Source organism: Janthinobacterium sp. AD80 (genome assembly GCF_002878455.1).
GTDB lineage: Bacteria > Pseudomonadota > Gammaproteobacteria > Burkholderiales > Burkholderiaceae_D > Janthinobacterium.
This window is the reverse complement of record NZ_NRDQ01000008.1, coordinates 1-40,492: the sequence shown is the minus strand read 5'-3', so window position 1 is coordinate 40,492 and position 40,492 is coordinate 1. Positions and strand designations below refer to the sequence as shown.

36 protein-coding genes and 3 pseudogenes are annotated in these 40,492 nt (G+C 62.6%); 18 read left to right on the top strand and 21 right to left on the bottom strand.

Annotation, left to right across the window (positions count from 1 at the left end):
* Positions 1 to 261, bottom strand: a pseudogene (locus JaAD80_RS01855) (hypothetical protein); the annotation flags it as partial.
* Between the two features lie 239 nt (positions 262 to 500).
* Between JaAD80_RS01855 and JaAD80_RS01850 the strand changes: the two are divergent.
* Positions 501 to 1,253 carry a Crp/Fnr family transcriptional regulator gene (locus tag JaAD80_RS01850; protein ID WP_374755216.1) on the top strand — a complete coding sequence of 251 codons (753 nt, stop codon included), beginning with the start codon at positions 501 to 503 and terminating at the stop codon, positions 1,251 to 1,253.
* Positions 1,254 to 1,369: 116 nt separating this feature from the next.
* On the opposite strand, the gene JaAD80_RS01845 is transcribed toward JaAD80_RS01850, so the two are convergent.
* Positions 1,370 to 1,588, bottom strand: a complete 219-nt coding sequence (locus tag JaAD80_RS01845) for a glycine zipper 2TM domain-containing protein (protein ID WP_102292626.1) — start codon at positions 1,586 to 1,588, stop codon at positions 1,370 to 1,372.
* A 175-nt stretch (positions 1,589 to 1,763) separates the two neighbouring features.
* Positions 1,764 to 3,812 (bottom strand): AsmA family protein, encoded by a 2,049-nt coding sequence (locus JaAD80_RS01840; protein WP_102292625.1) that lies wholly within the window; start codon positions 3,810 to 3,812, stop codon positions 1,764 to 1,766.
* Positions 3,813 to 4,063: 251 nt separating this feature from the next.
* Here JaAD80_RS01840 and JaAD80_RS01835 point away from each other — a divergent pair, with 251 nt between their 5' ends.
* The 8 genes from JaAD80_RS01835 (at position 4,064) to JaAD80_RS01800 (ending at position 9,586) form a co-directional block, all read left to right on the top strand.
* Complete coding sequence (locus JaAD80_RS01835) at positions 4,064 to 4,468, top strand: DUF4398 domain-containing protein (RefSeq protein ID WP_102292624.1); 405 nt, start codon at positions 4,064 to 4,066, stop codon at positions 4,466 to 4,468.
* A 26-nt stretch (positions 4,469 to 4,494) separates the two neighbouring features.
* On the top strand, positions 4,495 to 5,394 hold the full coding sequence (locus tag JaAD80_RS01830) for an OmpA family protein (RefSeq protein WP_102292623.1): 900 nt from the start codon (positions 4,495 to 4,497) through the stop codon (positions 5,392 to 5,394).
* Between the two features lie 144 nt (positions 5,395 to 5,538).
* Positions 5,539 to 6,075, top strand: a complete 537-nt coding sequence (locus JaAD80_RS01825; protein WP_102292622.1) for a ferritin-like domain-containing protein — start codon at positions 5,539 to 5,541, stop codon at positions 6,073 to 6,075.
* Between the two features lie 58 nt (positions 6,076 to 6,133).
* On the top strand, positions 6,134 to 6,436 hold the full coding sequence (locus tag JaAD80_RS01820; protein WP_035826246.1) for a YqjD family protein: 303 nt from the start codon (positions 6,134 to 6,136) through the stop codon (positions 6,434 to 6,436).
* A gap of 17 nt (positions 6,437 to 6,453) precedes the next feature.
* Positions 6,454 to 6,840, top strand: coding sequence for a phage holin family protein (locus JaAD80_RS01815; protein ID WP_102292621.1), 387 nt, complete (start codon positions 6,454 to 6,456; stop codon positions 6,838 to 6,840).
* Between the two features lie 54 nt (positions 6,841 to 6,894).
* Complete coding sequence (locus JaAD80_RS01810; protein ID WP_102292620.1) at positions 6,895 to 7,233, top strand: hypothetical protein; 339 nt, start codon at positions 6,895 to 6,897, stop codon at positions 7,231 to 7,233.
* A 138-nt stretch (positions 7,234 to 7,371) separates the two neighbouring features.
* The gene (locus JaAD80_RS01805; protein ID WP_102292619.1) at positions 7,372 to 8,340 is read left to right on the top strand and encodes an IS1595 family transposase; all 969 of its coding nucleotides are present in this window, start codon (positions 7,372 to 7,374) and stop codon (positions 8,338 to 8,340) included.
* 91 nt (positions 8,341 to 8,431) lie between these two features.
* Positions 8,432 to 9,586 carry a patatin-like phospholipase family protein gene (locus JaAD80_RS01800; protein WP_102292618.1) on the top strand — a complete coding sequence of 385 codons (1,155 nt, stop codon included), beginning with the start codon at positions 8,432 to 8,434 and terminating at the stop codon, positions 9,584 to 9,586.
* A 33-nt stretch (positions 9,587 to 9,619) separates the two neighbouring features.
* Here JaAD80_RS01800 and JaAD80_RS01795 read toward each other — a convergent pair whose 3' ends face one another.
* From JaAD80_RS01795 to JaAD80_RS01785, 3 genes are all read right to left on the bottom strand, one after another.
* Positions 9,620 to 9,928, bottom strand: coding sequence for a hypothetical protein (locus JaAD80_RS01795; RefSeq protein WP_102292617.1), 309 nt, complete (start codon positions 9,926 to 9,928; stop codon positions 9,620 to 9,622).
* Between the two features lie 49 nt (positions 9,929 to 9,977).
* Positions 9,978 to 10,130, bottom strand: a complete 153-nt coding sequence (locus JaAD80_RS01790) for a DUF3309 family protein (protein WP_092800820.1) — start codon at positions 10,128 to 10,130, stop codon at positions 9,978 to 9,980.
* A gap of 92 nt (positions 10,131 to 10,222) precedes the next feature.
* Entirely contained in the window at positions 10,223 to 10,666 is a 444-nt protein-coding gene (locus JaAD80_RS01785; RefSeq protein ID WP_102292616.1) for a glycine zipper 2TM domain-containing protein, read from the bottom strand.
* A gap of 255 nt (positions 10,667 to 10,921) precedes the next feature.
* Between JaAD80_RS01785 and JaAD80_RS01780 the strand changes: the two genes are divergently transcribed.
* From JaAD80_RS01780 to JaAD80_RS01770, 3 genes are all read left to right on the top strand, one after another.
* Complete coding sequence (locus JaAD80_RS01780) at positions 10,922 to 11,476, top strand: hypothetical protein (protein ID WP_102292615.1); 555 nt, start codon at positions 10,922 to 10,924, stop codon at positions 11,474 to 11,476.
* 83 nt (positions 11,477 to 11,559) lie between these two features.
* Positions 11,560 to 11,871 carry a BON domain-containing protein gene (locus tag JaAD80_RS01775; RefSeq protein ID WP_046682432.1) on the top strand — a complete coding sequence of 104 codons (312 nt, stop codon included), beginning with the start codon at positions 11,560 to 11,562 and terminating at the stop codon, positions 11,869 to 11,871.
* 72 nt (positions 11,872 to 11,943) lie between these two features.
* Positions 11,944 to 13,137: an AI-2E family transporter gene (locus JaAD80_RS01770; protein ID WP_374755215.1), complete on the top strand. Its 1,194-nt coding sequence runs from the start codon at positions 11,944 to 11,946 to the stop codon at positions 13,135 to 13,137.
* 60 nt (positions 13,138 to 13,197) lie between these two features.
* Here the strand turns inward: JaAD80_RS01770 and JaAD80_RS01765 are convergent, their stop codons facing one another.
* Positions 13,198 to 14,145 carry a YihY/virulence factor BrkB family protein gene (locus JaAD80_RS01765; RefSeq protein ID WP_102292613.1) on the bottom strand — a complete coding sequence of 316 codons (948 nt, stop codon included), beginning with the start codon at positions 14,143 to 14,145 and terminating at the stop codon, positions 13,198 to 13,200.
* A gap of 77 nt (positions 14,146 to 14,222) precedes the next feature.
* Complete coding sequence (locus JaAD80_RS01760; RefSeq protein ID WP_102292612.1) at positions 14,223 to 15,248, bottom strand: OmpA family protein; 1,026 nt, start codon at positions 15,246 to 15,248, stop codon at positions 14,223 to 14,225.
* A 501-nt stretch (positions 15,249 to 15,749) separates the two neighbouring features.
* Here JaAD80_RS01760 and JaAD80_RS01755 point away from each other — a divergent pair.
* Positions 15,750 to 21,506 carry an alpha-2-macroglobulin gene (locus JaAD80_RS01755; RefSeq protein WP_258002766.1) on the top strand — a complete coding sequence of 1,919 codons (5,757 nt, stop codon included), beginning with the start codon at positions 15,750 to 15,752 and terminating at the stop codon, positions 21,504 to 21,506.
* 17 nt (positions 21,507 to 21,523) lie between these two features.
* Complete coding sequence (gene pbpC, locus JaAD80_RS01750; RefSeq protein WP_102292627.1) at positions 21,524 to 23,620, top strand: penicillin-binding protein 1C; 2,097 nt, start codon at positions 21,524 to 21,526, stop codon at positions 23,618 to 23,620.
* Here the strand turns inward: pbpC and JaAD80_RS01745 are convergent, their stop codons facing one another.
* The 4 genes from JaAD80_RS01745 to JaAD80_RS01730 all read right to left on the bottom strand — a co-directional run bounded on the left by JaAD80_RS01745 (position 23,621) and on the right by JaAD80_RS01730 (position 28,751).
* Positions 23,621 to 25,243 carry a DUF2875 family protein gene (locus JaAD80_RS01745; RefSeq protein WP_180979254.1) on the bottom strand — a complete coding sequence of 541 codons (1,623 nt, stop codon included), beginning with the start codon at positions 25,241 to 25,243 and terminating at the stop codon, positions 23,621 to 23,623.
* A 107-nt stretch (positions 25,244 to 25,350) separates the two neighbouring features.
* Entirely contained in the window at positions 25,351 to 27,666 is a 2,316-nt protein-coding gene (locus JaAD80_RS01740) for a DUF3274 domain-containing protein (protein WP_102292609.1), read from the bottom strand.
* A 118-nt stretch (positions 27,667 to 27,784) separates the two neighbouring features.
* Positions 27,785 to 28,018 carry a hypothetical protein gene (locus JaAD80_RS01735; protein ID WP_102292608.1) on the bottom strand — a complete coding sequence of 78 codons (234 nt, stop codon included), beginning with the start codon at positions 28,016 to 28,018 and terminating at the stop codon, positions 27,785 to 27,787.
* A gap of 52 nt (positions 28,019 to 28,070) precedes the next feature.
* Positions 28,071 to 28,751: a hypothetical protein gene (locus tag JaAD80_RS01730; RefSeq protein WP_146012230.1), complete on the bottom strand. Its 681-nt coding sequence runs from the start codon at positions 28,749 to 28,751 to the stop codon at positions 28,071 to 28,073.
* A 174-nt stretch (positions 28,752 to 28,925) separates the two neighbouring features.
* Between JaAD80_RS01730 and JaAD80_RS01725 the strand changes: the two genes are divergently transcribed.
* Positions 28,926 to 29,444: a hypothetical protein gene (locus tag JaAD80_RS01725; protein WP_146012229.1), complete on the top strand. Its 519-nt coding sequence runs from the start codon at positions 28,926 to 28,928 to the stop codon at positions 29,442 to 29,444.
* Between the two features lie 21 nt (positions 29,445 to 29,465).
* Here the strand turns inward: JaAD80_RS01725 and JaAD80_RS01720 are convergent, their stop codons facing one another.
* The 9 genes and pseudogenes from JaAD80_RS01720 to JaAD80_RS01680 all read right to left on the bottom strand — a co-directional run bounded on the left by JaAD80_RS01720 (position 29,466) and on the right by JaAD80_RS01680 (position 37,903).
* Positions 29,466 to 29,810, bottom strand: a complete 345-nt coding sequence (locus tag JaAD80_RS01720; protein WP_102292605.1) for a hypothetical protein — start codon at positions 29,808 to 29,810, stop codon at positions 29,466 to 29,468.
* A gap of 114 nt (positions 29,811 to 29,924) precedes the next feature.
* Positions 29,925 to 30,407 (bottom strand): hypothetical protein, encoded by a 483-nt coding sequence (locus JaAD80_RS01715; RefSeq protein ID WP_102292604.1) that lies wholly within the window; start codon positions 30,405 to 30,407, stop codon positions 29,925 to 29,927.
* Between the two features lie 53 nt (positions 30,408 to 30,460).
* Positions 30,461 to 31,003 carry a hypothetical protein gene (locus JaAD80_RS01710; protein ID WP_146012228.1) on the bottom strand — a complete coding sequence of 181 codons (543 nt, stop codon included), beginning with the start codon at positions 31,001 to 31,003 and terminating at the stop codon, positions 30,461 to 30,463.
* A gap of 114 nt (positions 31,004 to 31,117) precedes the next feature.
* The gene (locus JaAD80_RS01705) at positions 31,118 to 32,464 is read right to left on the bottom strand and encodes a sigma-54 dependent transcriptional regulator (protein WP_102292602.1); all 1,347 of its coding nucleotides are present in this window, start codon (positions 32,462 to 32,464) and stop codon (positions 31,118 to 31,120) included.
* 19 nt (positions 32,465 to 32,483) lie between these two features.
* Entirely contained in the window at positions 32,484 to 34,352 is a 1,869-nt protein-coding gene (locus tag JaAD80_RS01700; RefSeq protein ID WP_102292601.1) for an ATP-binding protein, read from the bottom strand.
* Positions 34,353 to 34,607: 255 nt separating this feature from the next.
* Positions 34,608 to 35,398 (bottom strand): annotated as a pseudogene (locus JaAD80_RS01695) (ABC transporter ATP-binding protein).
* A gap of 11 nt (positions 35,399 to 35,409) precedes the next feature.
* The gene (locus JaAD80_RS01690) at positions 35,410 to 36,231 is read right to left on the bottom strand and encodes an ABC transporter permease (protein ID WP_102292600.1); all 822 of its coding nucleotides are present in this window, start codon (positions 36,229 to 36,231) and stop codon (positions 35,410 to 35,412) included.
* 15 nt (positions 36,232 to 36,246) lie between these two features.
* Complete coding sequence (locus tag JaAD80_RS01685) at positions 36,247 to 37,248, bottom strand: ABC transporter substrate-binding protein (RefSeq protein ID WP_102292599.1); 1,002 nt, start codon at positions 37,246 to 37,248, stop codon at positions 36,247 to 36,249.
* Positions 37,249 to 37,657: 409 nt separating this feature from the next.
* Positions 37,658 to 37,903, bottom strand: coding sequence for a hypothetical protein (locus tag JaAD80_RS01680; protein WP_102292598.1), 246 nt, complete (start codon positions 37,901 to 37,903; stop codon positions 37,658 to 37,660).
* Between the two features lie 491 nt (positions 37,904 to 38,394).
* On the opposite strand from JaAD80_RS01680, the gene JaAD80_RS01675 reads away from it, so the two are divergent.
* The 3 genes and pseudogenes from JaAD80_RS01675 to JaAD80_RS01665 all read left to right on the top strand — a co-directional run.
* The gene (locus JaAD80_RS01675) at positions 38,395 to 38,895 is read left to right on the top strand and encodes a winged helix-turn-helix domain-containing protein (RefSeq protein WP_010396453.1); all 501 of its coding nucleotides are present in this window, start codon (positions 38,395 to 38,397) and stop codon (positions 38,893 to 38,895) included.
* 334 nt (positions 38,896 to 39,229) lie between these two features.
* On the top strand, positions 39,230 to 40,102 hold the full coding sequence (locus JaAD80_RS01670) for a zinc-dependent peptidase (RefSeq protein WP_102292597.1): 873 nt from the start codon (positions 39,230 to 39,232) through the stop codon (positions 40,100 to 40,102).
* A gap of 188 nt (positions 40,103 to 40,290) precedes the next feature.
* Positions 40,291 to 40,492: pseudogene (locus JaAD80_RS01665) on the top strand (hypothetical protein); the annotation flags it as partial.

Here is a 40,492-nt window from a genome sequence, read left to right as displayed (position 1 = left end):
CTGCACCGGCTGCTGCGCCTGTTGCTGCGGCGGCAGGGCGGCCAGCGGCTGCATGCCGGCCGGCGGCATGCCCGTTTGCGGCTGGTTCGCCTGCAGGCTGGCCAGCTGTTCGGCCGAGGCGTTGGCCGACAGGGCAGGCGCTTCGCCTTGCGAGGAAGGCAGCCAGCCCATCAGGGCGGCCGTGCCGACGCCGCAGAACAGCAGGACAGCGACAGCGGCCGCAAGGACCAGCGGATGAAGGGATTTGGTCGTGGTGGTCATGGAAGGCTCCTTGGTTTTTTAAAATAAATGAAATCTGGGTGCTACGTCTTGTGCTGCTATCAATATGCCGCGCGCCAGCGACGGCATGGCGCAATGCGTGATGCCAGTGTGCGTTGCTGTGTCGTTCGCTTCCGTGCGTCACCGTACATACAGGACGGGGACGGCACCGTAGGCTAGGTAAAAATTATGTCGAGTTGTAACGACACCAAGGAAACGCAATGCCACCAACGACTGCCAGCATGAACCTGTCCCGCGATGCAGGCCGATCCGGCCTGGCGCCAGCCATGGGCGTGCCATCCGGCAATCGTTTGCTGGCCAGCCTGCCCGAGTCCGACCTGCGCCACCTGGCGGCCCTGTTCGATACCGTCAAGGTCGAGGTTGGCGAAGTGCTGTACGAACCCGGCCAGCCCATCGCGCATATTTATTTCCCCGGCGACTGCCTGATTTCGCTGCTGGCCGTGGCGGAAGGGCGCATGACCCTGGAAGTGGGATCTGTCGGGCGTGAAGGCGTGCTGGGCGCTTCCGTCGCGCTCGGGCATGACCTGGCGCAAGTGCGTGCCGTCGTGCAACGTTCCGGTACGGCCAGCCGCATCGGGCGGGCCGACTTCTGCGCCGAGTTCGCCCAGCTCGATTCGCTGCAGCGCCTGCTGTATCGCTACACCGACACCTTGCTGGCGCAAGCCATCCAGATCGCCGTCTGCAGCCGCTTCCACGTGCTCGAGGCGCGCCTGGCGCGTTCACTGCTGATCACGCGCGACCGCTTGCAGTCGGAAAAATTCCACCTGACGCATGAATTCCTCGCCCACACCCTGGGCGTGCGGCGCGTCGGCGTCACCAAGGCGGCCAGCGCCTTGCAGCAGCAAAAACTCATCACTTACAGCCGCGGCAATATCGAGATCCTCGATTCGGCCGGCCTGGAAGCCGTCTCCTGCCGCTGTTACGAGCTGGTCAAGGATACGGGCGCCATCGGCATGGCCAACGTCTTCGTCTGATTTTCACCTGCTTGCTCCCGCCGCGCACCTGCGCCACGCAGTGAGCTGTCGCCATGCCGCAAACGCAAAAAGGCGGGGTGGGCGCCTGCGCACCCACCCCGCCTTTGGATTGCTGCTTACTTCGGCTTGACCTGGTTGCCGATCACGCCACCGACGGCGGCGCCGCCGACGGCGCCAACGGCGCTACCGCCCGTCAGCACGGAGCCGGCAACGGCGCCGACGCCGGCGCCGATGGCCGTGTTCTTGTCTTGATTGGACATATTGGCACAAGCCGTCAGGCTCAGCAGCAGAGCGGCGACGGAAGTGGTGGCGGCGAGTTTTTTGATGATTTGCATGGCAGTTCTCCTATGAATTCGGACCTCGTGGCGCCGGCATGGTATGGGCCGGAAGGTAGTTCGTAACGCCGCGTGTTTCAGGCACGGTCACAGCATAGAATTGCGCCAGTGCAGGGTCTGTTCGACAACGCACATAGCAGTGTAACAATTGTAAATGCACACCATGGCTTGCCGTTCAGCGACGCTGGCGCGGCGGCTTGCCCGGCGGCGGGGCCACCGGCTTGACGCGGGCCTGGGCCAGCAGCGTTGCGCATTCACTTTGTTCGCCGGGGCCGGCGTTTACCAGTGGCAAGAGTGCCGCCACCGGCGCCACCACGGCCAGCGCCAGGGCGCCGCCCGCGCGCAAGGCCAGCACGCCCTTGTCCACGCTCACGTCCGGCTTGCTGAAGGTGCCTTGTACATACAGGGGCGAGCGCAGCGAGAAGATGCGCAAGCCCTTGCTGTCCGGTTGCAATGTCAGGTCCAGCTGTTCATTGGCCAGGTTCACCGTGCCGTCGATATGCAGCACGGCATCATCCGTATCGACGAGGAACTGGCGCGTGCGCATCAAGCCTTTGCTGACGACGAAATCGGCCGCCATGCAATTGAGCTTGACCTGCTTGTCGCCCACCAGCTTGGTCACCACGATGCTGCCGATATTCAAGCCCATCTCTTCAAGCAGCAGCTTGCTGATGCTGCCGCGGTTGATCAGGGCGCGCACTTCGCCGTTCGAACTGCCCAGCAGGGTGGCGACGGAATTGCCGGTGGCCGACAGCGAGGCGTCGCCATTGATTTCGCCCACGCTCGCTTGCAGGGCGGGCAGGCGGGGGAACAGTTGCTTGATGCGCAGATGGCGGGCGCTGGCCTTGAGCTCGGCGGCGATGCCATTGGGAATGACCTTGCCGCTGCCATCGAGCTTGATCTGCGACGTCAGCGTGCCGCCCGCCACATTGAAATTGAGCGGCGTCAGGGACAGCACGCCATCGCTCAGCACCACATGCGTGTCGAGCTTGCTGATCGGCAATTGCGCATCGCGCGTGATATTGTCGGCCGTGTAGCGCACGTCGGCGTCCAGGCTGGTCCAGCGTTCCGTCTTGAAGGTTTCCACCGGCAGCACGCGTCCGGCCGGCTGCGTCGACGGCACGCCCCGTTCCTTCTTGCTGGCGCTGGAATCGGCGCCCACCAGCGGGCCCAGATCGCTCAACTGCAGCAAACGCGAATGGACTTCACCCGTCAGGCGCTTGCGCGGCTTGCTGGCAGAGAAGGCCAGTTTGCCGCTGATGTCGCTCGAACCCACCTTGCCGCTGAACTGCTCGTACACCCACTCCCCGCCGCCCGGCGCCAGGGTTGCCGTCAGATGGCCTTCCGTGCTGAAGCGCGGCGTTTCCGGCAGCAGCACGCCCGTCAGCGGATACAGGCGGGCCATGCTGGAGCCAGCTATCTTCAGGCGCACGTCGAGCGCGGCCAGGTCCGTCGGGCGCGTCAGCGTGCCCTCGATGGCCACGCTGCTGCCGCCTGCGCGCATGTCTGCCTGGATGGGGAAGGGCGTGCCCTGGCGCTGCAGCGACAGCACGCTGCCCGCCTTGCCGCCGCCCTGGATGGTTTCTCCCCGGTATTTTCCCGCCAGTTTCCACGCGATGCCATAGCGCTTGTCGTCCGCCAGCGTATCGACATCGGCGCGCATTGACGTGTGCGTGACCGCATCGTCCAGCTGCACCGTGCCCTTGCTGAAGACCACGCTTTGCAGCTGCAGCTGCCACGGCGATTGCTGATCCTGTTTCTCGAAGGTCCAGTTGTTCTTGCCATCCTTGTTGCGCAGCAAGCGCACCTGCGGCGAGTCGAAACGCAATTGCGGGATGACGATCTGCCTGTCCAGCAAGGCCAGCGGATTGAGCGAGAACGCCAGCTGGCTGACCGTGGCCAGCTGCGCCGCCTCGCCATCGCTTGCCGCCATGTTGTCAGGGTTGCCCAGGCGCACATCTTGTGCCTGCAAATGCGGCCACGGCAGATAGCCGCGCCAGCCCGTTTGCCCGCCAGCGGGCTGGCGCCACGTCAGCGACAGGTCGCCGGCGATGGCAAACGGCCGTCCCAGCGCTTCGCTGGCGCGCGCATTGAGCCAGGGCTTGGTGCGGTTCCAGTCCATGTTCAGCAGGGTAACGGCGGCCGCTACGGGCAGTGCGATGAGTACGGCGGTGCTGGCAAGGGCGATTTTCTGGCGGCGGGAGAGGGACGTAAAACGTGACATGAGGCATTTCTTTCTGGACAAGTAGACACGATGCTACAGGAATCGCTTGAAAACCGGGTTCGTTTCTGCTTTTGCTGGCGGACACGTGCGTTGGCGCACGTTGCCAAGGACAGTATTGTCGATTTCCTACCCTATGTGCGGCACCGAACGGATATGCGGGGAGCCGGAGCCTATAACGTCATACATCAAACGCAGTTCCTGATTTGTTTTATCCGCGAATTACCTTAGCCCCATTCTCCAGGAGAAGAAAAATGACAAACCGAGATTCCACCCACACCCCCCTGACCGCATTCGCCGCCTGCGTCACCGCCGTTGTCCTGATGACGGGCTGCTCCAGCCTGAAAACCCCGGCCACGGCCGACGTGGCCGTTTCGCGCGCCGCCGTCGATAACGCGGCCAGCGCCGGCGCCGCCGACCTGGCACCCGATGAAATGCGTTCGGCCCGCGAAAAAATGCGCATGGCCAACCAGGCATTGAAAGACCGCGACTACAAAACGGCGCGCGACCTGGCCGACCAGGCGCAAGCCGATGCCAAGCTGGCGCAAAGCAAGGCCAATTCGGCCAAGGCCACTTCCGCCGCCGATGAAATCAACGAGAACATCCGTGTCATGCGCGAAGAACTCGACCGTGCCAACCAGCAAGCCCCGAAACAATAAACCAACAATAAGAACAGGATTCCATCATGAAAAAAGCCACCTACACCACCATTCCCGGCCTGCTGGCCATGGCCGCCCTGGTCGCAGCCTGCAGCTCCGCACCGACCACTACCAGCCTGCTCGACCAGACGCGCGGCGACTACATGGCGGCGCAATCGAATCCGATGGTATCGACCTATGCGCCACGCGAGTTCCGTGAAGCGAGCGCTGCGCTGGAAGAGGCGAACGCGGCCGCCACGCGCCAGGAAGACAGCGAAAAAGTCGACAAACTGGCCTACCTGGCCAAGCAAAAGATAGCCACCGCGCAAGAAGTCACCAAGCAGAAGGCGGCTGAAGCCGATATCGCCAATGCCGGCAAGCAGCGCGACCAGTTGCGTCTCGATGCCCGTACCCAGCAGGCTGACCAGGCCACGGCGCGTGCCCAGGCGGCGCAAGCGGATGCGGAAGCGGCCAAGGCCCAGGCGCAAATGGCAGAAGCCTCGGCCCGCGATGCGCAAGCGCGCGCCGCCGGCCTGGAAGCGCAGCTGGCTGACCTGGCCGCCAAGAAAACCGAGCGCGGCATGGTGATCACCCTGGGCGACGTGCTGTTTGGCACGGACAAGGCGAACCTGACGGCCGATGGCACGAACACGGCGCGCAAGCTGGCCGACGTGCTGAAAAACAACCCGCAGCGTACCGTGCTGATCGAGGGCTTTACGGATAGCACGGGCGGTTCCGCGCACAACCTGGAATTGTCGCAGCGCCGCGCGGAATCCGTGCGCAATGCGTTGCTGGAGCAAGGCATCAGCCGCGACCGCATTGCCACGAAAGGCTATGGCGCCGCCTATCCGGCCGCCGGCAATGACAGCGCGGCAAACCGCCAGCTGAATCGCCGGGTGGAAATTGTGCTGTCGGAAGACAACACTGCCATTCCCGCCCGTCGCTAAGCTGGCCCTGACGCTGGTCCCCTCGTCGGGCCAGCCGTTGGCCCAAGCGCAGCCTGGCGTGCGCCTGGCTGTTGTGTTGTACCAAGGCAGCACCGGTCGCATGTGCACCGGTGGATACCCACGCAAGTATTGAAAGGAAGCATCATGACCCAAACATCTGTTGAGATTCCAGCTGGCATCGACACGGCGGCCATCCGCGCCGCTGCCAAAAACCTCGATGACGGCGCCGTCACGGCCGGCTACCAGGGCAATCGCCAGGAATTGATTACCTTGCTGAATGGGGCGCTGGCCACGGAGCTGGTCTGCATCGCCCGCTATAAACGCCATTACTACACGGTGAGCGGACGCGACAACGGCACCATCAAGGCGGAATTCCTGGAACATGCGCAGCAGGAACAGGAACACGCGGACTGGCTGGCCGAGCGCATCGTGCAATTGAACGGCAAGCCAGATTTTAATCCTGCAACATTGCTTGCGCGCAGCCATGCCGAGTATGATGACTCCGAGGACGTGCAAAGCATGGTGCGTGCCAACCTGATCGCCGAGCGCGTGGCGATCGAGTCGTATCGCCAGATGATCATCAAAGTGGGCGACAGCGACCCGACAACACGGCATTTGCTGATCAAGATCATGGCTGTCGAGGAAGAGCACGCCGATGATATGCGCGATCTAATGGAATAGTGTTTTTGAGTAAAGTAGGTATAGTAACTACATTCATCCACAGCTAAGGAGCTAAACCATGTTGGAAAACAATATCACCACCGTCAATAACGATGTCAAAACCTTGGTCAAGGATGCACAAGCACTGTTCAGCGCCGCCGCCGCGCTGACGGGCGAAAAAGCCGACGAAGTGCGCGTCAAGGGTATGAAGACCCTGGACGCCGCGCTGGCCAAGGCGCACGAGGCGCAAGCTTCGGCCATCGTTGCCACCAAGCAGATGGCTGCCCAGGCTGACGGCTATGTCAAGGAAAACCCATGGCGTACGGTGGCTGTCGCCGCTGGCGTCGGCGTACTGGTCGGCTTCATCCTGGGCCGCAAGTAATCCCATACAGGAGCGATATGGACAAGTCTGCTTCGTCTCACCAGGGGCCGGGATTGATCGGCTCGGTCGCCGGCCTGGCCAAAAACGCCGTCGGACTGATGTTGTCGCGGCTGGAGCTGGCCACCATCGAACTGTCGGAAGTGCGCAATCACATGTTGCAGCTGATTGTCATTTTCGCGCTGGCGACCGTGGCAGGCTTGTTTGCCATCGCTTACGGCAGCGTGCTGATCGTCTTCCTGGCCTGGGATAGCCTGGGCTGGAAGATCCTGGCGATCATGACGGTCGTGTTCATGCTGCTGGCCATCGGTCTGGTCGTGTATGCGCGGGCCATGCTGCGTCAAGGGAAGCTCTCCATGCCGGCCACCATGGCCGAACTGAAGGCCGACCGCGACATGTTGATGTAACCGGCTGGCGGAGCTGTGCTCCGCCAGTTCCGGACTGCCTTTCGAGGAGAATTCATGTCGGATAACGACAAACTGGCACAGCAGGACGCCCGCAAGCGCCTGCTGATTGCCCAGGGCGAAATGTACCGCGTCGGCATCGTGCATGCGCGCGCCAACGTCGGCTACGCGCTGCGTCCCGAATCGATGCTGCAAGGCGTCGTCGAGACGGCCGTCGGCTTCGCCGGCCACCGCGTCGAGTCCTTGCTGGCACCGGGCGGCATGCGCCTGCAAGGCGCCATGCCCTACGTGCTGACGGCGCTGTCCTTTATCGGCCGCAAGAAGCTGGTCAAGCCGGCCTTGGTCCTCGTGGCCGTGGCCGCCGCTGCCGCCAGCTGGCTGCGCCGCAAGCGCTGAGCCTGAAATACCCGGAACGCCGTCATTGACGGCGTTTTTTTTTTGGCTCTGTCATCGGCAAGTGGGGGGGGGGGGGGGCGGAATCTTCCTGTGCCCGCGTGGTCTGACTCTGCATATTCACCATGCACGGAGCCGATCATGTTGTCAGCCGAATGGACGATCTTTATCGCGCAGTTCGCCAGCCTGAGCGCACGCCAGCGCCAGGCCGGCATCGCCCTGCTGCGCGGCAACGCGCCGCAGCAGGCAACCATTGCCCTGATCGAGGACGTGGCGTGCCAGCGCCTGGCCTGCCCAGCCTGCCATTTGGCGCATGTGCACCGGCATGGTCATGCGCACGGCCTGCAGCGCTACCGCTGCGTGTCCTGCGGCCGCACCTTCAATGCCTTGACGGGCACGCCGCTGGCGCGCCTGCGCCACAAGGCGCAATGGCTGGAATATGCCGACTGTCTGCTCGACTCCGTTTCGGTGCGCCGCGCGGCCAGCCGACTGGGCCTGCACCGCAACACCACGTTTCGCTGGCGCCACCGGTTTTTAAGCCTGGCAAAAACGGACCGGCCGCACTGCCTGCATGGCATTGCCGAGGCCGACGAACTGTATGTGCTGGAATCGCAAAAGGGCGCGCGCACGATGACGCGTCCGGCACGCCGCCGCGGAGGCCACGCGACCTTGCGCGGCATGTCGCATGAACAAGTCTGCATCCTGGTGGCGCGCGACCGCACGGGACAAACCCTCGATTTCGTCACCGGCAAGGGGGCCTTGACGAAGGCGCAGCTGCATCGCTGTTTGCCGCCCGTCATGGACCAGGATGTGCTGCTGGTTACGGATGGCCATGCGGCCTATGCCGCTTTTGCCCGCGAGGCGGGCATCAGCCATCAGGCCGTCAATCTGCGTGCCGGCATGCGCGTGCGGGGCGCGGCCCACGTGCAGAACGTCAACGCCTATCACAGCCGTCTCAGGCAATGGCTGCGTCCGTTTCACGGCGTGGCGACGCGCTATCTGCACCATTACCTGGGCTGGCGCTGGATACTCGATGCCAGGCGCATCCGCTCGCCGGAATCATTGCTGAAAGCCACGCTCGGTGATTTCCCACACCTGACGAGGACATAGCCTGCCGGTACCCAACGTCCGGCACGTGCGGGTGCAATCCCTTACAATGATTCACGCCGCATCCCGCGCGGCGGACAGAGGGGCCATCTTGATGACGAATTCGAAGACACCGATCAATCAGTTAAATCCTTCGCGCCTGCGCATCGTGCTGGTGCTGCAGGGCGGCGGCGCACTGGGCGCCTACCAGGCGGGCGTCTACCATGCGCTGCATGAACATGGCCTGGCACCCGACTGGGTGGTGGGCACCTCGATCGGCGCCATCAATGCGGCTATCCTGGCAGGCAACAAGCACGAAGACCGGCTGGTGCGCCTGAAACAGTTCTGGCAGCGCGTCTCCCACCGCGACAGCGTTGACATGAATATGATTTCCGACCAGCAGCGCCGCTCGAACATCTGGCTGGCTACGCTCGATACCGTGCTGCGCGGCGTGCCCGGTTTCTTCAAGCCGCGCTCATTCAGCCTTTTTCCTGCGGGAATCGCAGTGAAGCCGGAGGACGCCAGTTTCTACGATACGAGCGAACTGGCCAGCACACTCGAGGAACTGGTCGATTTCGACTACCTGAACACGCCCGGCGGCATGCGCCTGACGGTCAACGCCTTGCGCGTGAAATGCGGCAGCCTCACCAGTTTTGATAGCCAGGAGCAAGCCCTGACAGCTGACCACATCCGTGCCAGCGGCGCCTTGCCGCCCGGCTTTGCCGGCGTGCGCATCGATGGCGACCTGTACTGGGATGGCGGCCTGTATTCGAATACGCCGCTGGAAACCGTGCTCGACGACACGCCCCACGTCGATACGCTGGTCTTCATGGTCGATTTGTGGAGCTCGGAAGGGCCGGAGCCGACCACGCTCGATGAAGTGCAGACGCGGCAAAAGGACGTTACCTTCGCCTCGCGCTCGAAGCGGCATATCGAGGACTACGTGAATACGCATACCCTGCAGCATAAATTGCGCGAACTGTACGGCAAGCTGCCTGACAGCGCGCACAACCGCCAGCAGACGGAAGAGCTGGTGGCCTTGGGCTGCGACAGCACCATGCACATCGTGCGCCTGCCGTACGCGGGTCGCGACTGGCACATGGCGGCCAAGGACATCAATTTCTCCAAGGGTTCCATCGAATGGCGCTGGGAGCAGGGCTACCAGGACGCCTTGCGTGCCATCAAGGCGGCTGGCTGGCTGGCCTTCGTCACGGAAGACACGCCGCTGGTGGTGCATGAGTTGCCTCCCTACCAGCGCGACGCGGCCTAGCAACGCTGCCTGCTCACGCCGTCGCCACACCGCTTACCGGGCCGGATGTGCCGTTTCCCGGAGCTTTTCCGCGTTCGCCATGTCTTGCCGGTAAGTGTCTTGCGCGTCCTTCAGGCAGGTGGCGCGCGTGGCGGATGGTTCCGAACGGCAGGCTTTTTTGGCCTCGGCCAGGGCGGCAGCGATTTCCTTGCGCAGGGTGCGCAGCTGGGCTTGCGCCGTGCTGTCCTCCTGGTACCAGCGTTGCGGGTCGCCGGCTTGCGGCGTGGCCGTCTGGGCCAGGCCGGGCAGCGTCACGCCGCAGGCAAGCAGGGCGGTCAATGCGATGAGGGGGTAGCGCGTCATGATATTTCCTCCTAGAAATGAAAAAGGCGCCGTAGCGCCTTTTCTTTTTTTACAGCCTGCCCGTCAGTAGCAGCAGGATCAGTATCACTACGACCAGGCCTGCCACGCCGCTGGGGCCGTAACCCCAGTTGCGGCTGTGCGGCCAGGTGGGCAGGACGCCGACCAGGGCCAGGATCAAGATGATCAGTATGATGGTGCCCATGGTATCTCCTTGTGTTGGTGCATTCAGTGCATATGGTGCATTTATATTGCAGAGGCGGCGGCGCAGGCTTGCGGGCAAGCCGCGCCGCGGGATCAATAGCGGTAGACGCGGCCGTCGACCAGGCGCACGCGGTTGCCTGGACGCAGGTCCACGGCGTTGTCCTGCACCACGGTGCGGTATTCGCCATTGTCCAGGCGCACGCTGATCTGGTAGGCCTGCGCCTGCTGCCTGCGTCCCTCCACCTGGTTGCCGACGACGCCGCCAGCAACGGCGCCGGCCACGGTGGCAGCCGTGCGGCCACCGCCCGAACCGATGGTGTTGCCCAGCAGGGCGCCGGCGATGCCGCCGACCACGGCGCCCGCGCCACTCGTTTGTCCACCGCCCTGGACTATCTGGATGGAATCGACAGTGCCATACATGGCGGACTCAGGCTGGCTGGCGGGATAGTACTGTGACTGGGATGGACCGGTGGCGCAACCGCTGAGCACGGCGGTGGCGGCAAGCATCAGTGCAGCCATGGTGGCATGGGTTTTCATTTTATTCTCCTGACGTGGTGAGGGTGTGATGCCATCTTAGTCATGGCCCCGGTCCCGGTCTGTACGCTGCCGCACGCACTTATTTTCCGCCAGCACGGCGCGATTTTCGGTAAAAACGTTGTTATTTATCCCTGCATGCCCGCTTGTTTCAAAAATAATGGCTTGTGTACGGCAGCGTACAGAAGGGTGTCGACTATCCACGTAAAACGGTAGTCATGCCAAGCAGACATGCTTGTCACCACCAGGGAGAAACACATGAACAAGAACAAGCTCTTCACCGCTGTTATCGTCAGCCTAGCCTGCGCCGCCTGGGGTGGCCACGCCGTGGCCGCCACGCCGGAAGCGAAGGCGGCTTACAAGGCGGCCAATGAGCAGGCAGCCCTGAACTACAAGCTGGCGCATGCCGAATGCGAAAAAATCACGGGCAACCCGAAGGATGTCTGCATCGCCGAAGCAAAGGCTGTGCGCACCTACGATGAAGCGGTGGCTCAAGCGCAATATACGAATACCCTGCGGGCCTACACCAAGGCGCGCATCAAGATTGCCGATGCCAACTATGACGTCGACCTGGCACGCTGCAATGCGCTGACGGGCAACGACAAGGATGTCTGCGTCAAGCTGGCCAAGTCCACCAAGGTGGCGGCCCTGGCCGATGCCAAGGCCGACAAGAAAGTCATCGAAGCGCGCAGCGATGCGCGTGAAGCAAAAAGAAAAGCCGAGTACAAGGTCGCCACAGAAAAGTGCGATGCATTAGCCGGCGCAGCCAAGGACGACTGTGTCAAGGCTGCAAAAACCCAGTTTGGCTACTGAGCACCTCCAGGCGCCCGGTAAACACACTGGTATAAGAAGCTCATTGTGAGCACGTTGATTGACCATTCCTAAGGAAAAAAACCATGAAATTCACCAAATCGATCGCTACTGGCCTCTTCGTCGCTTCCCTGTTCGCCGTTGCAGGTTGCGCTTCCACCCCGACCAAGGAAGGCACGGGCGAATACATCGACGACGCTGCCATCACCACCAAAGTGAAAGCCAGCATCTTCAACGAACCTACCCTGAAATCGACGGAAATCAACGTTGAAACCTTCAAGGGCGTGGTACAGCTGAGCGGCTTCGTTGCCCAGCCATCGGACGCAGCCAAAGCTGGCGAAGTTGCCCGCGGCGTCAAAGGCGTGAAATCGGTCAAAAACGATATCCGCGTGAAGTAATGGCAGGGCCCGCCACAGCAGCCGGCCTGCGGGCTGGCGCTGTGGCCCTTCAGCAAACGTCGCGGGATTCTTATGCAAACTCAGCCTTCTGATACCCCGCCCGAGCTGGCTGCCGCCACCGACCCCGCGGCGCTCCCCCCCGGCGCGCCTGCGGAGCCGCTGGACCCCGCCTTGCGGCTGCCGCTGCATGTCAATGCGCGCGGCCTGGCCCTGGGCATCATCGCCACTGTCAGTTTCATCTATGCCTTGCAGTGGGCGCAGAAATTCCTCATTCCCGTTATTTTCGGCATCTTCATTGCCTATACCCTCAATCCCGTCGTCGCCTGGCTGGAAAAGATACGCCTGCCGCGCGCCATTGCCGCCACGGCCGTCACGGCGCTGATCCTGTTCGGCTCCGTCGTCGTCGTCGAGCGCGTCCAGGGTGAATTTGAATCCATCGTTGAAGAGTTGCCGGCTGCCACACACAAGCTGTCGCGCCTGATCGCCGCCAATACGGGCGGCAAGAACAGCACTTTCCAGAAAATGCAGGCGGTAGCCAATGAAATCGAGCAGGTAGCCGCCGGCGCCGAGGCGCGCCGCAATACGCGGCGTGCCGCGGCGGCGTCCGAAGGTCCCAATTTCAAGATCATGGACTGGGTCTGGGCCGGTTCGCTGGGCCTGGTGGGCTTTGTCAGCCAGGCCACGATGGTCATCTTCCTCGTGTTTTTCCTGCTGCTGTCGGGCGACACCTTCAAGCGCAAGCTCGTCAAGCTGACGGGACCGTCGCTGAGCCGCAAGAAGGTCACCGTGCACATCCTGGAAGATATCAATACCTCGATCCAGAACTATATGTTCATGCTGCTCGTCACGAACGGCTTGCTGGCGCTGCTGATGTGGATCGCCCTGCGCCTGATCGGCCTTGAAAACGCGGGCGCCTGGGCCATCGTGGCCGGCCTGCTGCACATCATGCCGTATTTCGGCCCGCTCCTGATCACCATCGCCACGGGGCTGGTGGCGTTCCTGCAGTTCGAGTCGCTGGAAATGGTCTTGCTGGTGACGGGCACGTCGATGGCCATCGCCACCCTGGTCGGCACGTTTGTCACCACCTGGATGACGGGACGCATCGCCCGCATGAATCCCACGGCCGTGTTCATCAGCCTGCTGTTCTGGGGCTGGCTGTGGGGTGTCTGGGGTTTGCTGCTGGGCGTGCCCATCATCGTCATCGTGAAAGTCGTCGCCGAACGCGTGCAGGGCATGGAAGTGGTGGCGGAACTGCTGGGCGAATAAGCGCCCGCCAAAAACACAAACGGCGCCCACGGGCGCCGTTGCTGCTTATGATGCAGGCCGCTACGACTGGTGGCGTTTGAGGATCTTGACCTGCACATCGCCGTCTTCCGTCTTCGGCATGTCCTTCATGCTGCCCAGCTGCAAGGCGAACTGGCGCGTGAATTCGGCGCCAAGGAAGAAAATCTGCGCCGAGTAATATACCCACAGCAGCAGGGCCACCAGCGAACCGGCCGCGCCATAGCTGCTGGCCACGCCGCTATTGCCGATGTACACGCCAATCGCATATTTCCCCAGTGAGAACATGAAGGCCGTGCCCAGGGCGCCGATCAGCACGTCGCGCCAGGACAGGCGCACACGCGGCAGCATTTTATAGATGACGGCGAACAGGCTGGCGATGACGGCAAAGCCGATCAGGTTCGACAGGATGGTAAACAGCACGGCCGTGTCTTTCCACACGCCTTCCCAGAAATTGGCGAGGATGGCCATGGCCGCATTGACCACCAGCGAGACCATCAGCAGGAAGGCCAGTACCAGCACCAGGCCGAAGGACAGCAAGCGCGTGCGCACCATGTCCCAGGCGCCCGCTTCCTTCAGGGGCGGCACTTGCCAGATTTCATCGAGGCTGGCTTTCAGTTCGGCAAACACGCTGGTGGCGCCAAACAGCAGCAGGGCGCTGGCGACGAGGGTGGCGATGCGGCCCTGCTCATGGTTCTTGGCGCCGGCCAGCACCAGCTGGATGGCTTCGGCGCCCTGCGTGCCCAGCAAGCCCTGCAATTGGCCCATCAGCTCGCCGCGCGCGGCCGCCGGGCCATAGAAAAAGCCTGCGATGGCGATCACCAGCACGAGGATGGGGGCGATGGAAAACAGCGTGTAGTAGGCGAGGGCGGCGCCCTTGCTCGAAGCGCGGTGTTCCAGCCATTCGGTGACGGAGCAGACGATGACACTGCGCATCTGCTTGCTGAACGGCGCCAGGCTGGCCAGCTTTGGGTAGCGGGTAGAGAAATTCATGGTGGCTTTCAATGAAAAAAGGGGCCGCAGCCCCTTTTTTTAACTAGTTTTCACTAGCGGCGTACCACTGGTGATGCTTACTGTACGCGGCGTTCGATGGTGATTTGTTCGACTTCAACGCGGCGGTTCGGTTCCAGGCACTTGATCAGGTCGGCACGTTTCTTGTTATCGCACGTGACGACAGGATTCGTCGAGCCCTTGCCTTCGGCCGTCAGGCGGTTGGCGGCCACGCCTTTGGATACCAGGTACTCCTTGACGGCGTCAGCGCGCTGCTGCGACAGTTTCAGGTTGTACTTCGGCGAACCAATGCGGTCGGCATAACCACTGATGACGACGTTGTTGACGTCCGGCGCCGCGGTCAGCACGCGGGCGATTTCGTCGAGCTTGGTCTGTGTCGGACCCAGCTTGGCGCTGTCGAACGCGAACAGTTCCGTCGCCGACATCGTCACTTTTTCAAAGCGTGGCGGTGGTGGTGGCGGTGGTGGCGGCGGCACGACCACGACCACTTCTTCACGCACTGGCGGCGGTGGCGGCGGTGCTGCAGGTGTTGGCGGTTTGTCGAACGCGTAGTTCAGGCCCACGGTGACATACCAGTTGCTCGATTTGCTTTGGTCAAACGTGTTGCCGCGCAAGAAACCATGCACGTTGCGCACATCGACTTGCGTCGACCATTGATCGCTGAGTTTGCTCTGGAAGCCCAGGCCCAGGTTCACGTATGGCGAGCTCTTGCTGCGTTCGCCCAGGGGACCCGTGTCCTTGTCGCGCTGCATGCCGGCGCCAAGCACCACGAAGGGGCTGAAGCCAGGGTTACGGTTGAACATGTACAGACCATCCACGCCCAGCGTATTTTGCTGGTAGCGGCGGCCGCCATCCTTCGAACGGGCATACGTCGTGCCCAGCTGTACATCCCAGTCTTGCGACACTGGCTTACCGAAACGCAAACCACCACCATAGCCGGTCTTGTCGGTAGAGAAATCCGAATCGGGCTTCATGGCATTGATGCTAGGTTGAATATACCAGGACGGGTTGATTTCCTGGGCCTGTGCGCCGAGGGCGGAGCACAGTACTGCGGCGGCAACAGCGATTTTTTTTAGATTATTCACAAGTAACTCCCAACGTTGATAAGAGATTTTCTCTACAGCATCAAAGCGACATCTTGCTACACGTGCTATTGCTCGAGATAGACAACAATTCCATGTGCCCACAGAGACTATTGTGAGATTTGCACTGCTGTTGGACTAGAGAATACGATTCCGGGTTCAACTGGTCGGTGCGTTGGCGCACAAAGCATTGTTGTATATCAATAGTGTTGCTGATTCACGACAAATACTATTCCATTGAAAAAAAATCATCTACTTTAAAGCGACTGTTTTGCATAAAGGGCAAAGCCATCATGCTGGTACCAGAGGCAATCGTACGACTTGCCACGGGCTTGCCACTGTATATTAACAATACTGGTGAGCTTGATAACTAATATTACATTAACGTTGTATTCCTGCCGCGTTCTGTTGCTTTCTGTCGCATTCCTTTGCTTTAGGGGCTACTTCTAGGCAACTTTTTCGCGCCGCCGCCAGTGCCGCCACTTTTCATGAAGGAGTCACCCCGTGCCCAAGGCAAATTGCAAGTTCCCGTCAGCAACCCGGCCAGGCCTTATTGCGCTGCTGCTTACCCTGGCGGCGGCCATGCCGCTCACGGCCTGGGCGGAGAGCGGCGTGGCCCTGTTTTCACCGAGCGGCACGGTCAAGGCCGTGCGCCAGGTACGTGCCCAGTTCGCCACGCCGATGGTGCCGTTTGGCGACATGGCGCTGGCTGCCCCCTTCGCCATCGATTGTGGCAAGGCCGAGCCGGCCGTGGTGGCGGGCGCAGGGCGCTGGGCTGACGAGCGCAACTGGAACTACGATTTTGAACGCGACTTGCCGGCCGGCATTGCGTGCAGCTTTACCCTGAAGCCGGGCCTGAAGGATCTGGCGGGCAAGCCCTTGCAGGGCACGGCGTCCTACCGTTTCTCCACGGGCGGACCGGCCATTGTCGAGGCCGTACCCTATGACGGCCAGCCATACATCGATGAGAACCAGATCTTCGTGCTGGGCCTGGACGCGGCGCCGAACGAGGCCAGCGTGGCCGCGAACGCCTATTGCCGCGCCGACGGCATCAATGAAAAGATTCCCGTGCGCCTGCTCAAGGGCAAGGAACTGGAACAGGTATTGACCCTGCGCAAGAGCTTTCTCGACCGCTACCTGAGCGTGTACTTCAAGAAGCGCGGCGTGATGTGGAAGGTGGGCATGCCGGTAGCCAGCAAGGGCGCGCCGCCGCTGCCCGTCACCGTGCTGCAATGCAAGCGCAGCTTCCCCGCCAACGCCAAGGTGTCGCTGGTGTGGGGCGAGGGCATCGCCAGCGCCACTGGCATCGCCACGGAAAAGGCGCAGACCCTGCAATTCAAGACGCGGCCCGATTTTACGGCGAAGTTCAGCTGCGAACGCAGCAATCCGAAGGAGCAGTGCATTCCCTTCCTGCCCATGCGCGTGCAGTTTTCCGCGCCCGTGCAAGCGTCGCTGGTGCGCGCCATGACGCTGACGGGCGGCGGCAAGACGTATGCGCCAAGCATCTCGAAAGAGGAGGAAAAGGCGGAATTTCTGCAGGACGCCACTTTCAATGGCCCGTTCCCCGTGCAAGCCAGTTTCGTGCTGAACTTGCCGCCCGCCTTGAAAGATGACGCGGGCCGCATCCTGCTCAACCGCGCGCGCTTCCCCATGACGGTGCGCACGGGCGAACAGCCGCCGCTGCTGAAGTTCCCGGCCCCGTTCGGCATCATCGAAGCGAAGGGCGACGGCTTGCTGCCCGTTACCGTGCGCAATATCGAGCCTGTGCTGACCGGCAAGGAAATCGCCAAAGTATCCGCGCCGGAAAGCGCCGCCACGGGCGCCACCTTGCGCGTGCCCGACAATGACGACAAGTTCATCATCGAGTGGATGCAGCGCATGGCGGGCGACGGCGCCGCCGGTGAATACTGGCAGCCCTACGCCCAGTATGCGGGCAACATGAGCAAATCCGTGCTGGCTGGCGCGGCTGGTACGCGCCCCATCAGCCTGCCCCGTCCCGATGGCAGGAAAGCCTTTGAAGTGATCGGCATCCCGCTGCAGAAACCCGGTTTCTATGTGGTGGAACTGGCCAGTCCCATCCTGGGTCAAGTGCTGCTGGGCAAACCGACCACCGCGTATATCCGCACGGCCGCGCTGGTGACCAACCTGGCGGCGCACTTCAAGCATGGCGCGCAATCGTCGCTCGTGTGGGTGACCACCCTGGACAAGGGCGTGCCCGTTGCCAAGGCGCAAGTAGCCGTGCGCGACTGCGCCGGCAAGCTGCTGTGGCAGGGCGCCACCGGCGCGGATGGCGTGGCGCAGATTCCCGGCGAGCTGGCCAATTCCAGCTGCAAGAACAATGACCGCTATTTTATTAGTGCGCGCAGCAACGGCGACATGACGTTCACGCTGTCGGACTGGGTGGGCGGCATCGAAGCCTGGCGCTTCAACCTGCCCACGGGCGACATGCGTGCCGACAATACCCTGCTGGCAACGGTTTTCGACCGCACCTTGCTGCGCGCCGGCGAAACCGTGCACATGAAGCATTTCATCCGCAAGCACACGGGCCAAGGCATGAGCCTGGTCGACAAGAATAACGGTCCCGGCAGCGCCACCTCTGTTGTCATCACGCACCAGGGCAGCGATCAGAACTATCAATTGCCGCTACGCTGGTCGGCCAGCGGCACGGCGGAAAGCGACTGGCGCATTCCCGCCGATGCCAAGCAGGGCGAATACAGCGTGACCATGGCGGGCCGGCCTTCCGGCAGTTTCCGCGTGGAAGCGTTCCGCGTGCCGACCATGAAAGCCGTGCTGCAGGGGCCGAAAGCTCCTGCCGTGCAGGCGAAACAGGTGGCGCTCGATGCGCAGATCACCTACCTGGCCGGCGGCGCCGCCACCAATGCGCCCGTCAAGCTGCGCACGGTGTTGCAAGACAAGAGCGTGAGTTTTGCCGACTATCCCGAGTACAGCTTCAGCAATGGCGACGTGAAGGAAGGTCTTGTGAAACAGGGCACCGGCTACGATGACGACGAGGGCGAATGGCAGGATGAAGGCAACGGCGGGCGCGACAGTGCTGGCGCCGGCGCCACGGCGGCGCGCACGCAAAGCCTGAACCTGGACAAGGCAGGCGGCGCGCGCATCGTCATCGACCAGCTGCCGCAGCTGTCCTCGCCACGCGACCTGGTGGCGGAAATGGCGTTCCAGGATGCGAATGGCGAGACGGCTTCCGTGGCCACGCGCGTCCCGCTGTGGCCGTCAAACTATGTGATCGGCATCAAGCCCGATGCCTGGGCCTTGAGCAAGGACGCCTTCAAGTTTACGGTGGCCGTGCTGGGCACCGATGGCAAGCCCGTGGCCAACGCGCCGGTGGCCGTCGACTTCTTCCAGCGCAACAGTTATTCGCACCGCCGACGCCTGATCGGCGGCTTCTATGCGTATGAAAACAGCAGCGAAGTGGTCAAGCTGGGCTCCGCCTGCACGGGCAAGACGGACAGCAAGGGCCTCCTGATGTGCGACGTGAAGGCGCCCGCCAGCGGCAACCTGATTTTGCGCGCCCGCACCCAGGATGCATCCGGCAACGCGGCCGTCGCCAACCGCGAAACCTGGGTGGCTGGCAGCGGCGACTGGTGGTTCAATGTCAGCGACAATGACCGCATCGACGTGCTGCCCGAGAAAAAGCGCTACGAACCGGGCCAGGAAGCGAGCTTGCAGGTGCGCATGCCCTTCCGTTCGGGCACGGCGCTGATCACGGTCGAGCGCGAAGGCATCCTCGACACCTATGTGCGCCAGCTGAATGGGCGGGAACCTGTGGTGAAAATCCCCGTCAAACCGAACTACGCGCCGAATGTGTACGTGTCCGTGTTTGTCGTGCGCGGGCGGGTCGATGGCGTGCAGCCGACGGCCTTGGTCGACCTGGGCAAGCCGGCCTACAAGATGGGTATCGCCCCCCTGAACGTGGGTTGGCAGGCGCATGAGCTGAACGTCATGGTCGTGTCCGACAAGGAAGTGTATAAAACGCGCGACAAGGCGGAAGTGTCCGTGCGCGTGCGCCGCGCCGATGGCAAGCCGCTGCCGGCCGCCGAAGTGGCGCTGGCGGCCGTCGATACGGGCTTGCTGGAACTGATGCCCAACGATAGCTGGAAATTGCTCGACACCATGATGGCCCAGCGCAGCCTGCAGGTGGAAACGGCGACGGCGCAGATGCAGGTGATCGGCAAGCGCCACTTCGGCCGCAAGGCCTTTCCGGCCGGCGGAGGAGGCGGCAAGGGCGCCAGCCGCGAACTGTTCGATACCCTGCTGTTCTGGAAAGCCACCGTCAAGCTTGACGCCAAGGGCGAGGCCAGCGTGCAAGTGCCGCTCAACGATAGCCTGACGGCCTTCCGCATCGTGGCCGTCGCCAGTGCCGGCAAGGAATTGTTTGGCACGGGCAGCACGGACATCCGCAGCTCGCAAGACTTGATCTTGCTGTCTGGCTTGCCCACCCTGGTGCGCGAAGGCGATCAGCTGCGCGCTGGCTTTACTGTACGCAATACCTCGGCCGCATCCCTGAGCGTGGACTTGAATGCCACGGCGGCCGGCAAGGCCTTGCCACGCCAGAGCTTGACCCTGGCGGCGGGCGAGGCGCGTGAAGTGGGCTGGGATTACCAGGTGCCGTTCGGCGCGCAACAGATTGTGTGGGAGATCGGCGCCAAGGCCGGCAGCCACACGGATACACTGAAAATCACGCAAAAGGTGGGTCAGGCCACGCCCGTGCGCACCTACCAGGCCACCTTGCAGCAAGTCGACAAGCCCATCAATATGTCGGTGCAGATGCCGGCCGGCGCCTTGCCGGGCCGGGGCGGCATCCAGACCAGTTTCGCGGCAAAGCTGGGCGGCGAACTGCCCGGCGTGCGCGAGTACATGGCGGCCTACCCGTACACCTGCTTCGAGCAAAATACGTCGAAAGCCATCGCCCTGCAGGACCGGGCCGCGTGGGACAAGCTGGCCGCCAGCCTGCCCGCCTACCTGGACGGCGACGGCATGCTGAAATATTTCCCCATCATGGAGCAGGGCAGCGACAGCCTGACGGCATATGTGCTGTCGGCAACAGCCGAAGCGGGCTATGCGATTCCCGAACAGACGAAGAACCGCATGGAAGAAGCCTTGACGGCCTTCGTGCAGGGCCGCATCGTGCGCCGTTCGGCGCTGGCCACGACCGACCTGGCCGTGCGCAAGCTGGCCGCGCTGGAAGCCTTGTCGCGTTCCGGCAAGGTGCCGCCCGATGCCTTGGAAAGCATCAGCATCAATCCGAACCTGTGGCCCACCTCGGCCGTCATCGACTGGAGCTTGCTGCTGCAGCGCACGCCAAGCCTGGCGCGCCGCGATGCGCAACTGGCCGAGGCGCAGCAGATATTGCGTTCGCGCCTGAACTTCCAGGGCACGACCATGGGCTTTTCCACCGAGCGCAAGGACAACTGGTGGTGGCTGATGGTGTCCGGCGACGTCAACGCCAACCGCCTGCTGCTGGCCGTGCTGGACAACCCGGCATGGAAGGATGACATCGGCCGCCTGGTGCGCGGCAGCATGGGCCGCCAGAAGAAGGGCCGCTGGGATACCACGGTGGCCAATGCCTGGGGCACCCTGGCCATCAGTAAATTCTCGGCCAAGTTCGAATCGACTCCCGTGACGGGCGCCAGCGCCGTCAAGCTGGGCAGCGATACGCAGGCCCTCGTGTGGAATGGCGCGGCGAAAGTCGGTCCGGTGCTGCAAGCCTGGCCCAAGGGCAAGGATACCCTGGGCATCGCGCACAGCGGCACCGGCAAGCCTTGGGCCACGGTGCAAAGCCTGGCGGCCATCCCGCTGACGGCGCCCGTTTCCAGCGGCTACACCATCAAGAAAACCATTACCCCGGTGGAGCAGAAGACGGCGGGCGCCTGGTCGCGCGGCGACGTCTACCGCGTGCGCCTGGATCTGTCGGCGCAGGCGGACATGAGCTGGGTGGTGGTCGATGATCCGATCCCGGCCAGCGCCAGCGTGCTGGGCAATGGCCTGGGCCGCGATTCGCAGCTGCTGACGGCGGGCGAAAAATCCACGGGCTGGGTCTGGCCCACGTTCGAGGAACGGGCCTTCGATGCCTTCCGCGCCTACTACGCCTTCGTGCCGAAAGGCACGTGGAGCGTGGAGTACACGGTGCGCCTGAACAACGCGGGCGACTTCAGCCTGCCGGCCACGCGCATCGAGGCCATGTATTCGCCTGAAATGTTTGGCGAGTCGCCGAACGCCAACGTGAAGGTGGCGCAGTGAAGCGTGCTGTCTTTGCCATGGGCTGCCTGCTGGCTGGCTCCGTCTTCGCTGAAGCGGTATTGACGCCGGCCCAGGTGCAGGCCGCCTATCGCAGTTCGGAGGCGCAATTGCTCGACCGCAGCGGTGCGCCGCTGCAATCCCTGCGCGTGGACATGAAAGTGCGGCGCTTGCCCTGGGTGCCGCTGGCCGATATTTCCCCCGCCGTGCAGCAGGCCGTGCTGCTGGCGGAAGACCAGCGCTTCATGCACCATGGCGGCGTGGATGTGTCCGCGCTGGCCACGGCGGCCTGGGACAATCTGTTTTCCAGGAAAGCCCGCGGCGCGTCCACCATCACCATGCAACTGGCGGGCCAGCTCGATGCGGACTTGCAAGCGGCGGCGGGCGGACGCAGCCTGCGCCAGAAATGGGACCAGATGCGCGCGGCGCAAGCCATCGAGGATAGCTGGAGCAAGGCGCAGATTTTCGAGGCGTACTTGAACCTCGTGTCGTTCCGCGGCGAACTGCAGGGCATCGCCTCTGCTTCGTACAGCCTGTTCGGCAAGGCGCCTTCCGGCCTGAACCAGACGGATGGCATCATCCTGGCCAGCCTGGTGCGCGCGCCGAACGCGCCGCCGGCCACCGTCACGCGGCGCGCCTGCGCGCTGGCAAAAGAGTGGCGCATGGACAGCAGCTGCCAGCTGATCGGCCAGCGCGTGCAGACGGCCCTGCAGCGCACGGCCCTGTACGCGGATCTGGCGCCCGCGCCGCAAGTGGCGCAGCTGCTGCTCAAGCAGTCGGGCGTGGCCATCCGCAGCACGCTCGATGGCCCATTGCAGCGCTTCGCGCAGGAAAATCTGCGCCAGCAACTGGCGTCCTTGCGCGAACGTAATGTCAACGATGGCGCCATCATCGTGCTGGACAACCGCAGCGGTGAAATCCTCGCCTATGTGGGCAATGCGGGCGGCAGCCACGTCGATGGCGTGACGGCCCTGCGCCAGGCCGGTTCCACCTTGAAACCGTTCCTGTATGAACTGGCCATCGAGCGCCGCTTGATGACGGCCGCGTCCGTCATGGACGATTCCCCGCTCGACGTCGCCACGGCGTCCGGCATGTATGCGCCGCAAAACTACGACCGCAACTTCAAGGGCCATGTCAGCGCCCGCACCAGCCTGGCCAGTTCCCTGAACATTCCCGCCGTGCGCACGGTGTTGCTGACGGGCCAGGACGGTTTTTATAATCGCCTGAAGGACGTGGGCCTGTCCAGCCTGACGGAAGCGGCCGAATACTACGGGCCGTCGCTGGCGCTCGGTTCATCCGAAGTAAGCTTGCTGGAACTGGCCAATGCCTACCGCGCGCTGGCCAATGGCGGCAGCTACAGCACAGCCGGCCTGCAAGCTGGCCAGGCGGGCAAGGACAAGCGCCGCGTGATGGAACCGGGTGCCGCCTTCATCGTCGGCGATATCCTGGCCGACCGCGCCGCGCGCAGCATGACGTTTGGCCTGCGCAACGAGCTGGGGACGAATTTCTGGAGTGCCGTCAAGACGGGCACCAGCAAGGACATGCGCGACAACTGGTGCATGGGCTACTCGGAACGCTACACGGTGGGCGTATGGGTGGGTAACTTCGATGGCAAGCCCATGTGGGACGTCTCGGGCGTGACGGGCGCTGCCCCCGTCTGGCGCGACGTCATGGATTACCTGCACAAGAACGTGCCCAGCCATGCGCCGAAAGCGCCGCCCGGCGTGCTGCAGCAGATGGTGGCTTACCAGCCCGCGCTGGAAGCGCCGCGCCGAGAATGGTTTATTGCCGGCACGGAAAGCCCCGTCATCGCCGTGCTGGGCGACACCGTCAAACCACCGGCCATCGTCTACCCGGCCGAAGACAGCATCCTCGCCATCGACCCGGACATTCCACCCGCCTTGCAGCGCGTCTTCTTCCAGGCCCAGGGCAGCCGTAATTTGCGCTGGGTGCTCGACGGCAAGGACATGGGCGCGGCAACAGAGAGCATCAGCTGGCGGCCCGTGCCGGGCAAGCACGCGCTGGCGCTGGTCGATGCGGCAGGCAAGACGGTGGCCCAGGTGGCGTTCCAGGTGCGGGGCAATGCGCTGGCGCAGTTTGCCGCACAGGGTAAATAATCAGTTCGATGGATAATTCGCCGGATCGATGGCCGGCGTGACATAGTGCCGCAACACATCGCCGCCGTGCGGGTGCTTTTGCGTGCGGCGTTTTTCCTCCGACGGCGGGCTGATCAGCACAATTGTCGCTTCCTCCCGGTTGCGCAGGTTGACCACGGCGCTGACGCCGCCATCGCGGTAGCTGCCCATCACGCCGATGGCCATCTGCACGAACAGCGTGGCCGCGCCCGTGTTGCCCAGGCGCCGGTCGGTATCGACCCATTGTGCCGTGTTGCCACTGTCGAGTTCCATGCCGCCGCCTTCCGCATGGCGCAGCAAGGTCTTGTGCAGTGCCAGCAGCTGCGCCTGGTTGCCGCCCGTGGCCGCCACCAGGCGCGCCGGAGCGGCGGGCCGTTCGCTTTCCGGCAAGCCGCGCAATGCTTGCTGCCAGCCCGCCTGCAAGGCTTGCTCGCGCTGGTCGCGCCGCGTGAGCGGCTTGCCGTGTTCATCTTTCATCCTGACAAACGTGGGCCTGTGGATAAAGCCGAAGGTGGGCAGGCGGTCCAGCTGCGCCAGCTGCTCCTTGTTGAACGGCAAGGGAAACCACGGCGTGGCTTGCCAGTCTTTTGGAGGGTGATAAGTTTTGTGCTTGAGCCTGTCAACCATGCTGAAAGTGCCAGTGTCACGGATGTCGGGGCGCTGCGCGAATTGCGCGGCGGCGGGGAGCCGTTCGGCGATTGAGGGCTGACGCTGGGTGAATGCACTCGGGTCTTCTTTTTTGTCTGGATGGGGCACGGCCCGCATCAATTTGTCATATGCCAGATACAGACGCCGCGCCACGCCGTAGGTGTTGAGGTCATCGACGCTGTCCTCGGGCGGCGCATCGTCATATGCAAACTTCCGTACGGCGTCGATGCGCTCGCGCCGGGCCAGCACGAACAGAGCGGAGGCGTCGGGCATTTCGGGGATGTAGTAGCCATCTTTTAGCAATTCAGGAGTGTTGGGACTGCGATTGATATCGCGCGGCTCCATGCCATCATGCGAATTCAAGATGATGTATGGTACGTCAGGATGGGTGTCAAAAAATGCGAAAACATCTTCTAGAATATGCTCGGGGTGTTCCTCGAAGCGTCGTGGTCCGGCCACAAATAGATGCCAGTGCATGCCGGAAGAGGCGGTGCTGCCTGCCAGACCCATAATGGGCGAGTGTGGTGTATCTTGCAGCGCAGGATCTGCAATGGGGCCTTCGGCGTTAAATATGGGAACGGCAAAATACATTGGTGTGTTCAGCGCGCCATTTTCGAGTGAGTCGCCTGTACGCCCCCCACTGGTGCCTGCTTTGTCCAAGCTGCTCCATGGATATTTCTTCTTATCTTGTTCGCGTATGCAGGTATAAGCGTTGCCAGTTTGAAGGGCTTCCCAAAGCTTGCCCTGGCGATACTTGTCCACGGTGATGCCGAGGCCGATGACTTCCAGCACATACTCGCGTTTCTCCTGCTCGGTAGGCGCCGCCAGTTGCACTTGCGGCTGTGCGACGGCCACAGGCTTGGATGAATGCAGCCAGCGAGAACCGAGCAATGTGGCAGCTACAATGGGTGGGATGAGCAACAACCACTGCAAGTACCACCATATTTTGCTGCTCATTGTGGACTCCAATAAGAACGGTGATGGGCTGATCAACAAAGATCCAAGCACTGCCAGGACGATGAGGGCTGCACCGAAGGGATATCGCAAGCATGGAAAAGAGCTTTTCATTTTGGGATATCGTCGCTTGGCTTGTGGACGACTGGCGTGACGACCGACTCGGTGCGCCTGCCGTTGACTGTTTCACATACAACGGTGGAGGGTAGGCCCGCATATAAGGGGGGAATGCAAGCGGGCATCTCCCCCGAACTGTAATAATGCGCATTACCTACGATGATCGCTTTACGTGCCGCCGGCTCGGCAGACAAGTAGACTGCAAAATTTTTTGCAAACGTATCCCATTTCAATATGGATGGGCGCGGTATTTTGTCATCTGTTTTCAACCGCCAATCCGCTACCGCACACAAATACTGGTAAAACTTCGGATCGCTCGATGCCTTACCCCCACCGATGGCCACGTCATACGCCGTCACGTTGCGATGATTCTCTGCGTTGCCGATAATGGCCCCGTGGAAGGATTTGGGGCTGACCTCGTTCTGCCAGCGCTTGCGCGCCTCGTTCGGGGTTTCTTCGCGGTTCACAAGCAGCTTGTCGCCGCCGCCCGGATGGCGCGAGACGCGGTCGATCCTGCATTGCTCGCCCGCCTCCTTGCCCCGGTTCAAGGCCTTTTCCACCTGTTCGCGCTGGCCCGCGCCGAACATGCCAGCACCGAATTCGGGGATGCGCTGCTGCAAGGGGCGTGGGTCGGCGATGATTTCCTGTTTGCGCATTCGCAAACCTTGCTTGCTGGTCACTGCGATGGCCGCGTCGATCGGATCGACTTCCTCGCACGGTCCTTGCTGGTCGCGCGGCAGCTTGGCCTGATCGGAATCCCTGGGGAATTGCCCAGGGCGTATCTCGCCTCCGTCCAGCACGGCTGCCCTGGGTACGCGCAGTGCTTCACCATTGATCGTGCGCAAGCCTTCGCGCTGGCCTGCCGCGGTGGAAAAGATATTCCATTTGCCGGGTTTGACGGGCGGCCATTGTGCCTCGTCATGGTTGCCCCGGTGGCCCCGGTTAGCCCCGGCCACGTGGACATGGTCGTCCTCGCCTTCCAGGCGCAGGGCGAAGTCGTGAGGCGTCTGGCCCACAAGTACCGCCCCATTGTTTTTGCCAGCGGCGTCAAGGCGTTGCTTGTTGGTAAATACGCGCTGATAAAATCCTTTACCCAGTTCCGCCAGCGGCTGGCGGCGCTGGAATTCCTTCTCCCAGCAGGTGGGACCATCACCCCAGATGCTTTTGTCCGTCTTGCCCTTGGTTTTCGACAGTCCATGACCGTCGATGTGGTCGGGTATGCCCTGCCAGCCGATGCCCTGCATATTGTCCAGCGCTACCGTCATGTCTTCGGGACAGAAGTACAGATACACCTTGCCGCGGTTGTCGCGGTCCGCCTCCGCGCGCCATGTCGCACCCGCCATGCCATGGCAGACGGCGTGATCCTTGATTTGCGCCAGGGCGGGCGTGGCGTGCTTTTTGGCCACCACGCCTTGCACGATCTGCGCCAGCGTCTGCAAGCGCGCATGCAGGGTCTGGCGGTTGTCGATGGCCTCGTACTGGTCTTCCATCGCCGCATCCCGGCCGCCGCCAAAGATACGGCTCGATTCCGCCGCGCCAAAAAACATGGTGGTGTCTTCCACCAGGCTGTAGGGTGGATGCGTGAGGATCAGGGTGTCGGCCGGGCGCCTGCCTTCGTCGAGCAAAAACGCTTGTGCCAGCAGCGTGATCAGGCAGCCCTGGCTGTGCGCGACGATGGATACCACGTCGTTGCTGTCGTAATCGCGGACCATGGCGATGAGGGCGGCCAGGCGCTTGGCGGCCAGTACCATGTACATGCGGCCCGGCGCCGTCATCAGCGGACGCACGGGGTCGCCGCCCACGTCATACGGCGAGTACAAGCCCTTGTTCCACATGTCGGGCAAAGTATTGGTGGCGTTGCCGAACGGGCCGCCGTTCTTCGACATGTCCTTGTCGAGGCGGTTGCCGTAGCGATCCGTGTTCTGGCCGTTGACGACTTTGCTGGCGTTGCCGCGTTCGCGAAAGCCCCAGTAAAACGGGATGACGGGGCTGTACGTCGTGTCGTCCTGCTGGCGCTTGAAATACACATCGTCCGGGTCGGCGATCAGCGCATGCTTGTCGGCTGCCTGCGGCAGGCGGTAGGCGGCTGGGGTGAACACATGGCCGCCGCCATACATGCGTGCATCGAGTCCCTGACACAAGCCTTTTTCCACGGCACTGAAACTGGTGCCGACGTCGTTCACGCCATGGATGACGATGACATTGCCCGGCAGCTCCGGGCGAATGCGTACGATGGCGTCGTTCTGGCGTTCGCAATGCAGCAAGGCTTGCGCACGTCCATTCACATAGGGAAGTTTTGGATACGCCATCACCGCTCCTTGCTGACCAGACAGGACAGTGTAGGGCGGGCAAGGGCGGATTAGTTGCGCCTACGCAAACTTTGCGAAGAGCGCATAGCGACGCCGCGCTGGCGCCGCAGCCTGCAGCTTAGCGCCTGCCCAGTTTTCCGTCCGCCAGCCCTGGTGCGACCCACAGCAGTCCCATCCAGATGCAGAACGACAGGCCGCGGTACAGTGTGACAATGCACAGGCCAAAAATAAGGCTGCCGGCGAAGGAGGGCGCGTGCGGCAGTTCGGCGCTGGTGAGGAGAAACTGGGTGGCGATGCCGCTCAGTACCATGACGGGCAGCATGAACCACCATTTGCGTTCGATCGGCGACATATTTTCCTGACAAGGATGCATTCAGCTGATTCTAGCGCAAAAGTTGGCAAAATTACGGTGCGTCGAGGATTTTCGTCAGCGCGATGCGGTAGGCCGGCTGCACCTCGCCATTCTTGTCCAGCTTGTCCGTCATGATCACGCCGTAGCCTTGCGCGTACCACACGTATTCGCCGCTCTGCCCCTTGCTCTTGCCGCCCACGTCATGCAGTTCGAATTTGCAGGCGTCGGGGAAGCGGCGTCCGCCCAGTTCCAGGCGTTCCCAGCCAAGAAAGGTGATGGAGAAATTGCGCTCGTCCGTGCGCGTCGAGGTGGTGATCTTGTCGGACATTCCCGCCAGCGGGTAATGGGTGCTCGTCTGTGTGTCCGCGAACTTGACGCGCACTTCCTGGCCGGCGCGCATGTTGGCGGGGATGGCGGACTGCGGCGTGTAGACATTCTTGCTGCGTAGCGTGCCATCTTCGTTGTAGTGCACCATGCCCGTCAGGAATACCTGGCCGTCGCGGATATCCTGGTAGGACGTGGCCAGCAGCACGCCGCCGTCGAGGATCAGCTGCGTACCCTTGAGTTTCTTGCCCTCAAACATTTCTTCGACGTTGAATTGCACGTCGCCATTGTTCTTGATGAACCTGATGCCGGGCGTCAGCTCCATGCATTCGCCCACCGTCGGCGCCGCCTGTACGCCTGCGGCCACCAGCATTCCTGCCGCCGCCATTGCTTGCCATGCTGCTTTCATTACCATCCTTGTTATATTCTCCTGCCGCGATGATAGCGTGTGGCTACTATTCACGGGTGCACGATTGCCTTATGCTTGAGCGGCAGGCGGCATCGTGACCATCTGCGACTGGCATCAGCGGGCCGCGCGTTTCGCGGCATGGATCGTTGCAGAACTTAGCCCATGAATCAGCCCATGACTTTACGACTATCGATATTGCTGCCCATGCTGTGCGGCGCGCTCGCCTTGCCAGCCGCGCAGGCGCAAGATGCGCCGTATGCCATGCGCGTGGCGCCGGTACCGGTGCCAGGTGCGCTGGATCTGGTCTTTATGGATGAGGCACCCAACCGCACATTCAAGCGGCGCGTGGACTTGTCCGCCATCACCGGCCCGAACGATATGGCGGTGGTCAGGGCGGCCATCAATCCTGTCGTGGTTTTTTTCCAGGTCACGGGACAGGTGCGCCAGCCTGCGCACGCGCTACGGATGGTGACGACACGCAACGGCGAGCTGACGTTGCTCCGGCCGCCGCGTATCGATGACGACAATTATTTTATTGCGCGCAGCTTGAGGAATTGGAGCGTGCATGATGCACAGACCATCAGCTTGACGGTCGAGTTCGGGGACATTGCCGGTAGCCGTCCCCGCTATGCCAACACCTATGTCTTTGTCGAGCGCTACGGCACCTGGCTGTTCGACCGCCACGTGCTGTAGCGCAGCTGCCGGGGTGCAACCTCAGCGCGTCGTCACTGGCGGCGGTGGCGCGATGGGGATGCTGGGCGCGGCCGGCGTTGCCGCCGGCGGTGCGGTGGGCTGGCCGCCGTGCGGTTTGTTCTCGGGATTGGCCGCCGGCTTGCCGCGCCGGCTGCGCTTGTCCGTGCGCGTCTTGTCGGTCTTGCCGTTGTGAATCAGCCGGCCTTTATTGTCGAGCTTGTCGGACTGGTCCGATTTCTGCCCCGGGTCGTTGGGATTGTTGGTGTGGTTGCCCGTCTGGTTTACATTCGTCGTCGACTGGGCTTGCACCCAGGCGCCGCCGACGGTCATCAGGGTGGCGGCCAGCAGGAGGGCGGGAGTTTTCATGATGTCTGTCCTGTGCGTGAATCGAGTATTGCTGTCGAGACTGGATTGTCACATGTCCGATGGCAGCTTCAAGTAGGAATATGCCTCCTGTGCGTGTGAGCGTATTGCCATTGTTCATGCCCGCTTGCCGACCTGCAGGCGCAGGCGCCGTGCGCTCAGGGCGTCGCGCACGCACCATGCCAGCGCCAGGGCACCCAGGCCGGCCAGCCACGCACCGGCGCCGCCGGCGGGCAGCGGTGCTACGGCTGCCGGCAGGGTACGCCAGCCTGGCATGCCTTGCAGCAGCAGGGTGGCGATCACGCCCAGGTTGATGAACAGCAAAACGTGCAGCATGCGTTCGGGCACGGGCAGGCGGCGCGTGTCGCCTTCAACCACCGCATCGCGCAGCGATACGAGGATTTCCGCCAGCAGCAGCGCCGCAGGCCACCAGGCCAGCCAGCCATGCCAGCTGAACAGGCCGAGCGACGGGAACAGCAGGCCGAAGATGGCTTCGCGGGCGCTGTGCAGGCGCTGCTCGGCGGCCGCGCCGGGGGCGCGGCGGCAGCCGCGCGAGCAGCTCGTGGTTGAGGATGACGTCGGCGCCGCCCAGCAAGCCATGGACGAGTAGCGCCGCCTGCAGCGCCGTCATGCGCGGCCCGGGCGGCCGGCGCTCAGCGGCCGGGCTGGCGCGGCGGCACCACGCCCGTGTTGCCCGTGGTACCGGGATTGCCGGTGTTGCCTGGGGTACCCGTGTTGCCGGTATTGCCTGGGGTCCCGGACGTGCCCGAGTTTCCTGTCGTGCCGGAAGTGCCGGAAGTGCCGGAAGTGCCGGAAGTGCCGGAAGTACCGGAAGTGCCCGAGGTACCCGACGTGCCTGTCGTGCCCGTGCCGCCCGTATTGCCCGTCATGTCTTGCGTTCCGCTGCGCGTGGCGTTGCCTGCGGACTGGCCGGCGCTGCCCGGCGCGCCGCCGCCCGAATTGGTGCCGCGGCTGGGCTGCACGGCCTTGTCGTGGTTGCGCGACTTCGCGGATTTTTTCTGCTGTTTCTTGTCGTTGTTGCGGGACGCTGCCGTGCCGTCCTGCGTTGATTGCTGATCTTGCCGGGGCGCCGTGCCGCCGGTGCCGGTGGCCGTATTGCCCGTCGATTGCGCCAGTGCCAGGGCGCTTGCGCCAGCGAACAGCAAGGTGGCCAGCATGCATGCAGATGTTTTCATGGCTACTCCTTCAGAAGAGGAAGAGGAATAGCCATTCTGGCCCCCTTGGGCAGGCTGGCAAGTAGGAGCACGCCGCAAACGCATGTGGGTGCATGGCTGGCCGCCATGCAGGCATCAGCGGAATTGTTCCGTCGAAATATCGAAACGCTTGAGCTTGTCGTACAGGGTCTTCTTCGGGATATTCAGCGCGGCGGCCGCGTCAATGACGTTGCCATTGTGGCGGCGCAAGGCTTCCTCGATGATGGAAATTTCGAAGGTATCGACCTGTTCGGCCAGCGAGGCTTCGCGGCAGCCGGCCGGGCTCAGGGTATCGTCGAGCAGACCCAGCACGAAGCGGTCTGCCACGTTGTGCAGTTCGCGCACATTGCCGGCCCAGCGCTGCGCCATCAGCGAGGCCAGCAGTTCGCCGCTGACGAGGGCGGCCGGCTGGCCATAGCGCAGGGCTGCCTGCAGCACGAAAAACTCGAACAGCAGGGGGATATCCTCGCGGCGGTTGCGCAGCGCAGGCAAGGTCAGGCTGGCCACATTCAGGCGGTAATACAGGTCGGGGCGGAACTTGCCTTGCTCCGCCAGCACATTCAAGTCTTCCTTGGCGGCGGCGATGACGCGGAAATTCACGGAAATGAGTTTATTCGAACCCAGCCGTTCCACCTGGCGCTCCTGCAGCACGCGCAGCAATTTGACTTGCAGGGCCAGCGGCATGCTTTCGATTTCATCGAGGAACAGGGTGCCGCCGTTCGCGTACTCGATCTTGCCGATGCGCTGGCGCTGCGCGCCCGTGAACGCGCCTTCCTCGTGGCCGAACAGTTCCGACTCGAAGATCGACTCGGGCAGGGCGCCGCAGTTAATCGCCACGAAAGGGTGGTCGCGCCGTTCGCTGAAGTCGTGCAGGCAGCGCGCGATGAGTTCCTTGCCAGTGCCCGTCTCGCCGAGGATGATGATGTCGGCCGACTTGGGCGCCAGGTTCAGCACCAGCTGGCGCACCTTGGCCATGGCCGCGCTGCGGCCCACGATGCGCGCCTCGATGCCGGCGCGGTTTTCCAGCTGCGCCCGCAGCTTCATGTTTTCCAGCACCAGATGGCGCTTGTCCAGGGCGCGGCGGCACACTTCCACCAGCAGGTCGGCGGAAAACGGTTTTTCGATGAAATCGTAGGCGCCACGGCGCATGGCGCCCACGGCCATCGACACGTCGCCGTGGCCCGTGACGAGGATGACGGGCAGGCTGGCATCCTGCGCCACGGCGATATCGAGCAGTTTCAAGCCATCCATGCCGGGCAGCTTGATGTCGCTCAATAAAATGCCGGCAAATTCCGGTACCAGCCACGGCAGGGCTTCTTCCGCCGTGGCGACGGCCGTCACCTGCAGGCCCGCCAGTTCCAGCGATTGCCGCGCGCCCTTGCGCACGACGGCATCGTCTTCCACCAGCAGCACTTGCATGCCGTCAAAATTATTCTCGTGCATCCGATCCTCTGTCTTTGTTCTATTCCCCCGAGTCGCAGCTCAGGGTGATGGTAAATTGCGCGCCGCCCCCTTCCGCGGCGCTGCGGTTGCGCACGGCCAGCGCGCTGCCGGCCGCCCGCAGGATGCCGGCGCTGATCGACAAGCCCAGGCCCAGTCCGTGTTCCTTGGTGGTATAGAAGGGGTCGAAGATCTTGTCGAGCGAAGCGAGCGGGATGCCGGGGCCATTATCGGTGATATGGATGATGGCCAGTGTTCCTTCTCTGCGCACCTGCAGCCAGATCTGCACGGGCTCGCCTTCCGGCACGGCATCCATGGCGTTGGTGATCAGGTTGCTGAACACTTGTTCCAGGCCAATCGCATTGCACAGCACGATGATGTCGTCTTCCAGCCAGCTTTCATGCAGGCTCAAGCGCTGCGAGCCCTTGCGCGTGCGGATTTGCAGCATGGTTTGCGCGAAGGCCTGGCGCACGCTGACGGGTTTGCGGGCATCGTCGCTGCGCCGTGCAAAGCCTTTCAGCTGCGACGTGACATAGCCGAGGCGCTTGACGAGGTCGGAAATGGTCGACAGATTGTCCAGTGCATCGTCGATGCGTCCGCGCGCCAAAAATACCTTGGCATTGTCGGAAAAGGTTTGCAGGGCGGCCAGCGGCTGGTTCAGTTCGTGCGTCACGCCGGCTGCCATCTGGCCGATGGCCGCCAGCTTGCCGCTTTGCACCAGTTCCGCCTGGGCATAGCGCAAGGTCTGTTCGGCCCGTTCGCGTTCCGCCACTTCCGCCTGCAGGCGGCCATTCGCGTGCACCAGGTCGGCCGTGCGCTGCTCGACCTTGATTTCCAGCTGTTCATAGGCGCGCGCCAGCGTCTGCTGCGCGTTCAGGCGCTCGTCGATGCGGCGCCGCCGCTGGCGCGCATACATCAGGGCCAGCAGCAGCAGTGCCCAGCCCAGCGCGGCGGCGATGGCCGCATTGCGCGCCGCCGCGTTCACCTGGTCGAGTTCGGCCAGCACGGTGATCTGCCATTGCAGCGGACCCAGCGCGCGGTGCACGGCGAGGTAGTCGGCGCTGCCGGACAGGGCCGGCGTATCGCCCGTCTGCGGGCGCTCCAGTGTCATCACGCTGGCGCCATCGGAAAACTGGCGCCGCACCTGGTGCGGCAGGATGGGCAGGTTTTCTTGCAGGAACTGGCGCTGTTCGCTGATGTCTTTTTTGGCGGCCGGCGACAAGGGCGCCAGGGTCTTGAACTTGAACGCTTGCGTGGTGGCCAGGATGAGCACGCCATTCGCATCCTTGACCCAGATCTGTTCGCCCGCCCCGGGCGTGCGCCACGATTGCTCGATCCAGTCCAGGTTGACCTTGGCGGCAACGATGCCGATGATGCGCCCGTTGCGCTGCACGGGCTGCGAAATGAAATAGCCGGCCTCGAAGGTCGAGGCGCCGATGCCGTAGAAGCGGCCGATGCCGCCCGCGATGGCGTTCTTGAAATACGGACGGAAGCCGTAGTTGACGCCCACGTACGAGCTGCGGTCTTGCCAGTTGCTCGAGGCCAGGGTCGTGCCCTTGTCGTCGAGCACGTACACGGCAAAGGCGCCCGCGCGCTGGTTGATGTCGATCAGGTAGGCATTGATCTGCGCGACTTTGTCCGGCGTTGGCTGTTCCAGCAGTTGCGCCACGGCATCGCTCTGGGCCACGGCCAGGGGCAGGAATTCGTATTTGTTGAGGGCGCCGCCGATGGACGCCGCATACAGCTCCGCGCGCGAATCGAGGGTGCGGTGCAATTCATCAAGCTGGCGCTGCTTGACCCAGGCATACGACGCCCACGCCAGCACGGCCAGCGAACCCACGGCCAGCAGGGGGCCGAGCGCTGGTCTCATGGTCCATTTGCCGAATGCCATGGTGCTCCGTGTGTCGGGTTAAATTCTCGGGTTGCTACGACGGTATTGTAGTGTATGGCGTGATTCACCCCGACTGGGGTGAATCCAAAGTAATGGCTCACAAGCAAACTTGCGGCGTCTGACAAAACCGTAGCGAGCGGAAGGGAGAGGTGGCCGAGAAGCGCAACCGTACTAAAGTACGGGGGCGCCGAGCCGGTGAGCATCACAGGCAGCCTATACCGACGCGCAGCAGGTTTGGTCAGACGCAATCAGCCACTAATCAGCCGTACTTGCCATCGTTTCCGCGTTGTGGTGACGCTGCTGCTCTTCCATCACCATCTCGCCCAGCATGCGCTTCAGGCGGTTGAACTCGGGGTCGCTCGGGTCGCGTGGGCGGGCAGGTCGATGGCCACGTCGCGCTTGATGGTGCCGGGACGGTAGGTCATGACGATGGTGCGGTCGGCCAGGTAGATCGATTCCTCGATCGAGTGCGTCACAAACACGATGGTGGTGCCGAAGACCTTCCAGATTTTCAGCAATTCATCTTGCAGGTTGCGGCGCGTCAGGGCGTCCAGCGCGCCGAACGGTTCATCCATCAGCATGATGGGCGAATCGAGGGCCAGCACGCGGGCGATCGCCACGCGCTGGCGCATGCCGCCCGACAAGTCTTTCGGGTAGCGGGCTCGGAATTCCGTCAAGCCCAGCATGCTCAGCAGCATGTCGACCCGTTCCTTGATCTCGGCCGGCGTCTTGCCGGCGATTTCCAGGCCGAAGGCGATATTCGCCTCGATGGTCATCCATGGGAACAGCGCGTACTCCTGGAACACCATGCCGCGGTCGGGGCCGGGCTCGGTGATCAGCTTGCCGCCGGCCAGGATCTGGCCCGAGGTCGGCTGTGAAAAGCCGGCGATGGCGTTCAACAGGGTCGACTTGCCGCAGCCTGACGGTCCCAGCAGGCAGATGAACTCGCCGCTGGCGATTTCCAGGTTGATATCCTTCAGGGCGATGACGTCCGCGCCGCCGGTGGTGAAGATTTTATTGACTGCATTGATATTGATCGTGGTCATGGCCGTTCCTCTCAGTGTTCCAGGCCGCGGTGCCACTGCAGCAAATGATTGTTCAGGGCGTTCATGGCCATATCGATGGCCAGGCCGAACAGGCCGATGGTAAACATGCCGGCGATAATCTTGTCGGACCAGAAGTATTCGCGCGCTTCCAGGATACGGAAGCCCAGGCCGCTGTTGACGGCGATCATTTCCGCCACGATCACGACGATGAAGGCCGTGCCCATGCCGATGCGCGCGCCGGCCAAAATATACGGTGTGGCGGCCGGCAGGATGACGCGGCGGAACATGGTCATCTGGCTGGCGCCCAGGTTGCGCGCGGCGCGGATATAGATGCCGTCGACCTGGCGCACGCCGGCGATGGTATTCATCAGCACGGGGAAGAAGGAACCAATGCTAATCAGGAAGAAGGCGGGCGGGTTGCCCAGGCCAAACCACAGGATCGCCAGCGGAATGTAGGCGATGGGCGGAATCGGGCGCAGCACCTGCACCAGCGGGTCGAAGAGTTTATAGATGGTCTTGTTGGTGCCCATCAGCAAACCCAGCGGCAAGGCCAGGCCGGCGCCGATGGCGAAGCCGCCCAGCACGCGCGACAGGCTGGCCCAGGCGTCATGCGGCAGTTCGCCGGAGAACATCCACACCAGGTAATTGCCCGCTTCCGGCGTGTACGCTTCCATCGGCATCAGGTATTCATACCATTTCACCAGCACGGCCACGGGCGAGGGCAGGATCTGCGGATTGATCCAGCCGAATGTCGACATGGCTTGCCACAGCAGCAGCACGGCGACGGGCACGGCGGCACCGTGCGCGAAGCGTTTCATCATTTGAATATTCATCGTGATACTTTCAGATTAGCGTGGAGCGTAGGACTTCTTGGCTTTTTCCAGCAGGTCCAGCTTGACCCAGTCCTTGGCGGCAGGCGGTTTGGCCATGCGGCCCACGCCGAATTTCACCATGTAGTCGGTGGTCAGCTGCACGTGGCTCTGGGTGATGTCTTCCGTGAAGATGGCGTTGTCGATGGCATCGCGGTAATCCTCGGTGGTGATCTGGTTCTTGAACATCGATTCGCGCACGTATTTTTCCGCCAGTTTCGGATCGGCCAAAAAGGCGCGCGTGGCGGCGACGAAGCAATCCATGAAGCGTTGCGCCACGGCCGGCTTTTCCTTGTACATTTTTTCCGTCATCACGAGCGCGCGCACGGGTTCGCCCAGCGGCGTGTCATACGGCTTGAGGATGGCCGACCCGTATTTCTTGTGGATGGCTTGCGTGGAGTACGGCTCGGACTGGCTCATGGCGTCGATGTCCTTGGTCAGCAGGGCCTGGTTCAAGTCCGGGTAGCCCATGTACAGGATCTGCACGTCCTTGCCCGGCTTGTCGGACCAGGTCAGCTTGGCCTTGGTGAGTTCGGCAAACAGCAGGATTTCCTGCGGGCCGCCGCGCGTGACGCCGACTTTCTTGCCTTTCAGGTCGGCGATGCCCTTGATGTTCAGGTCGGGACGCCCGACGATCTGCACGCCGCCCTTGGCGAAGCCGCCCACCAGGTAGACGGGCAAGCCGGTGGCGCGGCCCGTGATGGCCGCTTCCAGCGCACTGGCGGACACATCGATTTCACCGGCGATCATGGCCGGCACGATGTCGAGGCCCTTGGCGAAGATGCGCTCTTCAATTTTCAAATCGTATTTGGGCGCGATTTCCTTCATGTAGGCGACGGCGCCGTAATGGGCGAATTTCAGGTTGCCCAGGCGTACGGTGTCGGCCGCGTGGACGGCCAGCGGGAATTGCGCGGCCAGGGCGACGGCCACGGCCAGTGCTTTGGTATTCAGGAAGGACGAGATGCGGAAAGTGCGAGCCATGCTGTGTCTCCAAAAGGTAGATGGTTTTATATGGGTGCTGCCGCCGCTCTGTGGCGGTTATGAAAATATAAAAGCATCTTCCGTGCCAGTGGAGCGCATTTTGACGGTTATTGCAAGTGATTGTTTATAAAGGTTTAATTTGAATCTATTGAAATGAGGAAACTACGTGATTCCGCTTTTCCGCACGCGAGAGGGAAACGGCGTGCGGTTTGCCGCATTGCCGGCGGTTACGCGGCAGGCACTGGCGGGCTTGCGGCAGGCGCGATGGATGGCGGGGAGGGTGAACCTAAATCGCCTGGCCCACTCCAATCGTAAAAAAACGCGTTGCAAAACCAGCTGGCAACGCGTAACTCCCCCGTGGAGTCGGGGCGGCGCCGCGCGGGCGCCTGTCTGATGTGTTTTGTCGCGCTTATTTGGCCGGCGTGGCGGGCGGCAGTGCGGGGGCCGTCGCAGGATCGGTGAGCGGCGCTGGCGGTGTGACGTTGCCCGGGCCCGCTTCCGGCGTGGCCGGGGTCACGGGTGGCGGCATTACCTGGGGCGCGGAGCTGGGTGTGGGCGCGGTCTCGGGCAAGGGCGCGTCGGCAGGCTTTTTGCAGGCGGACAGGGTGACGAGCAGGGTGGCGGCCAGCAGGGCGGGGAGTTTCATGATCTTCATGATGGTTCCTTTGCAATGGTTGTCGCGGCGGGCGTGGCAAGCGAGGTATCGCGTGCCGCGCGGGAGCCTTGAATTTATTGCAAGAGTGCTGACGCTTCTGTTCGCTATTTCACCTAGCGCGGTGAAACGCGGTGAAAGTAAGTGACAGCGGATGAAAAGTCGAGCGCGATGAAAGTAGGGAGAAAGAGAAAATAATTCCACATGGAAATATTTTTCACTTTCTTGCTTCTAATGTTCGTTAACGCACAGACCAAGACAGGCGAGACGGGCATTCTATGGTCAGACGCCTAGGATTTGTGGCTTTCTGGCATAAAAATTGCCAAGAACTTAACAATCCGGGCTACCGGCAATCGTTTAAAAGGAGTATTCAAATGCATGCAATGACTCAGTCTCACGTGAAGAGCGAATTAAAGGCAGCGCACCAGGAACTTCGTAGCCCCGAAAAAGGCTCGCAAATGGTGGAACGTGCGGCCCCGATCCCCCCGGAGCGCATGAATCCCATTTCCATGGCACCGATCGAGCGCGTGCGTTCGACATCCGCTACCTTGCGCCGTATCGAAAACATGCAAAAGCTGATCGGCGAACTGTCGCTGCACGAGATGCTGGCCGATGAAATCGCCTGGTTCCTCAAGTTTTCGCCATCCGGTGCCCGCAAATACATCCGCGACCTGCGCGAAGCGGGCGTGATCGAACTGGCACGCTATATCGAAGGCACCGCCACCTACCTGGGCAAGGCAGTGTACCAGCTGACCCCCGACCCTGAGCGCGTGCGTGCCTTCCTGGCCGCCATCGTCCAGCCAAAACGCGAAGGCGCGCCACCGCGCAAGGACCGTCCCGGCCTGCGCGAGCAAAGCATGGCAGGCAGCGGCCGCCACTTCCACATCCTGGCCGATGACACGCATTACGCCATCCGCGTCAACCGCGGTCCCGTGACGCGCGATCCGCTGGTGGCCGCCTTGTTTGGTGCCCCGCAACAGAAAGCGGCAGAGTAATACCTGCGCAAACCTCGCGTGGCCTGCCACCTGCGATGCTGACCGGTTCGGCGCCTCCGTTCTGACATACGGTTGCGCTTCCTGGTCGCAAAGCAATGCCGCCCGCGACGGTTTTGCCAAGTCGTGTGATGCTGTAAGAAAAGCCGGGTTGCAGCCCGGCTTTTGGCGTTGGGGTCGGTGATTCACGGTGTCTGATTGAAAACACTGCAAGCATCCCCATGTGGGCTGGACTGCTGCCCGTACTGCGCGGGTTCACCTGAAGGAGCTTGTCCTTGTCTGCCTACGCCGCCCTGCTATCGTTCCCGCCATCGCGCTGCCTGAAACGGGTTGCCGCATGAACCCGCTGCTATGGATTGCCCTTGTCACGGCCGCCATCGTCTTTTCATTATGGTTTCCCCGCTGGCGCCTGAAGCGGGCGCTGGACCAACCCTTGCCCCCGGAAGGCCTGGCGGTGCTGGAAACAAATATTCCCGTCTACCGCCGCATGCCTGCCTCGCTGCAGGAGCAGCTGCGCCGTCTGGTGGTGCAGTTTTTGTACCAGAAGAAATTTGTCGGCTGCGGCGGCCTGGGAATCACGGACGAGATGCGCTATACCATCGCCGGCCAGGCTTGTCTGCTGCTGCTGAACCGCCAGACGCAGGTGTATCCCGAGCTCGACACCATCCTCGTGTACCCCACGGAATTCATTGTCACGCGCAATGAAGTGGGGCCGGGCGGCGTGGTGACGCCATCGGCGAATGGTTTGCTGGGTGAATCGTGGGGCGATGGCCGCGTCGTGCTGGCCTGGGACCACGTGCAGCGCGGTGCGGCTGACTGGACCGATGGCCACAACGTGGTGCTGCATGAATTCGCCCACCAGCTCGACAGCGAGTCGGGCGCCGCGAATGGCGCGCCGTACTTGCCGAACGTGTCCAGCTACCGCAGTTGGGCCACGGTGCTGTCGCGCGATTTCGATAATCTGCGCCACGACGCCATGGTCCAGCAGCAAAGCGTGATGGACCATTACGGCGCCACGAATCCCGCCGAATTCTTTGCCGTGGCGACGGAAACCTTCTTTGAAAAGCCCTACCAGATGGCCGAGCACCATGCGGAGCTGTATGCGCAATTCCTGCAGTACTACAAGGTCGACCCGCGCGACTGGATGGCGCCGCCCGTGGAACCCGAGCACATGGCGTCGCCATTTCCCAATTACGCGCCGCACTGGTAGCGCGCAGATCGCTGACCTGATTTACGCAGCGCGGACACGGCAATTCCTGGCCGATGCCGCAGCCCGTATGGCGTGGCGGCCTGAGGATGTGTGAGCTGTGTGCGCAAGCGAACGGTATTTCGCCAGCAGCAAGCGCACGCTATGCGGGTGGCGCGCGGTGCGCCAGCAGCCGACCAGGAGGGCAGATCATGTCACGCATCATCGCAGGCCATTTTCAGTTGCAGGACCAAATTGACGCCGCGCGCGCCGCGCTGAACCAGGCGGGTTTTCCCGACAGCCGCATCAGCGCTTTTTTCGTCAACCAGCCGGGCCAGCATGACTTGCATGCGCTGGGCGGCGACCGCGACATGTCACCGGGCGCCAAGGAAACGCCCGAAGGGGTGGCGGAAG

Bases quoted from the DNA above. Each gene is read 5' to 3' on its own strand.
- JaAD80_RS01775 (WP_046682432.1), top strand. From the start codon at position 11,560: ATGAAATTCACCAAATCGATCGCTACTGGCCTCTTCGTCGCTTCCCTG.
- JaAD80_RS01730 (WP_146012230.1), bottom strand. From the start codon at position 28,751: ATGAAAGCAGCATGGCAAGCAATGGCGGCGGCAGGAATGCTGGTGGCC.
- JaAD80_RS01825 (WP_102292622.1), top strand. From the start codon at position 5,539: ATGACCCAAACATCTGTTGAGATTCCAGCTGGCATCGACACGGCGGCC.
- JaAD80_RS01770 (WP_374755215.1), top strand. From the start codon at position 11,944: ATGCAAACTCAGCCTTCTGATACCCCGCCCGAGCTGGCTGCCGCCACC.
- JaAD80_RS01800 (WP_102292618.1), top strand. From the start codon at position 8,432: ATGACGAATTCGAAGACACCGATCAATCAGTTAAATCCTTCGCGCCTG.
- JaAD80_RS01720 (WP_102292605.1), bottom strand. From the start codon at position 29,810: ATGAAAACTCCCGCCCTCCTGCTGGCCGCCACCCTGATGACCGTCGGC.
- JaAD80_RS01830 (WP_102292623.1), top strand. From the start codon at position 4,495: ATGAAAAAAGCCACCTACACCACCATTCCCGGCCTGCTGGCCATGGCC.
- JaAD80_RS01700 (WP_102292601.1), bottom strand. From the start codon at position 34,352: ATGGCATTCGGCAAATGGACCATGAGACCAGCGCTCGGCCCCCTGCTG.
- JaAD80_RS01715 (WP_102292604.1), bottom strand. From the start codon at position 30,407: ATGGCTTGCTGGGCGGCGCCGACGTCATCCTCAACCACGAGCTGCTCG.
- JaAD80_RS01740 (WP_102292609.1), bottom strand. From the start codon at position 27,666: ATGGCGTATCCAAAACTTCCCTATGTGAATGGACGTGCGCAAGCCTTG.
- JaAD80_RS01745 (WP_180979254.1), bottom strand. From the start codon at position 25,243: ATGAGCAGCAAAATATGGTGGTACTTGCAGTGGTTGTTGCTCATCCCA.
- JaAD80_RS01815 (WP_102292621.1), top strand. From the start codon at position 6,454: ATGGACAAGTCTGCTTCGTCTCACCAGGGGCCGGGATTGATCGGCTCG.
- JaAD80_RS01780 (WP_102292615.1), top strand. From the start codon at position 10,922: ATGAACAAGAACAAGCTCTTCACCGCTGTTATCGTCAGCCTAGCCTGC.
- JaAD80_RS01765 (WP_102292613.1), bottom strand. From the start codon at position 14,145: ATGAATTTCTCTACCCGCTACCCAAAGCTGGCCAGCCTGGCGCCGTTC.
- JaAD80_RS01690 (WP_102292600.1), bottom strand. From the start codon at position 36,231: ATGAATATTCAAATGATGAAACGCTTCGCGCACGGTGCCGCCGTGCCC.
- JaAD80_RS01705 (WP_102292602.1), bottom strand. From the start codon at position 32,464: ATGCACGAGAATAATTTTGACGGCATGCAAGTGCTGCTGGTGGAAGAC.
- JaAD80_RS01840 (WP_102292625.1), bottom strand. From the start codon at position 3,812: ATGTCACGTTTTACGTCCCTCTCCCGCCGCCAGAAAATCGCCCTTGCC.
- JaAD80_RS01675 (WP_010396453.1), top strand. From the start codon at position 38,395: ATGAATCCCATTTCCATGGCACCGATCGAGCGCGTGCGTTCGACATCC.
- JaAD80_RS01850 (WP_374755216.1), top strand. From the start codon at position 501: ATGAACCTGTCCCGCGATGCAGGCCGATCCGGCCTGGCGCCAGCCATG.
- JaAD80_RS01795 (WP_102292617.1), bottom strand. From the start codon at position 9,928: ATGACGCGCTACCCCCTCATCGCATTGACCGCCCTGCTTGCCTGCGGC.
- JaAD80_RS01725 (WP_146012229.1), top strand. From the start codon at position 28,926: ATGACTTTACGACTATCGATATTGCTGCCCATGCTGTGCGGCGCGCTC.
- JaAD80_RS01680 (WP_102292598.1), bottom strand. From the start codon at position 37,903: ATGAAGATCATGAAACTCCCCGCCCTGCTGGCCGCCACCCTGCTCGTC.
- JaAD80_RS01790 (WP_092800820.1), bottom strand. From the start codon at position 10,130: ATGGGCACCATCATACTGATCATCTTGATCCTGGCCCTGGTCGGCGTC.
- JaAD80_RS01685 (WP_102292599.1), bottom strand. From the start codon at position 37,248: ATGGCTCGCACTTTCCGCATCTCGTCCTTCCTGAATACCAAAGCACTG.
- JaAD80_RS01710 (WP_146012228.1), bottom strand. From the start codon at position 31,003: ATGAAAACATCTGCATGCATGCTGGCCACCTTGCTGTTCGCTGGCGCA.
- JaAD80_RS01785 (WP_102292616.1), bottom strand. From the start codon at position 10,666: ATGAAAACCCATGCCACCATGGCTGCACTGATGCTTGCCGCCACCGCC.
- JaAD80_RS01845 (WP_102292626.1), bottom strand. From the start codon at position 1,588: ATGCAAATCATCAAAAAACTCGCCGCCACCACTTCCGTCGCCGCTCTG.
- JaAD80_RS01805 (WP_102292619.1), top strand. From the start codon at position 7,372: ATGTTGTCAGCCGAATGGACGATCTTTATCGCGCAGTTCGCCAGCCTG.
- JaAD80_RS01810 (WP_102292620.1), top strand. From the start codon at position 6,895: ATGTCGGATAACGACAAACTGGCACAGCAGGACGCCCGCAAGCGCCTG.
- JaAD80_RS01735 (WP_102292608.1), bottom strand. From the start codon at position 28,018: ATGTCGCCGATCGAACGCAAATGGTGGTTCATGCTGCCCGTCATGGTA.
- JaAD80_RS01820 (WP_035826246.1), top strand. From the start codon at position 6,134: ATGTTGGAAAACAATATCACCACCGTCAATAACGATGTCAAAACCTTG.
- pbpC (WP_102292627.1), top strand. From the start codon at position 21,524: ATGGGCTGCCTGCTGGCTGGCTCCGTCTTCGCTGAAGCGGTATTGACG.
- JaAD80_RS01835 (WP_102292624.1), top strand. From the start codon at position 4,064: ATGACAAACCGAGATTCCACCCACACCCCCCTGACCGCATTCGCCGCC.
- JaAD80_RS01670 (WP_102292597.1), top strand. From the start codon at position 39,230: ATGAACCCGCTGCTATGGATTGCCCTTGTCACGGCCGCCATCGTCTTT.